Source organism: Burkholderia lata (assembly GCF_902499335.1).
Lineage (GTDB): Bacteria > Pseudomonadota > Gammaproteobacteria > Burkholderiales > Burkholderiaceae > Burkholderia > Burkholderia lata_B.
On the sequence record NZ_CABVQK010000005.1, the window covers coordinates 514500 to 570944 of the forward strand.

Annotated in this window: 50 protein-coding genes and 1 pseudogene (2 of these 51 running past the window's edge); 33 read left to right on the forward strand and 18 right to left on the reverse strand. The window is 65.4% G+C overall.

Going from position 1 to position 56445, the window contains the following annotated elements; translation table 11 throughout:
* The 7 genes from BCO18175_RS15395 to BCO18175_RS41010 all read left to right on the forward strand — a co-directional run.
* Window positions 1-1494, forward strand: partial view of an FUSC family protein gene (locus BCO18175_RS15395; protein ID WP_174982114.1) — the 3' portion only. The gene continues 639 nt to the left of window position 1, outside the view; 1494 of the gene's 2133 nt are visible here — the last part of the coding sequence; the start codon falls outside the window, past its left edge; it ends in the stop codon at window positions 1492-1494.
* Between the two features lie 34 nt (window positions 1495-1528).
* Complete coding sequence (locus tag BCO18175_RS15400; RefSeq protein ID WP_011350409.1) at window positions 1529-1741, forward strand: DUF1656 domain-containing protein; 213 nt, start codon at window positions 1529-1531, stop codon at window positions 1739-1741.
* 1 nt (window position 1742) lies between these two features.
* The gene (locus tag BCO18175_RS15405; protein ID WP_174982116.1) at window positions 1743-2723 is read left to right on the forward strand and encodes an efflux RND transporter periplasmic adaptor subunit; all 981 of its coding nucleotides are present in this window, start codon (window positions 1743-1745) and stop codon (window positions 2721-2723) included.
* Entirely contained in the window at window positions 2720-4219 is a 1500-nt protein-coding gene (locus tag BCO18175_RS15410; RefSeq protein WP_174982118.1) for an efflux transporter outer membrane subunit, read from the forward strand. The genes BCO18175_RS15405 and BCO18175_RS15410 overlap by 4 nt, the downstream gene beginning before the upstream one ends.
* Before the next feature lie 189 nt (window positions 4220-4408).
* Window positions 4409-4834, forward strand: coding sequence for a TOBE domain-containing protein (locus BCO18175_RS15415; protein WP_174982120.1), 426 nt, complete (start codon window positions 4409-4411; stop codon window positions 4832-4834).
* A gap of 75 nt (window positions 4835-4909) precedes the next feature.
* On the forward strand, window positions 4910-5509 hold the full coding sequence (locus BCO18175_RS15420) for a nitrogen fixation protein NifQ (protein ID WP_174982122.1): 600 nt from the start codon (window positions 4910-4912) through the stop codon (window positions 5507-5509).
* Between the two features lie 77 nt (window positions 5510-5586).
* Window positions 5587-5733 carry a hypothetical protein gene (locus tag BCO18175_RS41010; protein ID WP_368040718.1) on the forward strand — a complete coding sequence of 49 codons (147 nt, stop codon included), beginning with the start codon at window positions 5587-5589 and terminating at the stop codon, window positions 5731-5733.
* 324 nt (window positions 5734-6057) lie between these two features.
* On the opposite strand, the gene BCO18175_RS15430 is transcribed toward BCO18175_RS41010, so the two are convergent.
* Window positions 6058-7119 carry a DMT family transporter gene (locus BCO18175_RS15430; RefSeq protein ID WP_174982124.1) on the reverse strand — a complete coding sequence of 354 codons (1062 nt, stop codon included), beginning with the start codon at window positions 7117-7119 and terminating at the stop codon, window positions 6058-6060.
* A gap of 476 nt (window positions 7120-7595) precedes the next feature.
* Entirely contained in the window at window positions 7596-8261 is a 666-nt protein-coding gene (locus tag BCO18175_RS15435) for a ProQ/FinO family protein (RefSeq protein WP_174982126.1), read from the reverse strand.
* Window positions 8262-9017: 756 nt separating this feature from the next.
* Between BCO18175_RS15435 and BCO18175_RS15440 the strand changes: the two genes are divergently transcribed.
* Window positions 9018-9602 (forward strand): DUF2889 domain-containing protein, encoded by a 585-nt coding sequence (locus BCO18175_RS15440; RefSeq protein ID WP_174982128.1) that lies wholly within the window; start codon window positions 9018-9020, stop codon window positions 9600-9602.
* Between the two features lie 100 nt (window positions 9603-9702).
* On the opposite strand, the gene BCO18175_RS15445 is transcribed toward BCO18175_RS15440, so the two are convergent.
* Both BCO18175_RS15445 and BCO18175_RS15450 read right to left on the reverse strand, forming a co-directional pair.
* On the reverse strand, window positions 9703-10194 hold the full coding sequence (locus tag BCO18175_RS15445; RefSeq protein ID WP_174982130.1) for a flavodoxin family protein: 492 nt from the start codon (window positions 10192-10194) through the stop codon (window positions 9703-9705).
* Window positions 10195-10388: 194 nt separating this feature from the next.
* Window positions 10389-11042: a TetR/AcrR family transcriptional regulator gene (locus BCO18175_RS15450; protein ID WP_174973848.1), complete on the reverse strand. Its 654-nt coding sequence runs from the start codon at window positions 11040-11042 to the stop codon at window positions 10389-10391.
* Between the two features lie 83 nt (window positions 11043-11125).
* Between BCO18175_RS15450 and BCO18175_RS15455 the strand changes: the two genes are divergently transcribed.
* Together BCO18175_RS15455 and BCO18175_RS15460 are read left to right on the forward strand one after the other, a co-directional pair.
* Window positions 11126-12250: an MBL fold metallo-hydrolase gene (locus tag BCO18175_RS15455; protein ID WP_174982132.1), complete on the forward strand. Its 1125-nt coding sequence runs from the start codon at window positions 11126-11128 to the stop codon at window positions 12248-12250.
* A 124-nt stretch (window positions 12251-12374) separates the two neighbouring features.
* Window positions 12375-13391, forward strand: coding sequence for an AraC family transcriptional regulator (locus tag BCO18175_RS15460; RefSeq protein ID WP_174982134.1), 1017 nt, complete (start codon window positions 12375-12377; stop codon window positions 13389-13391).
* A 1416-nt stretch (window positions 13392-14807) separates the two neighbouring features.
* Here the strand turns inward: BCO18175_RS15460 and BCO18175_RS15465 are convergent.
* Entirely contained in the window at window positions 14808-15002 is a 195-nt protein-coding gene (locus tag BCO18175_RS15465) for a hypothetical protein (protein ID WP_174982136.1), read from the reverse strand.
* Window positions 15003-15215: 213 nt separating this feature from the next.
* Here BCO18175_RS15465 and BCO18175_RS15470 point away from each other — a divergent pair, with 213 nt between their 5' ends.
* Complete coding sequence (locus BCO18175_RS15470; protein WP_098553043.1) at window positions 15216-15911, forward strand: ParA family protein; 696 nt, start codon at window positions 15216-15218, stop codon at window positions 15909-15911.
* A complete protein-coding gene (locus tag BCO18175_RS15475) occupies window positions 15904-16935 on the forward strand; it encodes a ParB/RepB/Spo0J family partition protein (RefSeq protein ID WP_174982138.1) in 1032 nt (343 codons plus the stop codon). The genes BCO18175_RS15470 and BCO18175_RS15475 overlap by 8 nt, the downstream gene beginning before the upstream one ends.
* A gap of 94 nt (window positions 16936-17029) precedes the next feature.
* Here the strand turns inward: BCO18175_RS15475 and BCO18175_RS15480 are convergent, their stop codons facing one another.
* Entirely contained in the window at window positions 17030-18346 is a 1317-nt protein-coding gene (locus BCO18175_RS15480) for a replication initiation protein (protein WP_069750803.1), read from the reverse strand.
* A 2607-nt stretch (window positions 18347-20953) separates the two neighbouring features.
* On the opposite strand from BCO18175_RS15480, the gene BCO18175_RS15485 reads away from it, so the two are divergent.
* The gene (locus BCO18175_RS15485; RefSeq protein WP_085042971.1) at window positions 20954-21262 is read left to right on the forward strand and encodes a hypothetical protein; all 309 of its coding nucleotides are present in this window, start codon (window positions 20954-20956) and stop codon (window positions 21260-21262) included.
* Window positions 21263-21439: 177 nt separating this feature from the next.
* Here BCO18175_RS15485 and gcvA read toward each other — a convergent pair whose 3' ends face one another.
* Window positions 21440-22345 (reverse strand): transcriptional regulator GcvA, encoded by a 906-nt coding sequence (gene gcvA / locus BCO18175_RS15490; protein ID WP_174982140.1) that lies wholly within the window; start codon window positions 22343-22345, stop codon window positions 21440-21442.
* Window positions 22346-22485: 140 nt separating this feature from the next.
* Between gcvA and BCO18175_RS15495 the strand changes: the two genes are divergently transcribed.
* The 3 genes from BCO18175_RS15495 (at window position 22486) to BCO18175_RS15505 (ending at window position 26261) form a co-directional block, all read left to right on the forward strand.
* Window positions 22486-23784, forward strand: coding sequence for an adenylosuccinate synthase (locus BCO18175_RS15495; RefSeq protein WP_174982142.1), 1299 nt, complete (start codon window positions 22486-22488; stop codon window positions 23782-23784).
* Between the two features lie 299 nt (window positions 23785-24083).
* Window positions 24084-25025 (forward strand): LysR family transcriptional regulator, encoded by a 942-nt coding sequence (locus BCO18175_RS15500; RefSeq protein ID WP_174973831.1) that lies wholly within the window; start codon window positions 24084-24086, stop codon window positions 25023-25025.
* A gap of 267 nt (window positions 25026-25292) precedes the next feature.
* A complete protein-coding gene (locus tag BCO18175_RS15505) occupies window positions 25293-26261 on the forward strand; it encodes an aliphatic sulfonate ABC transporter substrate-binding protein (RefSeq protein ID WP_174982145.1) in 969 nt (322 codons plus the stop codon).
* A gap of 24 nt (window positions 26262-26285) precedes the next feature.
* Here the strand turns inward: BCO18175_RS15505 and BCO18175_RS15510 are convergent, their stop codons facing one another.
* From BCO18175_RS15510 to BCO18175_RS15520, 3 genes are all read right to left on the reverse strand, one after another.
* Window positions 26286-27704, reverse strand: coding sequence for a M20 family metallopeptidase (locus BCO18175_RS15510; protein ID WP_174982147.1), 1419 nt, complete (start codon window positions 27702-27704; stop codon window positions 26286-26288).
* Window positions 27705-27733: 29 nt separating this feature from the next.
* Window positions 27734-28789 carry a porin gene (locus tag BCO18175_RS15515; RefSeq protein ID WP_174982149.1) on the reverse strand — a complete coding sequence of 352 codons (1056 nt, stop codon included), beginning with the start codon at window positions 28787-28789 and terminating at the stop codon, window positions 27734-27736.
* 149 nt (window positions 28790-28938) lie between these two features.
* Window positions 28939-30270, reverse strand: coding sequence for an MFS transporter (locus BCO18175_RS15520; protein ID WP_438820498.1), 1332 nt, complete (start codon window positions 30268-30270; stop codon window positions 28939-28941).
* Between the two features lie 158 nt (window positions 30271-30428).
* Here BCO18175_RS15520 and BCO18175_RS15525 point away from each other — a divergent pair, with 158 nt between their 5' ends.
* Window positions 30429-31376 carry a LysR family transcriptional regulator gene (locus tag BCO18175_RS15525; protein WP_174982153.1) on the forward strand — a complete coding sequence of 316 codons (948 nt, stop codon included), beginning with the start codon at window positions 30429-30431 and terminating at the stop codon, window positions 31374-31376.
* Between the two features lie 9 nt (window positions 31377-31385).
* Here the strand turns inward: BCO18175_RS15525 and BCO18175_RS15530 are convergent, their stop codons facing one another.
* Both BCO18175_RS15530 and BCO18175_RS15535 read right to left on the reverse strand, forming a co-directional pair.
* Window positions 31386-32168: an AraC family transcriptional regulator gene (locus BCO18175_RS15530; RefSeq protein WP_254608085.1), complete on the reverse strand. Its 783-nt coding sequence runs from the start codon at window positions 32166-32168 to the stop codon at window positions 31386-31388.
* Window positions 32169-32266: 98 nt separating this feature from the next.
* Window positions 32267-32896: a hypothetical protein gene (locus BCO18175_RS15535; RefSeq protein ID WP_174981445.1), complete on the reverse strand. Its 630-nt coding sequence runs from the start codon at window positions 32894-32896 to the stop codon at window positions 32267-32269.
* Window positions 32897-32962: 66 nt separating this feature from the next.
* Here BCO18175_RS15535 and BCO18175_RS15540 point away from each other — a divergent pair, with 66 nt between their 5' ends.
* The 4 genes from BCO18175_RS15540 to BCO18175_RS15555 all read left to right on the forward strand — a co-directional run bounded on the left by BCO18175_RS15540 (window position 32963) and on the right by BCO18175_RS15555 (window position 40077).
* The gene (locus tag BCO18175_RS15540; protein ID WP_174982155.1) at window positions 32963-33847 is read left to right on the forward strand and encodes a LysR family transcriptional regulator; all 885 of its coding nucleotides are present in this window, start codon (window positions 32963-32965) and stop codon (window positions 33845-33847) included.
* A 231-nt stretch (window positions 33848-34078) separates the two neighbouring features.
* Window positions 34079-35335 carry an efflux RND transporter periplasmic adaptor subunit gene (locus tag BCO18175_RS15545; protein WP_174982157.1) on the forward strand — a complete coding sequence of 419 codons (1257 nt, stop codon included), beginning with the start codon at window positions 34079-34081 and terminating at the stop codon, window positions 35333-35335.
* Window positions 35336-35350: 15 nt separating this feature from the next.
* Window positions 35351-38542 (forward strand): efflux RND transporter permease subunit, encoded by a 3192-nt coding sequence (locus tag BCO18175_RS15550; protein ID WP_174982159.1) that lies wholly within the window; start codon window positions 35351-35353, stop codon window positions 38540-38542.
* A 2-nt stretch (window positions 38543-38544) separates the two neighbouring features.
* Window positions 38545-40077 (forward strand): efflux transporter outer membrane subunit, encoded by a 1533-nt coding sequence (locus tag BCO18175_RS15555; RefSeq protein WP_174982160.1) that lies wholly within the window; start codon window positions 38545-38547, stop codon window positions 40075-40077.
* 144 nt (window positions 40078-40221) lie between these two features.
* On the opposite strand, the gene BCO18175_RS15560 is transcribed toward BCO18175_RS15555, so the two are convergent.
* Window positions 40222-40935: a dienelactone hydrolase family protein gene (locus BCO18175_RS15560; RefSeq protein WP_174973804.1), complete on the reverse strand. Its 714-nt coding sequence runs from the start codon at window positions 40933-40935 to the stop codon at window positions 40222-40224.
* On the opposite strand from BCO18175_RS15560, the gene BCO18175_RS15565 reads away from it, so the two are divergent.
* Entirely contained in the window at window positions 40934-41197 is a 264-nt protein-coding gene (locus tag BCO18175_RS15565; RefSeq protein WP_174982162.1) for a hypothetical protein, read from the forward strand. The genes BCO18175_RS15560 and BCO18175_RS15565 overlap by 2 nt on opposite strands.
* 60 nt (window positions 41198-41257) lie before the next feature.
* Here the strand turns inward: BCO18175_RS15565 and BCO18175_RS15570 are convergent, their stop codons facing one another.
* Complete coding sequence (locus tag BCO18175_RS15570) at window positions 41258-41569, reverse strand: DUF4148 domain-containing protein (RefSeq protein ID WP_043185856.1); 312 nt, start codon at window positions 41567-41569, stop codon at window positions 41258-41260.
* Between BCO18175_RS15570 and BCO18175_RS15575 the strand changes: the two genes are divergently transcribed.
* Complete coding sequence (locus BCO18175_RS15575; RefSeq protein WP_174981448.1) at window positions 41556-41819, forward strand: hypothetical protein; 264 nt, start codon at window positions 41556-41558, stop codon at window positions 41817-41819. The genes BCO18175_RS15570 and BCO18175_RS15575 overlap by 14 nt on opposite strands.
* 67 nt (window positions 41820-41886) lie before the next feature.
* Here BCO18175_RS15575 and BCO18175_RS15580 read toward each other — a convergent pair whose 3' ends face one another.
* Window positions 41887-42852 (reverse strand): GlxA family transcriptional regulator, encoded by a 966-nt coding sequence (locus tag BCO18175_RS15580; protein WP_174982166.1) that lies wholly within the window; start codon window positions 42850-42852, stop codon window positions 41887-41889.
* A 215-nt stretch (window positions 42853-43067) separates the two neighbouring features.
* Between BCO18175_RS15580 and BCO18175_RS15585 the strand changes: the two genes are divergently transcribed.
* The 5 genes and pseudogenes from BCO18175_RS15585 to BCO18175_RS15605 all read left to right on the forward strand — a co-directional run bounded on the left by BCO18175_RS15585 (window position 43068) and on the right by BCO18175_RS15605 (window position 45833).
* Window positions 43068-43709 carry an HD domain-containing protein gene (locus tag BCO18175_RS15585; RefSeq protein ID WP_174982168.1) on the forward strand — a complete coding sequence of 214 codons (642 nt, stop codon included), beginning with the start codon at window positions 43068-43070 and terminating at the stop codon, window positions 43707-43709.
* 160 nt (window positions 43710-43869) lie between these two features.
* Window positions 43870-44092 (forward strand): annotated as a pseudogene (locus tag BCO18175_RS15590) (catalase); the annotation flags it as partial.
* Between the two features lie 251 nt (window positions 44093-44343).
* Window positions 44344-44547 (forward strand): DUF1289 domain-containing protein, encoded by a 204-nt coding sequence (locus BCO18175_RS15595; RefSeq protein WP_174982171.1) that lies wholly within the window; start codon window positions 44344-44346, stop codon window positions 44545-44547.
* A gap of 354 nt (window positions 44548-44901) precedes the next feature.
* A complete protein-coding gene (parS, locus tag BCO18175_RS15600; protein ID WP_174973792.1) occupies window positions 44902-45357 on the forward strand; it encodes a type II RES/Xre toxin-antitoxin system antitoxin in 456 nt (151 codons plus the stop codon).
* Window positions 45354-45833, forward strand: a complete 480-nt coding sequence (locus tag BCO18175_RS15605; protein ID WP_174982173.1) for an RES family NAD+ phosphorylase — start codon at window positions 45354-45356, stop codon at window positions 45831-45833. Before parS ends, BCO18175_RS15605 begins: the two co-directional genes overlap by 4 nt.
* A gap of 37 nt (window positions 45834-45870) precedes the next feature.
* Here the strand turns inward: BCO18175_RS15605 and BCO18175_RS15610 are convergent, their stop codons facing one another.
* The 3 genes from BCO18175_RS15610 to BCO18175_RS15620 form a co-directional block, all read right to left on the reverse strand.
* Window positions 45871-46809, reverse strand: coding sequence for a tyrosine-type recombinase/integrase (locus BCO18175_RS15610; RefSeq protein ID WP_174982175.1), 939 nt, complete (start codon window positions 46807-46809; stop codon window positions 45871-45873).
* A gap of 337 nt (window positions 46810-47146) precedes the next feature.
* On the reverse strand, window positions 47147-48508 hold the full coding sequence (locus BCO18175_RS15615) for a uracil-xanthine permease family protein (RefSeq protein ID WP_174982177.1): 1362 nt from the start codon (window positions 48506-48508) through the stop codon (window positions 47147-47149).
* Between the two features lie 57 nt (window positions 48509-48565).
* Complete coding sequence (locus BCO18175_RS15620; RefSeq protein WP_174982179.1) at window positions 48566-49690, reverse strand: aryl-sulfate sulfotransferase; 1125 nt, start codon at window positions 49688-49690, stop codon at window positions 48566-48568.
* Window positions 49691-49792: 102 nt separating this feature from the next.
* On the opposite strand from BCO18175_RS15620, the gene BCO18175_RS15625 reads away from it, so the two are divergent.
* The 5 genes from BCO18175_RS15625 to livM all read left to right on the forward strand — a co-directional run.
* Entirely contained in the window at window positions 49793-50749 is a 957-nt protein-coding gene (locus BCO18175_RS15625; protein ID WP_174982181.1) for a LysR family transcriptional regulator, read from the forward strand.
* A 231-nt stretch (window positions 50750-50980) separates the two neighbouring features.
* Window positions 50981-52966 (forward strand): gamma-glutamyltransferase family protein, encoded by a 1986-nt coding sequence (locus BCO18175_RS15630; protein ID WP_174982183.1) that lies wholly within the window; start codon window positions 50981-50983, stop codon window positions 52964-52966.
* A 454-nt stretch (window positions 52967-53420) separates the two neighbouring features.
* Entirely contained in the window at window positions 53421-54509 is a 1089-nt protein-coding gene (locus tag BCO18175_RS15635; RefSeq protein ID WP_254608086.1) for a branched-chain amino acid ABC transporter substrate-binding protein, read from the forward strand.
* A 75-nt stretch (window positions 54510-54584) separates the two neighbouring features.
* Window positions 54585-55514, forward strand: coding sequence for a branched-chain amino acid ABC transporter permease (locus BCO18175_RS15640; RefSeq protein WP_438820500.1), 930 nt, complete (start codon window positions 54585-54587; stop codon window positions 55512-55514).
* Window positions 55514-56445: the 5' portion of a high-affinity branched-chain amino acid ABC transporter permease LivM gene (gene livM, locus BCO18175_RS15645; protein ID WP_174982188.1), read on the forward strand. Its footprint extends 346 nt past the window's final position; the window shows 932 of its 1278 coding nt (coding positions 1-932); its start codon is at window positions 55514-55516; its stop codon lies off the right edge, out of view. The genes BCO18175_RS15640 and livM overlap by 1 nt, the downstream gene beginning before the upstream one ends.

Consider the following 56445-nt stretch of genomic DNA (forward strand, 5'->3'; position numbering starts at 1 on the left):
CTGAGCTACGACCATGCGCACCCGCGCATCCTCGCGCGTGCGCAGGCGCTCGCGGGCCGCATGCAGCTGTTCCTGCCGCTGATGTCGTCGCTCGCCGATCCGTTGATCGCGCTGATGCGCGACCTGCACATCCGGCCGGCCGGGCTCGACGAGCTGCTTGCCGATGCCGCGAAATGGTTCGACGCGCCGCTGCCGGCCGTCCGGGCCGGCACCGACGGCGACATGACCGACGACCCGGTCGCGGAACGCCTGCGCGAACGCATCGCCGCGCTGCAGCCGGCCGACCACGCGCTCGCGAGCTGGGACGGCGCACTGCTGTCTAATGCGCTGTGGCGGCTGCGCCAGGTCATCGACATCTGGCAGGACTGCCGTTCGCTGCGCGCGCTGATCGGCAACGAAGCGGGTGTCTGGCAGCCGCGCTACCGGCACTGGCGGCTCGGCGGCACCGAGCGCTTCTTCGATCGCGGGATGATGCTGTTCTCGACGCTGACCGTCGTCGCCGCGATCGTGTTCGCGAGCTGGATGTGGATCGCGTCCGGCTGGCACGACGGCGCCGCGGCGGTCACGCTCGTGGCGGTGTCGTGCAGCTTCTTCGCCGCGCTCGACGAGCCGGCGCCGCTGGTGTTCAAGTTCTTCCTCGCGACGACCGCAAGCGTCGTGTTCGCGGGCCTGTACCTGTTCGTCGTGCTGCCGCACGTGCACGACTTCGCGATGCTCGTCGTGATGTTCGCGGGCCCGTTCATCCTGATCGGCACGCTGCTGCCGCGCCCGCAGTTCAACATGGTGACGATGCTCGTCGCCGTGAACACGGCCACCTTCATCAGCATCCAGGGTGCGTACGACGCCGATTTCTTCGTGTTCCTGAACAGCAACCTCGCGGGCGTCGCCGGGCTGCTGTTCGCTTATGTATGGACGCGTGCGACGCGGCCGTTCGGCGCGGAACTCGCGGTGCGGCGCCTGCTGCGCTCGGGCTGGGAAGATGTCGCGCGCTCCGCGTCGACGCAGCCGCTCGACGACCAGCGCAACCACGCGTCGCGGATGCTCGACCGCGTCACGCAGCTGCTGCCGCGCCTCGGCGCGTCCGACGATCACCGCCACCCGTCGATCGAAAGCTTCCGCGACCTGCGCATCGCGCTCAATGCGCTCGACCTGCGCCGCTCGCGCCGCCGGCTGTCGGGTGACGTGCCCGACGCGATCGACCGCGTGCTGGCCGGTGTCACCGACCACTACGCGCGCTGCGCCGCCGCGAACGCGCGCCAGCCGGCGCCGCCCGCGCTGCTCGCGACGATCGACGACGCGCTGCGCCGCGTCGCGGGCCGCAACCTGCCGGGCGCCACGCAGGCGGACAACGGCACGGCGCCCGCTACGCCGGCCACGCCCGCCACGCATCGCCGGCTGCGCGACACGCTGCACGCGCTCGTCGGCCTGCGCCTGTCGCTGTATCCGGCCGCGGCCGGGCAGCCGCCGCAGGCGCCGGACGGAGCACGCGCATGATCCCGCTTTCCCATCCGTCTTTCCGACCGCGACCATGATCGGCGAAATCGACATCTTCGGCGTATTCGTGCCGGCCCCGCTCGTGCTGATGCTGATCGCCTACCTGATCAACATCGTCGTGCGCGCCGTGCTCGAGCGCGTCGGCTTCTACCGCCTCGTCTGGCACCGTTCGATCTTCGACCTCGGCATCTACGTGTTCGTGTTTGCCGCCGTCGTGATCGTTTCCCACCATCTCGTGGCTACCTAACGTGAAAAAAACCTGGCTCTCGGCAGGGCAAATCCTGCTCACCCTGATCGTCGTCGTCGTGGCTGCCGTCGTGCTGTGGCGCATCGTCAACTACTACATGTTCTCGCCGTGGACCCGCGACGGTCACGTGCGCGCCGACGTGATCCAGGTCGCGCCGGACGTGGCGGGCCTCATCACGTCGGTTCAGGTCGTCGACAACCAGGAGGTCAAGCGCGGCCAGGTGCTGTTCGTGATCGACCAGGCGCGCTACACGCTCGCGGAACGGCTCGCCGAAGCGACGCTCGCGCAGCGTCGCGCGACGCTCGCCCAGGCGAAGCGCGAATACGCGCGCAACCTGCAGCTCGGCAACCTGGTCGCGAGCGAACAGGTCGAGGAAAGCCGCACGCGTGTCGAACAGGGCGAAGCCGCCGTCGCCGATGCGCAGGTGTCGCTCGACACCGCGAAGCTGAACCTGCAGCGCACGACGATCGTCAGTCCCGTAGACGGCTACCTGAACGACCGCGCGCCGCGCGTCGGCGAATACGTGCCGGCCGGCCGCGCGCTGCTGTCGGTCGTCGACCGCAATTCGTTCCGCGTCGACGGCTACTTCGAGGAAACCAAGCTGCGCGGCATCCACATCGGCCAGCCGGTCGACATCATCGTGATGGGCGAGCCGCATGCGCTGCGCGGCCACGTGCAGAGCATCGTCGCCGCGATCGAGGATCGCGACCGCACGCAGGGCGCGAACCTGCTGCCGAACGTGAACCCGGCATTCAGCTGGGTGCGGCTCGCGCAGCGCGTGCCGGTGCGCGTCGTGCTCGACGAAGTGCCCGACGATTTCCGGATGATCGCGGGCCGCACCGCGACCGTCTCGATGCGCGAAGCCGACACGCGCCGCGACGACAAGGCGAAGCCGGCCGCCGGCGCGAGCGCGGCGTCGATCGTCACGCCGGTATCGGCTGCTTCCGGCACGGCCGCCAGCGCAGCGGGAGCATCGCAATGAAGCGGCATGGTCTGCGCCTCGCCGCGACGCTCGCGCCGCTTGCGCTCGCACTCGGCGCGTGCAAGTCCGTCGGCCCCGACTACACACTGCCGCAGCAGGCGTACGTGAATGCGCCGCTCGCGAACCACGCACTCGACGACGCGAACAGCACGCTCGTGTCGCGCGACGCCGTGCCCGGCAACTGGTGGCAGCTCTACGACGACCCCGTGCTCGACGCGCTCGTGCGCGATGCACTGAAGTCGAACACCGACTTGCGCGTAGCCGCGGCCAACCTCGCGCGCTCGCGCGCGGCGCTGGAAGTCGCGAGCCAGCAGGGCGGCTTCTCGGGCGGCGCGGAAGCCGCCGTGCAGCGCGCGCAGGAATCGGCCGAGCAATACCTGCTCGAGAACAAGCTGCCGGTCGTCAACGAAGGCACGGTCGGCATCAACGTGTCGTACGAGATCGACCTGTTCGGCAAGCTGCGGCGCGGCGTCGAAGCCGCGCGCGCGGACAGCGAAGCCGTCAGGGCCGCCGGCGACCTGGCGCGCATCACGGTCGTCGCCGACGTCGTGCGCGCGTACGTCGAATCGTGTTCGGCCGGCGACGAGCTGGCCGTCGCGAAGCAGTCGCTCGCGCTGCAGCAGCAGCGCGTGAAGCTGTCGCAGCGGCTGCGCGATGCCGGGCGCGGCAACCAGACCGACGTGACGCGCGGCGTGACGCAGGTGCGCACCCTCGCCGCCGATATCCCGCGCTTCGAAGGCCGCCGCAAGGTCGCGCAATACCAGCTCGCCGCGCTGCTCGCGCGCTCGCCTGCCGATCTGCCGAAGGCCGTCGCCGAATGCGAGCACCTGCCGAAGCTGCGCCAGCCGATTCCGATCGGTGACGGCGCCGCGCTGCTGCGCCGCCGCCCCGACGTGCGCGCAGCCGAACGGCAACTCGCCGCCGCGACCGCGCGCATCGGCGTGGCGACCGCCGCGCTGTACCCGTCGATCAGCATCGGCGCGTCGGCCGGCTCGGTCGGCGTCGCCGCCGACCTGTTCTCGTCCACGACGAATCGCTGGTCGTTCGGCCCGCTGATCAGTTGGTCGTTCCCCGTCAACGGCCAGCGCGCGCGCGTGCGTGAAGCCGAGGCCGCAACGGGCGGCGCGCTCGCGCACTTCGACGGCGTCGTACTGAACGCGCTGCGCGAAACGCAGTCGAGCCTCGCGACCTATGCGGCCGATGTGCAGCGTACCGAAGCGCTGCGCACGGCCTACGAATCGGCGCGCAATTCCGCCGACGAAACGCATCGTCTCTACCTGGCCGGCCGCGAGTCGTTCATCTCGGATCTCGACGCGACGCGCACGCTGACGAGCGTGCAGGGGCAGGTCGCGGCGGCCGAAGGCCAGGTCGCGGCCGACCAGGTGCGGCTCTTCCTCGCACTCGGCGGCGGGTGGGAATCCGAGAGTGCGGCGGCCGCAACGGATGCCCGTCCCGACGCCACGCGGGCCGCCGCGACACCCGCGACCAGCAAGTAATCACGGTGGCGTTATCACCTTCAATACATAACGCTTGTCTGGCGAAACGCCCGGTGGTGGCGGGTTTTCCTGATTCGCGCCATAGCATCGGAAGGACGACGGACACCCACGTTGACGGTAAACTGGCTGATGCATTTCCATTCATCTTTCGCCGCTGAACCTGTAGCGGCATCCATTCGGAGATCCATCATGCGAACCAGCGCCCGCAACCACTTCGCCGGCCAGGTCAGCGCCGTCAAGACCGGTGCCGTCAACGACGAAATCACACTCCGCACGCAGGACGGCCTCGACATCGTCGCCGTGATCACCCACGGCAGCGCGGCTTCGCTGGGCCTCGCGGCCGGCTCGAAGGCGTTCGCTCTCGTGAAGGCGTCGTCGGTCATCGTGATGGTCGACGTCGACAGCAGCAAGGTGTCGGCCCGCAACTGCGTCGCGGGCACCGTATCGTCGGTCGTGAAAGGCGCAGTCAATTCGGAAGTCGTGATCAAGGCCGCAGGCGGCGCCGAGATCGTCGCGATCGTCACCAACGACAGCGTCGATCGGCTCGGCCTCGCGAGCGGCGCGGCTGCGTCCGCGATCTTCAAGGCATCGAGCGTGATCGTCGGCATCGAGTGAACGCGTGACGATCGCGATGACGATCCGTTTGGCACGGCGCATTCACGCGAATTGCGCCGTGCAGTTGCCGGCCGGATGCACGCGGTGACAGCCGGGTTCGATCACGCCCCACAGCGGGCGCTGCAGTCGCTGCTGTCCGCGGCAGCCAACGCCGACACGCCCGATGCAAGCCTGTTCGGTGCGCTCGTTGCGGAACGCGCGCGCCGCAACGAACTCGGGCTGCTCGGCCTGTCTCATCCGCAACTGGCAGGCCTGCTGGCGCGGCAGTTTCCGCGCCTGCCCGCGGCCGATGTCACGGCACTCGTGCCGACGGCCGCGATGGCACTGCTGCCATCCGCCCACGCGACGTTCGTCGGGACGCTGCACGCGCGGCTGATGGACGACGCGAATCCCGCCGCCGACCGCGACGACGCCGGCTGTCTCGCGTCGATCATCGCGCACGCCTGCCTGCGCCCCGATCATCTGTGGCGCGATCTCGGGCTCGACGGGCGTGACGCGGTATCCGCGATGCTCGATCGCTATTTCCCCGCGCTCGCCGCGCGCAACGTCGCTCACCTGCGCTGGAAGAAATTCCTCGCACAGGAAGTGGCCGCCTCGCTCGATGTGTCGCCAGGCCCCGCCCCCGGGTGCCCGGGCTGCGAGGATTTCGGCGTCTGCTTTCCTCACGCGCGCTAGTCACCACGACCGCGCATGCGGCTGATTCGACGATTCGATTCCCGGCATCGCCATCCGGAGACGCCGTCTCGAGCGACATGGCGCGCCCCGACCTGCCGTCGCGCGAATTCGAAGTCACGTCCCACCTTTGGCGAAAGACGAGGTTCGCTGAAACCTGGTGCGACGACGGCTGGATGATCCTCAAGCACGGCGACCTGTTGCTGGAATGCTTTCCGCCCCCCTGACTCGACCGGCGGCGAACTGGTTCAGTTGATGCTTCCGGCTCGCGGGCGTCGGCACGTTCTTCAACGACGTCCTGGCAGCCGGCATTCAGGAGCAAGCGACTGGCTGGCCGCACGCACTGGCCGGTGCGAGAAGAAGCCTGGGGCGGCACGGTCGGCGCATTGACCGATCCTGACGATTCGCCGAACAGGTTGATCCAGACCGAAGACCAGGCTCGTTGTTGCTGCCACGATCGGGCGGCACTGCAAACAGGTGCGCGCGCGACGCGGCGCACACCCCATAAACGGTCACCTTGCGACCCGTTTCGTCCGCCGTTCATGACGCGGTCAGTGCCGGTGCCGGTGATGGATGTCCGGAAAATGCGCATGGCTGTGCGTGATCGGCAGATGCACGTGCGGATGCGTGTGCGGTTCGTTGCCGTCGTATGCAAAATCGTGCGCATGCTGGTGATGTTCGTCGTGCCGATGCCGGTGCGTGTGCTCGAGCCGCTCGTGCGTGTGCGTGTGTTCATGCCGTTCGCGAACGTGCAGCCAGATGCCGAGCGCCATCAGTGCGGCAGCGATCCAGAACGTCGCGGGCGGCAGCGCGGGCCAGATCAGCAACGACAGCACGACGCCGAACAGCGGCGCGATCGAAAAATACGCGCCCGTGCGCGCGCTGCCGAGATGACGCAGCGCGACGACGAACAGCACGAGGCTGATCCCGTAGCCGCCGAGCCCCGTCAGCATCGCGGCGGCCGTGACCGGGAGAGCCGGCAGCGTCGCGCCGGTCGCCAGCGCGATGCCGATGTTCACGGGTCCGGCGATCAGCCCCTTCATGCACGCGATGACCATCGCGTCGTTCGCCGCGACCTTGCGGGTCAGATTGTTGTCGATCGCCCAGCACAGGCATGCGCCGACGATCAGCGTCGCGCCGACCGGCACGCCGGCCCGGCCTGGCGTCCACGACAGCAGCGTGCCGCCGGCGACGATTGCGACCATCCCGAGGAACACCTGCGAATCCACGTTCTCGCGAAACACGACCCACGCAATGACGGCCGTCAGCACGCCTTCGAGATTGAGCAGCAACGCGCTCGTCGCTGCGGGCGTGCTCGACAGCCCGAGCATCAGCAAAGCCGGGCCGGCTACCCCGCCCGCCGCGATCGCGCCGGCCAGCCACGGCAGGTCGGCGCGCTGCAGCGGCGCGGCGTCTGCGACCGGCGCATGACGATCGTGCAGACGGCGAAGCAGGATCCCGATACCGAGCCCGACACCGCTGCCGAGATAGAACAGGCCGGCGACCATGAACGGCGACATCGCGCCGATCAGCGCCTTGGCAAGCGGTGTCGCGGCGCCGAACAGCGCGGCAGCGATGAGCGCGACGAGAATCGCGGAATGTCTCGAGTTCATGATCCGGTTTGAATTGACGTTGAAAGGCGTCGGCCGTGGCTTCAGAGCGTGTCGCAGTTGGCTTTCAGTGTTTTTCGAAATGCAAGCCACATCGCATCGGCCAACTTGCGCACGCGAACCGGCGGCCCTACCGCGATTATCGCGCGTCATCATGTCACGATGACAGGGCGCGAACGCTCGCACGCCAGCCGATGGTCACGGCCTCGTTATATATTAGGAAAACGAAGTAACTGAATGAAGCGTTGCTGCATTCAGGAAATGCGTACCGTCATCGCGCATGCTGCGCCGATCGATGAACGTTCTTCGTCCGGTCGCGTGGTCTGTTCGAGGCGGGATAGGTAAGCGCCCGGCACGTCGAGCGCCGGTGGGAGCAGTCCTGACCTGCCTCTGTCGAGGCAGGTCAGTCTGTCGTGCATTCGCCGCAGGCGATGTGCATGCGGGTCAGCGCCGTGCGCGATGCAGCGGCGCGGTGCGGATTACTCGTTGCCGGCCGTCTGCTGCTCGACCTGCGGCGCCGCGTCGGCTTGCGCTTCCACGTTTGCCGGTTGCGGCTCGGCGGCGGCCTCGGCTTGCTGCTCGGCCTTCGGCTGCTGCTGCGCACCCTTGGACGATTGCGCCGCGCCCTTGCCGCCTGGGCGGCGAGCCTTCAGCCGGCGCGCCCGTGCTGCGTCGTCGGGCGTGACGCGCCCTGCTTCGTTACCCTGCAGATCGACTCGCACCGCGTCTTCGACGAGGCACGACCAGTAGCGGTTGCCACGGCACCACGTCGACATCGCTTCGCGCAGTTCGGCTTCGGTGAGCCCGACGGCCTGTGCTTCGCGCGCGAGGTCGTCCCAGATGCCAACCTTGAGCGGCACTTTGGGGGCCGGATTCTTCGGGAACGCGCGCGGAAACTTACGCTGCAGTTTGCCGATCGCAACGATGACCGGATCGACCGGCGCCGCCGGCTTCGCCGAAGCAGGCTTCGCGCGATGCGGTGCTTTGCCGCCGGCCGCAGCCGGCTTGGCGCCACGCTGCGGCTGGTCGCCGGACTTCGGCTTCGCGCCGGTGTCCGCCGGCGCTGCCGGCCGCTTCGCGTTGCGCTCCTGCTTGGCCTTCGCTGCGAGCTGCGCCCGCAATTCGGCAAGTTGTTCAAAACCCATAAATTCAATCCACCAGGAATATAAGGTGTGGTTCGTGCGGCCATGCCGCGCGGCGTAAAAGCTTCGCCGCCATGCGCGGCGCCCCGTCTGCCGCCGATGCGGAACACTACGGGGCCGCATCGCGCACGCCACTCTGTTTTCAGGCACCCGGCCTCGATGCCGGACAAGGCAGGAGTGGAAGTATACCGGTACGCGCGACGGCCGGTTGACTCACTGGTCTGCATTTGCCCGATTCGGGGTACCGGAAATGCGTCCGTGCGGTCGTGTTGCGCATTATATGGATACGTTTCAGGAAGTCACGCCGTTCACTCTCGTTGTCGGAAATCGGGGCCATCTTGGCGTGGCGATCGCCCCGGCGGCGGCACTGGTCGACGCTCCACGCGTGGTGTTCCGCCCGGGTGCGTCGAACACGATCGTGCCGCATCGGTACGTCGCGGGCCTCGGCTGCGCTTTGGCATCCGGGGGACGCCGTCGGCTACGTCCGAATCTGCGATCACGCCGATGTAAAGCACCCGGCGATGGATCGGCGCAAGTGCCGCGGCATGCGGTTACCTCCTCCGATTGCATCGTTACACCCATACGGACTCGTTGCGTCCGCATCGATCCCGTGGCGTACGAAGATGCCGAAAAGTGCGTAGTATGGCCGAATCGATGTCGCCGGTAGCATCCCTCGGCCCGTTTCGCTGCTCGTGCGACCAGCCGCCGACATCCCGCTTGCCGGCCAAAAGAACCGGTTGCACGAAACGGAGCAGATACATGGTTCCCCCACACGACATCACGCACGACGGCATCACGCGCGAGGAGATTCACCATCGGCAGATCGACATGCGCGGCTATCGGCGCAGCGACGGCCAGTTCGAAGTGACCGCCTGCCTCGCCGATCGCAAGACCTTCGATTTCACGCCACCGGGCGGCACGCGGACGGTCGCTGCGCTGTCGCCGATCCACGACCTCGGCGTGACGCTGGTCTTCGACGCCGACATGGTCGTCCGCGCCGTATCCACGTTCCTCCGGTCGCATCCGTATGCGCAGTGTCCGGGCGGCGGCGACTCGCTGCAGGCGCTCGTCGGACTGAGCATCGGCGCAGGCTGGAACAGCGAGGTTCGCAAGCGCCTGCCGTCCTGCGATACGTGCACGCACCTGAAGGAATTGCTCGGCCCGATCGCCACCACGGCCTATCAGACGATGGTCGGCATGCGGGAGTCATCGCTCGACGCGCGCGACAGCGAGGGAAAACCGCTGAAGATCGACAGTTGCCATGCGTATGGCGCATCGCGCGATCTCGTGAAACGTCTTTGGCCCGAATACCACCGGCCTTCGGCGACGGCAAAAGGCAGCTAAGCTGTCAGGCCTTCGGCCAATCGTGTGCCCGCAGGATGCATGCGTACCGTACATCGACGTACGTCGCCCCGGCCGGTCGTCGCTGCCGCCGCACCGGCGATCAGAAAACACCCAGCGCAAGTCCCGCTGCAAGACCGGCGCCGAGCTCGGCGCAGCGCGCGAGGTCGTCGCCGTCGATCGTCTTCGCCGCGAGGATGCGTTCCGGTGTCTGCGCGTGCGTACAGACGATCAGCCCCGGCGCCACGTTCTTCAACCGCCACCCGGTCGCGATCCGGTCGATCTGGCGCAACGCGTTCTGCCCGTCGCTGCCCGCGCAGATCATCACCGCATATGGGCGACCGTTCACGCGATCGAGCGCCGCGTAGTAGCAGCGGTCGAAGAAATCCTTCATCAGCCCGGACATTGCCGCCAGATTCTCCGGCGTTGCGAACAGGTAGGCGTCGGCGGCCAGCAGGTCGTCTGCGCTCGTCGCGTCCGCGCGCTGCAGCCTGACGTCGACGCCGGATTGCTCGCGCGCCGCGCCGGCAGCCGCCTCGGCCATCTGTTGCGTGCCTCCGGTCATCGTGTGATAGACGATCAACAGCGTCTTCATTCGTCGTTACTCACGTTCGGTTTCAGGTGCGCCGGCGGCATCGCCGGCTTCCGCTCGGTGGCCAGCCTTCATGTGCGGCTGTTGCGCGTTCGCTTCCACGGATCTGCCGGTTTGCCGGCTCGGCGGTACCTGGCGCGCATCGATCATGCGCATCGCGCCGGCTTCGATTCGCGCACGTTCGGCCGGATGCACGATCAGTCCGTTGCGGCGCGCGATGCGTCGGTGTCTTCCGGCCGCGCGTAGTACGCGAGAAACATGTCGGCAGCGGATTGCGCGACTTTTTGTTGCTCCGGCTCCGCGAGCGGCGGCTGACCCATCGTGATCTGCGGCCAGAACGCGAATGCCTTCACGACACCGTGCAATTGATGCGCGGCAAACACCGGATCGGTGACCGACAGGCGGCCGGCCGCTGCGGCTGTCCGCACCCAGACCGTCATGTCTTCCTCGCGCTCGCCGAGACGCTCGACCATGTCGCGCGCGCGTTCCGGCGAATGGATGGCCGCGCCGATTGCGACGCGTGCGAGCGAGAGAAAAGCCTCGTCGCTGAGCAGGCGCATTTTGCGATCCAGCAGCGCGAGCAATTGTTCGCGCAGCGGCACGTCGGCACGATAGGTTGGCGAGCTGCCGGTTCGGGTCGCATCCCACAATTTTTGCAGGATCGCGGCGAACAACGTTTCCTTGCCCGGGAAGTGGTTGTAGACCGTGCGCTTCGACACGTCCGCACGCGCGGCGATGCGGTCCATACTGGTCGCGTCGTAACCCGACGCGAGAAATTCCTCGATGGCCGCGTCGACGATGGCCGCGCGCTTTCGATCGGTCAGGCGCTGAGGGGGAGTGCTGGTATCCATTCAGAAATTTTACACCGGGTAGTTTACTTATCCCAGAAATAAACTACACTGTTTAGTGTACTTTATCCACCGGACGAACCGACATGGCATCGCCTCTCGTTTTGATTCATCGCATTCTGGGTTTTGCGGCTGCCCGACGCGGCCGCACGCTGTCCGGCGGCTCGCCGCAGCACAATGGCGAGCGCTTCAGCAATGTCGCGCCGCGTCCGGTCGAGGGCTTGGGCAAAACGCTCGGGATCGCCTGGAACATGCTGTTCAACAAGCCGCGCCATACCGTGCCTGGGGGCGTGCTGCCCGTCGATTCGTTGACCCGCGCGGAACTCGACGCGGCCCCTGATCGCAGCCTGTACCGGCTTGGTCATTCGACGCTGCTGCTCAAGCTGCGCGGTGAATTCTGGCTGACCGACCCCGTCTTTGCCGAACGCGCGTCGCCGTTTCGGCGCGTCGGCCCGAAGCGTTTCCATGCGCCGCCGATCGCGCTGGAAGATCTGCCGCCGCTACGCGGCGTGATCCTGTCGCACGATCACTACGATCACCTCGACCGCGAAACGGTGCTCGCGCTTGCGGCAACCACCGATGTGTTCGTGACCACGCTGGGTGTCGGCGATCGCCTGATCGAATGGGGCATCGACGCGAAGAAAGTCCGTCAGCTCGACTGGTGGCAGAGCGCCGACGTGGCCGGTCTGACGTTGACCGCGACGCCTGCCCAGCACTTTTCCGGGCGCAGCCTGTTCGACGGCAACAGCACGCTGTGGGCATCCTGGGTCATCGTCGACGACGACTTGCGCATATTCTTCAGCGGCGACACGGGCTACTTCGACGGTTTCCGGACGATCGGCGAGCGCCTCGGGCTGTTCGACGTCACGCTGATCGAAACAGGCGCATACGATGCGCAATGGCCGTACGTGCACATGCAGCCGGAAGAGACCGTGCAGGCGCACATCGATTTGCGCGGACGCTGGCTGGTCCCGATCCACAACGGCACGTTCGATCTCGCGATGCATCGCTGGCAGGAGCCGTTCGAGCGCGTCACGGCGCTGGCGATCGTGCGAGGCGTCGAACTGTCGACGCCCAGGATGGGCGAACGCCTCGCCCTCGATGAGCCGCATCGCGGCGAGCGGTGGTGGCGCACGGTGGACGAACGCGCGACGTCCGTTGCCCCGAAATCGCGCCGCTGGGCGCTTTGCGCGTCGCAGGCGACGAAGTAAGCCCACCGGTCGTTACGCATTTTCTCCCGGAGCGCGGCAAGGCCGCGACTCCGGGAGACGCATTTCCGGCGTACCAGTACGTCACGTGCCCGCCTGTAGACCCGATTACCTGAGTAGAGAAGCCATGCCTCCGGCACCCGCCCGATACGCCCCCGGCCAACAAGTCGACGACGCAGCCATCGCTGTATTCAACCCCGCAGCCCCCCGATCAACCGGCCAAAGCCGGGAGAACGACCTGCGGCAGACGCTCGCCGAGCGTGTCGCGAGATGGACGGAAGGCGTCGACCACCTCACCACGGCCATTCCGAACCTGAGCCTCCATCGACGGGAAGCGACAACCCAACCGATGGACTGCATGGTCGAGCCGAGCTTCGGTCTCGTCGTTCAAGGTACGAAGCGGCTCATTCAGAGCGGCGATGTCTATCTCTGCGACGCCAACCGCTTTCTGATCACGTCGCTCGACTTGCCCGGTTCGACCCAGGTCATCGAGGCCAGCCGCGAACGGCCGTTTCTCGGGATCGGGCTCAAGCTCGATTTCCGCGTCATGGCCGAACTGATGGTACAGGTCGCACCGGATCACGAGGAAGCGCCCGCAGGCCGCGGCCTCGTCGTCGGTGATATGACCGAACCGCTCTACGATGCAGTGAACCGGTTGCTGGCGTTGCTGGATGACCCGAACGCCATTGCCGTTCTTGCTCCGTATGTCGAGCGGGAAATCTACTACCGGCTGCTGACGAGCGGCCAGGGTGCCCGTCTGCGTCAGATCGCGTCCGCCGGCAGCCAGGGCAATCGCGTGTCGCGAGCGATCCAGTGGTTGCGGACCCATTACGACGAGTCGCTGCGAGTCGACGATCTGGCGGCGCAGGTTCAGATGAGCAGTTCGACCTTCCACCACCACTTCCGCCAGCTCACCGGCATGAGTCCGCTTCAGTACCAGAAATGGATACGACTCAACGAAGCACGTCGGCTGATGTTGTCCGAGCGGCTCGACGCGGCGTCGGCATCGTTCAGGGTCGGATATGCGAGCCCGACCCAGTTCAACCGCGAATACAGCAGGTTGTTCGGTAATTCGCCACGAAGAGATATTGACGGCCTGCGGAGTGGCACGGACGTCGTTCTGTCGGTGGCAGCGACTTATTGATCGCTGAGGCGGTACCGGAGATGCGGGAAGCCGATTTTGACGGTATCCGCAGAATCGTTGGATCGGTTTTAGGCGTAAGCGGCGTTCCAGGTGAACCAGATGAGCGCAGCGGAATGCGCGCCTTTTGACATCTTGCCAACTCGGGATTGATTGCTCGGTGGTCGTTTGAATGAGTAGCAAGCGATGGGCGTGCGTCTCTCAAAGTCGGACGTACACCCAAACTCGCAAGCATCGAAAGGCTACGTGCGAGCCGTCCCATACCGCCACCGCGAACTGACGAGGATTTCGCCCCATCGTCAACGACTAAATTGCCTTACTGCTTTTCGGGCGCCTGCCCGCAAATTCTCTGGTGCCGGGATTCTCCCGGCACTATGCAACCCAACCAGATGTGCGCCCGGAGTGTGCGTTGTCACGTGACAACTCGCGCTGAATATCGGCGAGGTGCATCCATTCGGAGACTCGACAGCGCGTCGCAACGAGGCTGATCCGCAACGATTCGATTAGCCTTTGGCGCAATGGCAAGCATGAAACGTTTCAAATATCACATATTACGTATCAAACACGACAATTCGCTGCATCTTCTCGTGAATTTCTGGGCCCGGGCGACGAAATGATCATACGCCCCCATTTACAGGGGTGATCTTGTTGATTTTGCGTGAAACAACATGAAGAATATGGCGCAAGCCATTGCTGGATAAGGATTTCCGGCGACACCTCATTTCTTGAAAATGTTTCACGACCCCACACGTTTGAGTTGTCACATGGCCGTCAGCACGGGAGTTTGTCTCAAATCGGAGCCTCGCATGTGCAGTTGTCGCGTTGAAGCGCCTCACTGCGCTGGGCGTAACGCAGAACACGCACGACAAAGCCGGCCCCTCCCCTGCCGCCAACCGGCACGGCGAGGTCGTTCTGAATAGCCCAATTAAATGGGGTCACATCAAATGAACCCATTGGACGCTTTCCAGGTACAGACCAGCAATCCGACCGACACCTTTCCGCAGGGACATGAATGCGGATGGCCCGCAATGAAGACCCCAGTTCTGCGGGTCATTTGACGACTCAGATTCTTCGACAAGGTGCGTACCTATCGACACGCGGTGCAACGGACTGCTTCGACACTCAAGATCCCCGATGCAACCTTCCGGTTGTCACGTGACAACTCACCAAGCCACTCGCCCGGAAGGCCGAATTTCCCGACGAGCCAGCGGTGGCTAACCCCTTCTTTTGCGACCTGCTTGTTCACACGTGATGGAGTTCGATCGAAACTGCTCTTAAGAAGCGGATCAGTACTGACATCGCCTCCCGCTCCGAGTCGATTGTCACGTGACAACTCGCCTCACTGGAGGCGGTCGCGCTAAGCCAAGGACCGAATGTCTGGCATTGAAGTGCTCTCGCTATAACCGTAACGCGATTGAATCAGCGATTTCCTGGCTTCGGATAGCGCTGAGAAGGATCCGATTCTCGCGACTTGTCACGTGACAACTGAGCATTCCGACGACAGTTGCGAAGCAAACTTACCGGAGTCACGGCGATTTCCATCAGGAACATGGTGAGATCGGGCAACCCATCTCGACTCAATTCGCGAAATCCGCCACCGACATTGAAATTCATCGAATTCTCTCCCGATTTTTGTCCGTTCTTTGTGACCTTGATCGTTAATTTTATTTTTTACTCGATCATCGATCACGGCAGGCTCGCTAGCCATTCGGCCCACTTGTCACGTGACAACCATGTCGCTCTACAGCACATACATCACGCCAAAGGCTTTTCTGGACTTTTTGATAATAACTGCATATATTACGCAAAACTCCGTGGAGAAATTTAATGGCTTTCAAGATCGCCGTCAGTAATCAAAAAGGTGGGACTGGAAAGACGACCATCTCCGTCAATATCGCGGCAGCGTTCGAAGCTGGCGGCAACAAGGTCGCCCTGATCGATGCCGACCCTCAAGGCACGTCGGTCCGGTGGGTGACGAGCGGCGAGAACACGCTGCCGATGACGGTTCTTTCGCTGGCCCCTGCCGGCCGCGGCATCGGCGGCGAGATCAAGAAACAGGATGCGAACTTCGACGTGATCGTCGTCGACTGTCCCGGTAACCTCGAAGATCCGCGAATTGCATCCGTACTCGAAGTCGCTGATTTTTGCCTAGTGCCGCTGTCGCCGTCGCCGGCCGATCTCTACAGCACCGTCGCGATGATCCGCATGATCGAATCGATGCGGTCGGTCCGTAACCCGAATCTTTCTTCCGCATTAATGCTGAATAGCGTTAATGGAAAAACTAAAATGCGTGAAGAAATTTTAAAAATTCTAAGAGCTGAAGAAATAGGGGAGCATCTGCTCGACAGCCAGATCGCGCAACGCGAGGTCTACCGCCAGACGTTTGCGCTCGGCACCACGATCCATCATCACAATCGATACCTGAAGGGCCTGAAAGAAGCCCGTGCGGAGATCGAAAGGCTGGTCACGGAAATGGCCCAATACATCGCGTCGACGCGCGCTACCGGAGCCGCCCATGGCTAAGGACACCTCGAAAGACAAGAAGCCGACCGGCAACCTCAATCTCGCGGCCGGCCTGCTGCGCGGGCTCGCGCAGGAAAATGCGGCCCTCGAAACGCGGCTGCCCGAACCGGCGGCCGCACCGAACGTCGTCGGCGAATCGGCGCCCGCGAGCGCCCCGGCCGCAGCGACGCCCGCCGGCACGCCTGAACTTGGCGCACCGCAGAGGGTGCTGGTCAAGGATTGCATTCCGAACCCGTTCAACCCGCGCGTGTTCTACTCGGAGTCGAGCCTGCACGAGCTCGCCCTGACGCTGAAACGGGAAGGGCAGATCGAGCCGATCAAGGTTACGCGGCTCCCGGAGTTTCCCGGCAAGCTCGTGGTGATCGACGGGCAACGCCGGCTCCGCGCGACGAGCATCAACGGCGATGAAACCATCAACGCCACGTTCCGCACGGACCACACGCCCGAGCAGCTCTACACGATCGCGTATCGCGCGAACCACGACCACGAACGCCAGACGATCTTCGACGATGCGGTCGCGTGGAAGCGTCTCCTCGACGAGAAGGTTTTCTCCGACCAGAACACGCTGGCGGAAAAGATCGGCAAGGACAAGGCGTCGATCAGCAAGACGCTGTCGCTCAACGCGCTCCCGAATACGCTCTTGGAACGGATGGCGAGCGCGAACGACGTGGTCGGCCTGCAGGCGGCGTACTTCCTGAAGCTGATCTTCGAACGTCTGGGCGAGCCGACGGCCGACCGGCTGCTGACGGCCGTGATCGACCGGAAAAAATCGGTTCGTGATCTCGAAAATTTCCTGCGTGCACAGAGCGACGGCAGCAAGAAAGCAGGACGCACGCGTTATAGCGTTCGCCACGACTTCGCGCTCGAATCGCGAGCGATCGGCCAGTTGAAGACCTATCCGGACGGACGTCTGGATCTGCAGCTCAAGGGCGTCGACGCATCGCACCAGGAAGCGCTCGCCGACAAGCTCAAGACCGTCATCGACGCATACGTTGCCGAGCTGGCAACGGCCACGCAACAGTAACGCGCGAAAAGCAGAAGGCCTCGCATCCGCGTTGCACCGCGAAGCCGGACGACGACGTCCGGCGCGCGACGCGCACCCGGCTGCGAGGCCTTGATCAGTTGCCTGCGAGGCTGCTTTTCAGCAGGAATTCCAGCAAGTCGTCCGAGGTCGGTTCGCCCCACGTATCCAGCGCGAGCCATCGGAAGAAGCTGGTCTGCGCGAGCTTGCTTGCCTTCTTCTTCGGCGACAGCGTCAGGTCCTTCGAGCCTGCCACCGTCTCGTTGTAACGCTCGATCAGCTTGGTCTGGTCGTCGATCTCCAGTTCGCGGAAATACGCGCCGGCTTCCTCGACCTTAGCCGCCAGATATTTGTCGCGAATCTGCTCCTGCTTGCTCTGCGCGGATTCCTTCGCCGGGGCCGCCGCCTCCGTTCCCTGCCCGTCGGCCAGCGTGTAGCCGTGCGTCAGCGCCTTGCGGAAATACGCGGCCACGTTGTCGACCGGGGCTGCGTTCTTCTTCGTAGTCCGATTGAGCGTATAGGCAATCGCTGCCTTGATGCGCTGCACGCCGTATTGCGTGATCAGCCGGCGCGCTTCCGAACGCGGAATGCCGAACTTGGCGACCTCCTCGACGAGCGCCTCGTTCTTGACGTCGCCATCTTCCACCGTATCGGTGCTCTGCTTGCGCGTCACCTTGAACTGGACCGCTTCCACACTCCGGCCGGACTTGTGTTCGATCAACTCGAGCGTGTGATCCGAAACTTCGTTCACCTCCTGAATGCACGGCACCAGGACCTTGCTCTTGAACAGCTTGTATTCCTTGTATGACTGCGACGCCTTGTCCTGGCCGAGAATGAGGTCACGAAATTTCGGCAACGGGATCTTCGCGGTGATGCCGATCCCTTCGTAGCGCACCGTGTTTTCCCACAACGCGAGCGAGTGCGACCGCCGAAACTCGCGGGCGATCCGCATATCGATCAGTGCGTAGATCTCGGGGTTGAGCAACTCGCTGCGGATCTGGTCGGAGAAGCTGTACTTCAGCACCGATTGCTCAAGCTCCGCGCCGGCGAGCAGGCCCGACGCTTTCCAGACTGTCGACCGATCCGCGGCCAGATAGTCCCAGTTGACGACGGTACTGATCAGCGAGTTGACCGTGTCCTTCACGTATTTCGTGTTGTTGCTGTTCAACCCGCTCTCGTGCGAAAGCGACGCGAGCGAGATCGAGAAGCTCGTCCGGCCTGGCTCGAACGCCTCCTGTCGAAGCGCGTTCTTGATCAGCGAGCTGAACATCTTGCGCTGCTGCAGACCGATCTTTCCGGACTTGGGCGCGATATGAATCGCCTGGACCGCCTTGCGCAGCAAGTCGGGAGGCTCGGGGGTCTGAAACAGCGAAACCTGCTTGTCTGAGCCTTTGCTTGCGGGCTTGCGCGGCATCGTGATGTCCGGATAAGGTGACCTTGTTGAGAGCGGACTTTATACCTTTTCGCGTTGAGGGGCAACGCCCTTGTTCCGGCGTTACTTGCACTATCGCGTCTAACCATCAGATACAAAAGGGAAATCCACGATAAGACGATCTTCGCGGAGCCCCATATCCATCTACCTTTCGGCCAAAATGCATCCCACAAGCCACTACCTTTCATACCCGGACACGGAAACCCGGCATGAGATTTGCCCTCGGGAAGGTAACCATCCATGGGAAACAAATGCGCAGAATCGAGATCGTTGGGCAAATTCATGGTGCCGTGCAGCACAGCCTCGTTTTCTTCCCATAACCTGCTACCTTCATCGATTCCCACAGGAGGGTACCTATCAACCGGCTCCCGCTGCGTTGGATACGGAGATTTCGGCCGTGAACGCAGACACCGGTCCCATAAACGGCAACCCTTCGTTTTCCCCATAAAAGGTTACCTGTCAGAGCCATCGATCCTGTCCATGGGAACCCGCCACCGGGAATCGCGCAGAAATGCAATCGAGCGACCTCCAATGCCACCCATAACCGGGTACCTTTGAGGTTTCCCATAACGGGCTACCAGAGAAAAATCACTGTGAGCGCCTTCGTTCGCTGATCGAAAAAAGCGCCCCATAAAAGGCTACCAACAGCTATTCCCATAGACGACTACCCAACCCGTTTCCAGGCCGATTTCCCATAACCGGGTACGCTTGCCCCATATCCACAACCCTGATTCCCCACAATCCGGTACCCCAAATCCCAAATCCACAGACCTGAAGCCCCAGACCCTTACACCTGTGCTCCCATAAATGGGTACCGAACACCTGTCAAACCCTTGTGGGATAAGGCTGTGAGCCGTCTAAAAGTAGTTAAAGAAGTAAACGTGGTTTACAAAAGATGTAAACACACGTGCGCTTGCACAGAAAGACGAGCCCCATAAACCGCTACCAATGGGAGCCGTCTATGGTGCCGCAAGCCCTTCAAAGCATCGACTCAGGCCTGGAAACAAGGGTTTGGCTCCCCGTTTTGCAAGGGCTCCAGGCCCGACAAGGCTTCCAGAAGAGGTGAGTACCCACTCACATTGGTCGAAACGTAGAAACCTATGGGAGAAAAACGGGTAGAAACCCCCCATTTCCGGGTACAGGTTCCCCTCTATGGGATCAAAACCGCGGCTCTGCGACCTCGCGAGTACCTGCTATCGACCGGCAAAGCGGATCAGCGATCCAGAAACACGGATCTCTTTGGATTCGTTCACAGCAGTTTGAAATCATCCAGGACGGCAGGCGAAGGGTTTTTTGCACTCGGACTTCCCTGTCCGTGAACAAGTTTTTTCGATGGTCTTCTCGCGCCTCTCGGCAAATTTAGCCTGTGGGCTGTGCACCGAGAAAATCGATGCAACTCGCACGGCCGCCCAAGGGGCTTCCAAATTTCTACCTTTGGCGCCACCAACCGAAGATCAATGCTGTGCCTCCGGGTCGCAATCAGAGGTTCAGGAACGGCTTCCCGCAGATCAATTGGGTTGCCGGCACTCTCTGCACGCGTGGCCAGCTCCTGAGGCGATCTGGCGCACATCGCGCACCAACGTGAAGATGCGGGGGATCACGAAGCTCACCGCAACCGGATTCGAGCGATGATCCCGAACATTCTCACCTTCCGGCACTTCCGAATCCCGTAAAGGCTCACCGACCAGGTCAGGCCACAGGTATCGGCATGCTGTGTAGGCAGCGGCACCCATCCGGATACCGGACGGCCAAACGCGCGGAATGAAAAACCTGTGGTTCGCGAACGTTGTGCGATGCGCGCCTGAGCAGAGTTGGACGGCTCACAAGCGTTGCCGCGCCCACGACCCTACGTGCCTGGCTCGCCACGAGCGTATGGTGGCATCGGTGCGGTACCGTTGCCGTAGTCGTGAAGCGATTCCAGCCGATGTCTTCACCGGACACAACGCGTCCACGCCTTTCGTCATACGGGCCACGGGACTACGCGGCGACGAGTTTTACCGGCTTGGGTCACGCTAGGCATCACAGTCCAGCGATTGGTTGCTGCATCGAACGCTGCGCGTGGGAGCGAAGCAATTGCACCCGCCGCGATCGCCATGAAACCGAATCGTGGTCGTTTATGGGAGGAACCGTCGCTCGAACCGAGTCGACTGGCAACGTGACACACAGTTCGACTGCTGCTGCTGTGATCGTGATTGGCTGATGACGGTCAGGTCACATCACGCGTGAGCCTGCCGGTAACGCCACCCGTGAAACGGTCATGGGTAACTCACATCGCGCCGCACCGCGCGGACATGACGCATCGTCGTCACTGAAGCGCGGGTGCACAGACCTTTTCCTGTCGTCGCCACAGAGCGATCCGCCCGCTCGCCGACATGCGACACACAGTTCCGGTCCTGCCGATGACAGTCGGGCAGCATCCACGTTTTCTCCCATACGTGTATCCCCAATTCCGCCGCCACGTTGACGCCACATTTTTCGCGGCGCGGTTATGATGCACAGGTCCCGAACGCGGCATGACAACCGATCGGGACAGGGGCGGTATCTCGATGGTCTTTCAACCCGTGATAAACCAGAAAAGAGAGTTCAGCGATGCGAATCCAGATCAGAAAACTCACGTTGGCTGCTACCGCAGCCGCGTTCCTGTTCGGCTCGGCAGTTCCCGCGTTTGCGCAGACCGACGCCAGCGCGCCCGCTGCACAGGACGCCAAGGCAGCGAAAAGCCAGGCACGCAAGGCGGCCAGGGCCCAACGCAAGGCAGAGCACAAGGCTGCGCGTGCGAAGAACAACGCCGAACTGAAGAAACTCGAAGACGCCGGTTACAAGCCGGCGGCCAATGATCCGAACTATCCGCAGAACCTGCAGAACGCGGAGAAGAAAGCCGCCGGCGCCAGTCAGTAAGCGCCGTCCGGCGGCAAGCCGCGGTTCGATCCGTGGCTTGCCGCGTGCGTCGCGGTCCCGCGGCGCACATCGAACGCAGCATTTCCGATATCGATGAAGACAAACGCAATCCGTACGCTTGCGTTATTTGATTCGGATTCCTCTATGTATTGGCGCGCGACCCGCACACCGATGCGGTCAGCTCCGCCCGAGCGGCGCAGCCGCGTTTCCCGTCACCTTCAGCCAGTCCTTGAACGCACGCACCGCGTCGTCGTTCGCGCGTGCGGCGGCCACGTACGTGAAGTAGCGCCACGGCGGCAGCGCCGGTTCGCTGAACGGCTGCACTAGCCGACCTTCGGCGATGTCATCCGCGACGAGTGCGATCGGCCCCATCGCGACGCCGAGCCCGTCGAGCGCGCCTTGCAACGTCAGGTAGAAATGTTCGAGCGTGAGCGAGTGGCGCGGCACGAGATTCGGCTGTCCGGCTGCCGCAAGCCATTCGGGCCACATGCCGGGATAGGTGGCCGCGTGCAGCAGCGTGAAGCCGGCGAGATCGGCGGGCGTGTGCAGCGGCCGTCCCTCCAGCAGCTTCGGCGCACACACCGGTAGCCGGACTTCGGACAGGAATTCCTCGGCAACGTAGCCGTCGATGGCCTGCGGGCCGCCGCGAACGATCAGGTCGACCTTGTCGCGCAGCTTTTCGATCGGCTCGTTCGACGTCGACAGCCGCACCTCGATGGCCGGATGGGCAACCTGGAACGACGACAGCTTCGGCACCAGCCAGCGCAACGAAAACGTCGCGGGCGCGCTGACGCGCAGCACACGCTGCTGTGCATGGCCGAAATACTGCGCGGTGGCGAGCGCGATCCGGTCGAACGATGCCCCGACCTCGGCGAGATACGCACGGCCCGGGTCGGTCAGCTCGACCCGCCGGTTATGGCGTTCGAACAGCGGCCGCCCGAGCCACGCTTCTAGTTGCTGCACGTGCCGGCTGATCGCGCCGTGCGTCACGCACAGTTCGTCGGCGGCCAGCGTAAAGCTGCCGAGGCGCGCGGCGGCTTCGAACGCACGCAGCGAATTCAACGGAGGGAGTCGTCGGGCCATTGCATCGTTTCGCGTGACATTTACTCACACGACAGTTCAGGTTTAATCGTTTGATCGGGTGCTCAAGCTCAGCCAATATGGCACACAAACGGCCAGCTTGGCCGAACGATTGTCTGAATTTCTCACATGGAGTGCGGAGCATGCCGAACGTGGTGGTCGTGGGCGCCCAATGGGGCGACGAAGGTAAGGGGCGCGTCGTGGACTGGCTGGCGGCGCAGGCCGATCTCGTTGCGCGCTACAACGGCGGCCACAACGCGGGTCATACGCTGGTCGTCGGCGGCAAGACGTACAAGCTCGCGCTGCTCCCGAGCGGCGTCGTGCGCGGCAAGCGCGGCGTGATCGGCAACGGCGTGGCGCTCGATCCGGAAGCGCTGCTTGCGGAAATCGGGCGGATGGCCCAGCTCGGGCTGTCGGTGACGCCGGACAACCTGTCGATCGCCGAGAATGCGACGCTGGTACTGCCGATCCACCGCGCGATCGACCAGGCGCAGGAGCGTCTGCGCCGCGAGCCCATCGGCACCACGCTGCGCGGGATCGGGCCGGCCTACGAGGACAAGGTCGGGCGTCGCGGGCTGCGCGTCGGCGATCTCGCGGAACCGGGCCGGCTCGCCGCGAAACTCGATGTGCTCGTCGACCACCACAACGCGTGGTTCCGCGGCCTGGGGCTCGACGAGTATTCCCGCGACACGATGCTGGCGACGCTGGTCGACCTCGCGCCGCAGATCCTGCCGTTCGTGCGCCCTGTCTGGGCCGATCTCAACGACGCGACCGACCGTGGCGAACGCATCCTGTTCGAAGGGTCTCAAGCCGTGATGCTCGACATCGACTGGGGCACGTACCCGTTCGTCACGTCGTCCGGCACCGTTGCATCGGCGGCGGCGGCCGGTACGGGGCTCGGCGCGTCGAAGCTCGGCCACGTGCTGGGCGTCACCAAGGCGTATGCGACGCGGGTCGGCGGCGGCCCGTTCCTGACCGAGCTGTCCGATGCGACCGGCGAAACGCTGCGCGCACGCGGGCAGGAGTTCGGCGTGAATACCGGCCGGCCGCGCCGCTGTGGATGGCTCGATGCCGCGCAATTGCGTCAGGCGGTCAGGATCTCGGGCATCGATTCGCTGGCGCTCACCAAGCTCGACGTGCTCGACGGTTTCGAGTCGATCGAGCTGTGCGTCGGCTACGAACTCGACGGCGGGCGGGTCGATCATCTGCCGGCAAGCCTCGATGCACAGGCGCGCGCGAAACCCGTGTACGAGCGGTTCGACGGCTGGCGCGGCACCGTGAACGGGATACGCGAACGTGCGGCGCTGCCGCGCGCCGCGCAGGATTTCATTTCGCGCATCGAAGCGGTCGCGGGCACACCGGTATCGATGATCACGACCGGTGCGGAGCGCGACGACACGATCGTGTCGAGCAATCCGTTCGATGTGGCCGCCGCGGCCTGATACGTCATATATGACGTGAATCGTCGGGTGGCACCGTGGTCGCCGGGTAGTTTTTGCCGATCCGGTGCCGTTCGCGCGCTGGTGCGTCCGGTCGCGTATGCGCCCGGCCCGTACGCCGCGAGCACGGCGGTTCGGCGACACGATTCGGCGTCCGGATCACGCTGCGTACGGCGAACTGGACACGTCTGCACTGCTGCTGTACTGTTCCGCACAATTCGCGCCAGACCGGCCTGCGCCGGGGTCGCCGGCACCATGGCCGCACGATGGCGCGACGTGATCTCAATCCCGGGGACAGGTCGATGGACACGTTACAGATGATGCGCATTTTCGTCCGGGTCGCGGAGGAGGGCAGCTTCACGAGCGCGGCCCAGCGCCTGGACATCACGACGGCCTACGCATCGCGGTCGGTCGCGCAGCTCGAAACGCATCTGCGCACGCGCCTGCTCAACCGCAGCACGCGCCGCATCGCGTTGACCGACGCCGGGCAGCGCTATCTCGACCGCTGCCAGCGCGTCCTCGGCTATATCGAAGAAGCGGAAGCCGAGGCGGCCGACGCACAGGCGAAGCCGTCCGGACGGTTGCATGTCCATGCGACGACGAGCTTCGGCCAGGCCTACGTGGTGCCCGCGGTCGTGCGCTACCGGCAGCGCTATCCTTCGGTCGCGGTCGAGCTGACGCTGTCGCAGCACGTGCCCGACATCATCGACGAAGGCTACGACGTGTCGCTGCAGTTGAGCGCGACGGAACTGCCCGATTCGGGGCTCGTGTCGCAGCGGCTCGGCGAGGTGCACAGCGTGCTGTGCGCGTCGCCCGCTTACCTGAAGGAGCGCGGTACGCCGCGCACGGCGCGCGAACTCGAAGGCCATGCGTGCCTGCAGATGCTCACGCCCGTGTTCCCGCGTGATCGCTGGCATCTCGACGGCCCCGACGGCCCCGAGACATTCGACCTGCCGTTGCCCGATTTCCAGGTGAACATCGCCGATGCGCTCGGCGTCGCACTGCGCGCCGGTCTCGGGATCGGCTCGCTGCCGATGTCGTCCGCACTCCCTGCACTCGCGAGCGGCGCGCTGGTGCGCGTGCTGCCCGACTACCGGCTGCAGAAGCTGACGGTCTACACGCTGTATCCGTCGCGCCAGTATCTCGATGCGAAGATCCGCACGTTCGTCGATTTCCTGCGCGAGTGCGTGCCCGAAATGCTGGCCGCCGACGAGGCTGCGCTGCACGCTTCCTGCAAGTCCTGAGGTCGCACCGTTGACGCGTGAATACGAGGCCGCGCGTCAATCGTACAAATAATCTGCAGTCCTGTATTTAATGTGGATCCCGGATCCATCTGCAAGCCGGTCCCGGGCAATGATGTCCGGGTAACCGGCGCGCCCTTATGAAAGCGCTTGCTTTCGATATCGAACATCGTTGGTTCGGTGCGTGACGCCAACCCCATAGAATCGGTTCGACCGGCTTCATCGCATGCATGCGCAAAGCCGCATCCTCTTCATCGAACCCGATACGACATGGCAGACCAACACTCCACAACCCGCCGCCGGCTCCTGCATGCCGGCCTGGCGATCGCGGCGGGCGCCGCGCATCCGGGCTTCGCGCTGGCGAGCACGGCCGGCGCGCGTACGTTGCGCATCGGTTATCAGAAAGGGCCGCTCAGCCTGCTCAAGGCGCGCGGCACGCTGCAGAGCAAGCTCGCGACTCTCGGCGTGACGGTCACGTGGACCGAGTTTCCGTCGGGACCGCCGCAGCTCGAAGCGCTGAACGCGGGATCGATCGACTTCGGCGATGTCGGCGAGGCGCCGCCGATCTTCGCGCTTGCGGCGGGCGCGCCGCTCGTCTATTACGCGCAGACGCCGGCCGGCCCCGCGGCCGAGGCATTGGTGGTCACGAAGGATTCGCCGGTCAAGACCTTTGCGGACCTGCGCGGCAAGCGCATCGCGCTGGTGAAGGGATCGAACACGCACTTCCTGCTGGTCCGGCTGCTGCAGGCCGCGAAGCTCAACTACGCCGACGTCTCGCCGGTCTGGCTGTCGCCATCCGATGCGCGGGCCGCGTTCGAGAACCGCTCGGTCGATGCGTGGATCATCTGGGATCCGTTTCTCGCGGTAGTCCAGCAGGCGTTCGGCGCGCGCATCGTCGCGGACGGCACCGGGCTCGTCGAAAATCGCGGCTACTACTTTGCGTCGCGCACGTATGCGCAGCGCAATGCCGACGTGCTGGATGCCGCCGTGTCGGAACTGACGGCGGTCCAGCGATGGCTCGATGCGAACCGTGCGCAGGGCGCGGCCGAGTTCTCGAAGCTGTGGGGGATTCCCGAGCCGGCGGTGGCGCTCGCGTTTCGCCGCGCGCGCTTCGGTGTCGAGCCCGTCACGCGCGACACGCTCGCGTATCAGCAGCGCATCGCCGACGTGTTCTACCAGGCCGGCGTCCTGCCGAAACACGTCGACGTCAGCCAGGCCGCACCGCCCGCGCTCGCGTGACGGTGCCGCCGGCCAGGCAACCGCTCAACGGCGGAACGGCAGCGCCACATCGTCCGGAATCGGGCACACGTACGGCTGGCCGCCGCGCCGCTCGAGCAGTTCCGCCTTCGCCTGAGCGAGCGTGTCCGGCGCGCCGAGCAGGTCGATCGCGGTCGCGGCCATCGTCTTCGCTGCAAGCAGCATCCCCTTGTGCGCGAGCGGCGTCTTGCCTTGCGCGACCCACTGCCACGAGTGCGGCGGCGTGCCGAACGCGTAGCAGCTCGTATGGCATTGCGCGGTCGGCGTGACCCAGCTCACGTCGCCGACGTCGGTCGAGCCGCAGATCGGGCGGCCCTTGCCCGGCTCGTACGGATCGATCCCGTCGAACAGCGCTTTCGGATTGCGCCACGCCTGGTTCAGCGAACGTGACGACGTTTCGATATCCTGAGCAGTAAGTGTCTGGCGCTGGTACGTATCGGCGAGCGCCGCATCGTCCGCGTCGAAGCCGGCAGTGCCGATCGACTGCAGATGCCGGTACATGACCTGGTTCAGCACGGCGTTTTCCAGCAGGTTCGAGCAGGCCTTGTCGAACACGATCTCGAGCCGGCAATCGGTCATCATCGCCGCGCCGCGCGCGACGTTCTTCACGCGCTCGAACAGCTCGGCCGCCTGATCGTTGCGCGCCGCGCGCACGAGGTACAGCACTTCCGCATTGGCCTGCACGACGTTCGGCGACAGGCCGCCCGTGTTCGTCACCGCATAGTGCACGCGCGCTTCGGGCAGCATGTGTTCGCGCAGGTAGTTGACGCCCACGTTCATCAGCTCGACGGCATCCAGTGCGCTGCGGCCGAGATGCGGTGACGCGGCGGCGTGCGACGCCTTGCCCGTGAAGCGAAAGTACGCCTGGATGTTCGCGAGCGAACCGGCCGGAAAGATGCCCGTGTACACGTGCGGGTGCCACGACAGTGCGGCGGCGAGATCGTCGAACACGCCGGCGCGCGCCATGAAGGTCTTGCCGGAGCCGCCTTCCTCGGCCGGGCAGCCGTAGAAGCGCACGGTGCCGGGCTGGCCCGTGCGTTCGAGATGCGCCTTCACCGCTGCCGCGGCGAGATGCGCGGCCGTGCCGAGCAGGTGGTGGCCGCAGCCGTGACCGTTGCCGTTCGAGATCTCGCCCGACGGCTGGCAGGTGAGCGCACCGGCTTCCTGGCTGAGCCCGGACAGTGCGTCGTATTCGCCGAGGATGCCGATCACGGGGCCGCCGTGGCCGGCCTCGGCGACGAACGCGGTCGGAATGTCGGCCACGCCGCGCGTCACGCGAAAGCCGGCTTCTTCCAGCATCCGGATGTGCAGGTCGGTCGACGCGAATTCCTCGTAGCGCAACTCGGCGAGGTTCCAGATCCGGTCGGACAGCTCGGTGAACTGCGCACGCTGGCTGTCGATGAAATCGAGGGCGAGTGAAGTCATGAATTGCTCCTTTGAAGTGGCTGGCGCGGTCAGAATTTCTGCCGGAGGCCAAGGGCGAAGACGGTGCTGCTCATGCCGGGGGCGGACATCGGCGCGGAGCCGAACGACAGCGCCGACTGTCCGGTGTTCCTGAAGCCGCCGAGCCGCACGTACACACCGGTGAGCTTCGAGAACTGGTAGTCGTAGCCGAGCAGCGCGCCGAGCGCGTGGCTCGCCTGGCCGGCGATCGTGCGGTACGCGAGGTCGGCGCGGATCGCGTGCGGGCCGTGCTGCCAGATCGCGCCCAACGAATAGACCTGCGCGACGAGCGTGCCGGGCGCGGTGGGGCGCATCAGCGTGTACGCAAGCGACGCGAGCGTCGGGCCGAACGCATACGACGCGCTGGCCATCACCGAGTCGGTGCGCGGGCCGTCGGGGGCGCCGCCCGGTGTCGACGACGTGGCGGCCCACATCGCGTTGTACGCGCCGCTCAGCATCACCGGGCCGCGCGCGAAATTGGCGACCGCGCCCGCGTTGCTGGCGATCGGGCTCGCGCCCGCTGCGTTGCGGAACGCATAGAGCACGGTGACGTCGAGCCCGCCGTAGGTCGGCGTCTTGTAGCTGATCGCGTTCTCGATGCGCCCGGGCAGCGACGCGGCACCGCGTCCGAGGTCGCTGCCGATCAGCGCGGTGCTCGCGAACGGCGACAACTGGCCGACGAGATAGAACGGATCGGCCGCTTCGGGCACGATCGCCGGATACTGCTTGCCGAGCTTGATCGTCCCCCAGTCTTCCGAACCGATTGCCACGTTGGCTTCGCGGTTGTAGAACGACGCCGCGCTTTGCTGGCGGCCGGACATCAGGTCGAAGCCGCTTTCGAGGCGGAAGCTCGCGCGCAGGCCGCCGCCGAGATCCTCGCTGCCGATGAAGCCGAAGCGCGACGTCGATGCACCGCCGCTCATCAGGCCGACGCTCGTCTGGCTGCCGATGCGCGCGTATTGCAGGAAGCTGTCGAGTGCGCCGTAGATCTGTACGTTGGCGCGGGCCGGTGCGGCCCACATGCAGGTTGCCGCGCAGCACGCGGCCATCAGGGTTGAATTGCGCACGTTTGTCTCGTGGTGTCGCGATCGTCGGCGCGCGAATCGCAGGCGTGCAAGGGCTCGCCCGCGCACGCGTCGACGTCGCGGATCCTGTTGTCTGACGGAGAGTGGCGCGGCCGGTGTCCGGCGTCGCCGTGAATGAAGCGGCGCGCCGTTCAGCGGCCGTCGTGAGGCGAGTCGGCCGGGCGTTCGCGGAAGCGCCACAGCGCGATCATGCTGACGGTGCCGCACGCGAGCACGTACCACGCGGGCGACATCGGGTCGCCAGTGCGATGCAGCAGCCACGTGACGTTGAACTGCGCGAAGCCGCCGAAGATCGTCACGCCGAAGCTGTAGATCGTCGCGAGCGCGGTGGCGCGCACGCGCGGCGGGAACGCTTCCATGATCAGCAGCAGGAATGCGGAACTGCCCGCGGTCGCGAAGGCCATCACGACGGTGACGATCGCGACCATCAACCCGACCGACGGCGCGGCGATCAGCAGCCGGAACGCGGGATACACGCACGCGAGCGACAGCAGCCACGTGACGGCAATCATCGGCTTGCGGCGCGGCAGGCGATCGATGATCCACAGCCCCGATACGAGCGCGGCGACGATCATCGCAAGCCCCGACGCGCAGCCGGCGAGCAGCGACGTCGCCATCGGCAGGTGAAGCGTGCGTACCGCATAGGCGGGCATGTAGAACACGAAAATGTAGAGCGTCGACGTGCCGCCGATGATCATCAGCGTGCCGAGCACGACGCGGCCGAGGTAGCGCGTGAACACTTCGCGTACTGCGCTGCCGCCGGCGTCGTGCGTCGACACATGTGTTTCGTCGAGATGCCGGCGGATGTAGAGGCCGACCGGGCCGAGCAGCAGGCCGAGCAGGAACGGCACGCGCCAGCCCCAGCTTTCGAGCGCGTCGGCTGACAGCACGGCCGACAGCAGCGCACCGCTGAGCGCGCCGAGCAGCGCCGCGACGCCCTGGCTGATCATTTGCCAGCTCACCATGAAGCCGCGGCCGGATAGCGGGCCCGACTCCATCAGGAAGGTGGTCGACGCCCCGATTTCGCCGCCGGCCGACAGGCCTTGCAGCAGCCGGCCGATCACGACCAGCACCGGCGCGACGACGCCGATGCGTGCATAGGACGGCGTCAGCGCGATCAGCGCGGTCCCCGCGATCATCAGCTGGATCGTCAGCGTCAGCGCCGCGCGCCGGCCCGCGCGATCGGCGTAGTTGCCGATCAGCACGCCACCGAGCGGGCGCATCACGAAGCCGACGCCGAACGTCGCCATCGCGAGCAGCAGCGGGCCGGCGCCCGAGTCGACCGGAAAGAACGTCTTGCCGATCAGCGCGGCGAAGTAGCTGAACACGGTGAAGTCGAACATCTCGAGCGCGTTGCCGGCCGAGGTGGCGATGATCGTCCGGGTCTGCGCCGAGCGGCGCCGCGGGGCAGGCGGCGCGTCGATGAGCGGCGTGGCGGCGTCTTGCATCGGGGGTGTCTCCATGGGTATCGGTATCGTGAGCGCCGCATGGATCGTCAGGCATCCTGCGAGAGCTGGCCGCATGTTAAGACCGGGCAAAACATCGCGATACGCGCAAATTTTTATCCTGATAACATTTGTTTATCCCCTGATGCCTTTCGTCTGCCTCGTCCATTCGTCGCATGAAACTTCACCAGCTCCGCGCGCTCGTGGCCGTTGCCCGCTCGGGCAGCATTCATGAAGCCGCGCGTACCCTGCATCTGACGCAACCTGCCGTCACGCGGTCGCTGCGCGATCTCGAGGACGAGCTCGGGCTGATGCTGGTCGCGCGCAGTTCGTCGGGCGTGACGCTGACCGATGCGGGGCGCGCGATGCTGCGGCGGGCCGAACTGGTCGTCAACGAGGTTGCGCGCACCGAGGAGGAAATGGCGCAATTGCGCGAGAACCGGCAGGGCCGGCTCGCGATCGGGATGACGCCGCTGGCGGGCATCACGGTGCTGCCTGCCGCGTACAACCGCTTTCGCCGCGCGATGCCGGATGTCCAGCTCGAATTCGTCGAGGGCAGCCCGTCGCAGCTGGTCGAGCAGTTGAAGAACGGCGCGCTCGACTTCGCGCTGGGTGCGGGCGCGGATGCGCAGGACTTCACGTCCGTGCGCTGCGAGCATCTCGACTCGTTTCCGATGTGGTTCGCGGTGAGCCGCAAGGGCAAGCTTGCCGGCGCGACTTCGCTGGCCGACCTGCAGGATGCGGAGTGGCTGCATACTGGGCCATCCGCCGAATTCCGCGCGTTTCTCGCGGAGCTGTTCGCGCAGGCCGGCCTGCCGGCGCCGCGCCGCGTGACGCGCTGCGCGTCGCAGACGCTGTTCTACGCGCTGGCCGTCAATAGCGACGTGGTGACGGCGTGGACGCAGCTTGCACTGCGCGGGGAGGATGCATCCGATACGCTGAAGACGCTCGATCTCGTCGGGCAGCCGCCCGCGCGCAACCTCTATCTGCTGTTCCGCGACAGCGCGGTGCTCACGTCGTCGGCCGAATACTTCGTGCGTTGTATCGATGAAGCCGTGCAGGCCGAGCGTGCGAATGCCGGCGGGACGAAGCGCGGCACGCGCTCGCGTGCGCCGCGCGCGTGAGGTCCCGGCCTACGGCGCGACGCGGGACAACGGCACCGCTTCGTCGCGCAGCTTCAGCACATCGCGGCCGGGCGCATCGCCGAAAAGGCGTGCGTATTCGCGGCTGAACTGCGACGCGCTCACATAGCCGACACTGCGGCACGCCTGCCGCGCGTCCATCGCCGACAGGTACATCAGGCGGCGCGCCTCCTGCAGCCGCAACACCTTCTGGCATTGCAACGGGCTCATCGACGTGACCGCACGGAAGTGGTGATGGAAGGTCGACGGGCTCATGTCCACCTGCCGCGCGAGCGATTCGACCGTCATCGGATCGAGGTAGTGGTCGCGAATCCAGGCGACCGCGCGCGAGATGCGCTGCGTCGTCGAATCGGCGAGGCCGACCTGAGCGACACGCGCACCCGACGGGCCGCGCAGCAGCCGGATGAGGATTTCGTCGACGATCAGCGGCGCAAGCAGGTCGATGTCGTCGGGTTGCGCGACCAGTTGCATCAGCCGCACGACGGCGTCGACGATTTCAGGCGGTGCTTCGTGCGTATCGAGTGCGCTGCAGTCGACGGCCTTCGGCAGTCCGAGCGGAAACACGCGCGGTGTGAGTGCGGCGATGCGGGCCGGGTCGAGTTCCAGTTGTGCATAAAGGAACGGTTCGGCCGGGCTCGCGCGCGTCACGCGGCCGGTGACGGGCACATCGGCCGTCGCAACCAGCATCCGCGATTCGTCGATCACGTAGGTGTCGTCGCCGACCTGTGTCGATTTCGCACCCTGCCCGACGATGCTCAGGCACGCGTGGTGCACGCCATGGTTCCAGTGCGGTGGCGACGCGGAGGCGCGCGCGATGCGCAGGCCACACAAAGGGAGCTCGAACGTTCCGTCGTGCGGCGCGTAGGCCGCGATCAGCGCAGCGAGCCGGGCCGTGGGCGACCGGGCCGGCGACCGAGGATCGTGGTCGGGCGTGATGCGCTGTTGCGGCGGCGTTCGGGCGTCGATTTCCATAATGCGTGAGCGGATGGCGGAGTGGGCGGTGCAAGGTGCGCGGCTGCGATTCCCTGTTGGTGTCCCGGCAGGTGGGCCGGCACGGCGGTCACATCGTACGGCGAGTCGCGCGCACGTGATTGCCTAAACCTGTGGGAAATTAGCCCGATCATCCGGATCTGCACGACCGGTGACCGCATCGCCCGTCGTTGCGCGGTGTGCAGCGCACAAATTCGGAAATTAAGGCAAAACAATCGCAGGATCGGGCAAGCCATTTCGCGGCGGTTTTCATACCATTGCACCTGCTGAAAGAAACGTGATCCAGAGCGTTCGGGTGATGCGGCGATGACCGCCGCATGGCCGGCGGATGTTGCCGGCGTTGCCGCTGCGAACCACTGGAAAAGACTCAGGACTGCTATTCGAATGTTCATGCATCGGGCCAGCCGAGGCCGGCTTGCGTCCGTTGCATGCCGGCGCGCGTCTGGCGCGAGCGTGCCGACCGACCCGGCGTAGCCGGCGTCGGTGCCGCCGCATTGGTCGGGCCGTTGCATGTCGGTCGCGAAGCGGCGACGGAGCGGCGCGTCAAGGCAGTCGACCGCGCAGGGGATTCCGGACAAATGGACCAACTTCAATCGATTCGGGCATTCGTGACGGTGGCAAGGGAGGGCGGGTTTCGCCGGGCGGCGACGCGGCTGCGTGTGTCGACGGCGATGGCGAGCCGGCTGGTCGATGCGCTCGAGACGCGCCTTGGCGCACGCCTGCTTCAACGCAGCACCTGCCACCAGTCGCTGACGGAAATCGGCGAGCTGTATCTCGCGCGCGTCGAGCGGATTCTCGGTGCGATCGACGAGATCGACGGCCGTTTCGTCGCGATGGGCAGCAAGCCGGAAGGCGCGTTGCGTCTTGCCGCGCCGGTCGCGTTCGGACTCAGCCAGTTGAGCGTGTTGCTCGATCGTTTTGTGAACCGGTTCCCGGACGTGCGGCCGACCGTGACGCTGACCGATGCCCATGTCGACCTGACATCCGAAGACATCGATGTCGCGTTCCTGACCGACGGCATGCCGGTGACGGGTGCGCACGCGTTGCACACGCTGGCCGCCTATGAATCCGTGCGCGTCGCGGCGCCGGCTTATGTCGACGCGCACGGCGGCGCGGCCGCGTCGGGCGACTGGCCCGACATCACGGCCGTGCGGCTCGATCTGCCGGCGTCCGGCGATGACGATGCGGCTGCGTTCCGGCCCGACGCGGCGCCCGTCGGTAGTCCAGGCGTCGGCCACCTCGAGATGGCGCGGCGGCTGGCGGTGGCCGGCATGGGCGCCGCGGTGCTGCCCGCGTATCTCGTCGACGCCGATCTGGCGGCCGGCACGCTGGTGCGCATTGCACCGGTCCGCCCGCTCGCGCCCGTCACGCTGAAGCTCGCGCATGCGCAAACCGCGCATCTGCCGGCCGCTGCACGGGCATTCATCGAATTCGCGGGCGCCGCGTTCCGGCCCGCAAGCTAGCGGCCCGGTCGGTCGCCGCGGCAATGCCCGCCCGCCAGGGCCGCGGGCTCATGGTTCTTTTTCCGCGGAAGCAGTTCGACGAACGAACGCTCCGCAGGGCGCAACGCACGCCCGACATACGCGACCGCATCCGCGGCACACGGGAAGCGACAGCATTCCGGCCGCGCGTGCAGGTCACGAGGAGATCTGGTGATTCCCATTGAAGGTCGTCTATTTGTGAGAGGTCGCTCCATGCGCGTCGAACGGGTTCCATACCGCTTAATCACTGCTGCAACGGCTGCCGTTTTCCTGGCCGCGTGCGGGAAAAAAGAATCGGCACCGCCGCCGCAAACGCCGGAAGTCGGCGTCGTCACCGTCCAGCCGCAGGCCGTGCCGGCGGTCACCGAACTGCCGGGCCGTACCAGCGCATTCCTCGTCGCGCAGGTGCGTGCACGGGTCGACGGCATCGTGTTGCGCCGTGAATTCACCGAGGGCACCGACGTGAAGGCCGGCCAGCGCCTCTACAAGATCGACCCGGCGCCGTACGTCGCCGCGTTGAACAGTGCGAAGGCGACGCTCGCGAGGGCGCAGGCGAACCTCGTCACGCAGAACGCGCTGGTCGCGCGCTACAAGGTGCTGGTGGCTGCAAACGCGGTCAGCAAGCAGGACTACGACAACGCGGTAGCCACGCAGGGCCAGGCCGCGGCGGACGTCGCGGCCGGCAAGGCGGCGGTCGACACCGCGCAGATCAACCTCGGCTACACCGATGTCGTCTCGCCGGTTTCGGGCCGCGTCGGCATCTCGCAAGTGACGCCGGGCGCCTACGTGCAGGCGAGCCAGGCGACGCTGATGTCGACGGTGCAGCAGCTCGATCCGGTGTACGTGGACCTCACGCAGTCGAGCCTCGACGGGCTGAAGCTGCGCCAGGACGTGCAGAGCGGCAAGCTGAAAACGAGCGGCCCGGGCGCGGCGAAAGTGTCGCTGATCCTGGAAGACGGCAAGACCTATTCGGAGCCGGGCAAGCTGCAGTTCTCGGACGTGACGGTCGACCAGACCACCGGCTCGGTGACGATTCGCGCGATCTTCCCGAACCCGGGCCGCGTGCTGCTGCCGGGCATGTTCGTGCGCGCGCGGATCGAGGAAGGCGTGAACGAGAACGCGTTCCTGGTGCCGCAGATCGGCGTTTCGCACGACCAGAAGGGGCAGGCGATCGCACTGGTCGTGAACGCGGCCAACAAGGTCGAGACCCGTCCGTTGACGACGGCCGGCACGTACGGCCAGGACTGGATCGTCGAAGGCGGTCTGGAAGCAGGCGATCACGTGATCGTGCAGGGCGTCGACAAGGTGCGCCCGGGTGCGACCGTGAAGACCGTCGCGGCGCAGCTTGCAGCGGCGCCGGACGCTGCGTCCGGCACACCGGCAAGCGCCGCGAATGCGTCCGGCGCCGCGCCGGCGAGCACCGCCGCCAATGTTGCCGCGCGTTCGACCGCCGCGTCGGCCGCGCAATAACAAGGAGTCCGTTTCATGGCCAAGTTCTTTATCGATCGCCCGATCTTTGCGTGGGTGATCGCGATCGTGCTGATGCTGGCCGGCGTCGCATCGATCTTCAAGATGCCGATCGCGCAGTATCCGACGATCGCACCGCCGACGATCCAGATCCAGGCGAACTATCCGGGCGCTTCCGCGAAGACGGTGGAAGACACGGTGACGCAGGTGATCGAGCAGCAGATGAGCGGTCTCGACAACTTCCTGTACATGTCGTCGACCAGCGATGACTCGGGCAACGCGACGATCACGCTGACCTTCGCGCCGGGCACCAATCCGGACGTCGCGCAGGTGCAGGTGCAGAACAAGCTGTCGCTCGCGACGCCGAACCTGCCGCAGGTCGTGCAGCAGCTCGGCATGCAGGTCACGAAGTCGAGCAGCAACTGGCTGATGTGGTTCGCGTTCAACTCCGAGGACGGCGGCATGTCGAAGGAGGACCTGACGAACTACGTGGCGTCGCACGTGCTCGATCCGCTCAGCCGCGTGAACGGCGTCGGCCAGACGCTGCTGCTCGGTTCGCAGTTCTCGATGCGGATCTGGCTCGACCCGATCAAGCTGACCAACTACAGCCTCACGCCGACCGACGTGTCGGCGGCGATCACGCAGCAGAACGTGCAGATCGCAGGCGGCCAGATCGGCGGCACGCCGGCGAAGCCGGGCACCATGCTGCAGGCGACGATCACCGAATCGACGCTGCTGCGCACGCCCGAGCAGTTCGGCAACATCCTGCTGAAGGTCAACCAGGACGGCTCGCAGGTCCGCCTGAAGGACGTCGGCCGCGCGGCGCTGGGTTCGGAAAACTACACGTTCGACACGAAGTACATGGGGCAGCCGACGGCCGGCCTCGGCATCCAGCTCGCGACCGGCGCGAACGCGCTCGCAACCGCGACCGCGCTGCGGGCCAAGATCGACGAACTGTCGAAGTACTTCCCGCACGGTCTCGTCGTCCACTATCCGTACGACACGACGCCGTTCGTGCGCCTGTCGATCGAGGAAGTGGTCAAGACGCTGCTCGAAGGTATCGTGCTCGTGTTCCTCGTGATGTACCTGTTCCTGCAGAACCTGCGGGCGACGATCATCCCGACGATCGCGGTGCCGGTCGTGCTGCTCGGCACGTTCGCGATCATGGGCCTCGCCGGTTTCTCGATCAACACGCTGTCGATGTTCGGCCTCGTGCTCGCGATCGGCCTGCTGGTGGACGATGCGATCGTGGTGGTCGAGAACGTCGAGCGCGTGATGGCGGAAGAAGGGCTGTCACCGAAGGAAGCGACCCGCAAGGCGATGGGCCAGATCACCGGCGCACTCGTGGGCGTGGCGCTCGTGCTGTCGGCGGTGTTCGTGCCGGTGGCGTTCTCGGGTGGCTCGGTCGGCGCGATCTATCGTCAGTTCTCGCTGACGATCGTGTCGGCGATGGTGCTGTCGGTGCTCGTCGCGTTGATTCTGACGCCGGCCCTGTGCGCGACGATCCTCAAGCCGATCCCGCAAGGGCATCACGAGGAGAAGAAGGGCTTCTTCGGCTGGTTCAACCGGACTTTCGACCGCAGCCGCGATCGCTATACGGGCGGCGTGAACCATGTGATCCGGCGCTCGGGCCGCTGGCTCGTGATCTACCTGGCCGTGTTCATCGCGGTCGGTGTGATGTTCGTGCGCCTGCCGAAGTCGTTCCTGCCGGATGAAGACCAGGGCTACATGTTCATGATCGTGCAGACGCCGTCCGGCTCCACGCAGGAAACGACCGGCAAGACGCTCGACAACATCAACACGTACCTGACCACCACGGAGAAGGATGTGGTCGACTCGGTGTTCACGGTCAACGGCTTCAGCTTCGCCGGCCGCGGCCAGAACGCCGGCCTCGTGTTCGTGAAGCTGAAACCGTACGAGCATCGCCAGCGTTCGGACCAGAAGGTGCAGGCGCTGATCGGCCGGACCTTCGCGCACTACTCGCAGTACAAGGAAGCGATGGTGATCCCGTTCAACCCGCCGTCGATTCCCGAACTCGGGACGGCCGCCGGCTTCGACTTCGAGCTGACGGACAACGCCGGTCTCGGCCACGAAGCGCTGATGGCCGCGCGCGGGCAGTTGCTCGGGATGGCCGCGAAGGATCCGTCGCTGGCGCTCGTGCGCCCGAACGGCCTGAACGATACGTCGCAGTACAAGGTCGACATCGACCGCGAGAAGGCGAACGCGCTCGGCGTGACGGCCGCCGCGATCGACCAGACGTTCTCGATCGCATGGGCGTCGCAGTACGTGAACAACTTCCTGGATACGGATGGCCGGATCAAGAAGGTGTACGTGCAGTCGGACGCGCCGTTCCGGATGACGCCGGAAGACATGAACATCTGGTACGTGCGCAACAGCGCGGGCGGCATGGTGCCGTTCAGCGCGTTCTCGACCGGCCACTGGAGCTACGGTTCGCCGAAGCTCGAGCGCTACAACGGCGTGTCGTCGATCGAGATCCAGGGGCAGGCCGCGGAGGGCAAGTCGACCGGCCAGGCGATGGCCGCAATGGAAGCGCTCGCAAGCAAGCTGCCGGAAGGTATCGGCTACTCGTGGACGGGCTTGTCGTTCCAGGAAATCCAGTCGGGCTCGCAGGCACCGATCCTGTATGCGATCTCGATCCTCGTCGTGTTCCTGTGTCTCGCGGCGCTGTATGAAAGCTGGTCGATCCCGTTCTCGGTGATCATGGTCGTGCCGCTCGGCGTGGTCGGCGCACTGCTCGCGACGATGCTGCGCGGCCTCGAGAACGACGTGTTCTTCCAGGTCGGCCTGTTGACCACCGTGGGTCTGTCCGCGAAGAACGCGATCCTGATCGTCGAGTTCGCACGCGAGTTGCAGACGAAAGAGAACATGGGGCCGGTGCGCGCGGCGATCGAGGCGGCGCGCCTGCGGCTGCGTCCGATCTTGATGACGTCGCTCGCATTCATGCTCGGCGTGCTGCCGCTTGCGATCAGCAACGGCGCGGGTTCGGCCAGCCAGCACGCAATCGGCACGGGCGTGATCGGCGGGATGATCACGGCGACGTTCCTCGCGATTTTCATGATCCCGATGTTCTTCGTGCGGATTCGCGCGATCTTCAGCGGCGAGACGGAAAACGTCGATGACGCATGGCGTCTCGTGCAGGGCGACCTGCAGCGCGGTCACGACGACGCACACGATTCGAAGGGGCAGTAACGATGCAAAAACACGCTTTGACTGCAACCGCGGCCGCCCTGGCTGCCGCGTTGTTCGCCGCGGGCTGCACGATGGCGCCGCATTACAAGCGACCTGATGCGCCCGTCGCGCAGGCGTACCCGGCCGGCGGCGTCTATGCGACGCAGCCGGGTGCAGCCGGCGCGCGCAGCGCAAACGGCCAGGCGGCGACCGCCATCGGCTGGCGCGAGTTCTTCGTCGATCCGCGCCTGCAGCGGCTGATCGAGATCGCGCTGAAAAACAACCGCGACCTGCGCGTGTCGGTGCTGAACATCGAGGCGGCGCGCGCGCAGTACCAGATCACGCGCGCGGGGCTGTTCCCGACGCTCGACGGCACCGGTACCGGCAGCATCCAGCGTTTCCCGGCCGGTGTGTCGACGACGCAGCAGCCGCTGATCACGCGAAGCTACAACGTCGGGCTCTCGGCATCGTGGGAGCTCGACCTGTTCGGTCGCGTGCAGAGTCTGAAGGACCAGGCGCTCGCGCAGTACCTGTCGACCGCGTATGCGCGGCAGGCGTCGGAGATCTCGCTGGTGTCGCAGGTGGCTGATCAGTACCTGACGCTGCTGTCGACCGACGATCTGCTGAAGGTCACGGAGAACACGCTGAAGTCCGCGCAGGACTCGTACAACCTGACGAAGCTGCAGTTCGACAACGGCACGGGCTCCGAGCTCGAGCTGCGTCAGGCGCAGACGGTGGTCGAGCAGGCGCTGTCGAATCAGCAGGCGCAGGCACGGGCACGCGCACAGGCGCTCAACATGCTGGTGCAACTGATCGGCGAGCCGCTGCCGGATGACCTGCCTGCGGGCATGCCGCTCGACGCGCAGAACCTGCTGACGGACGTGCCGGCTGGCCTTCCGTCCGACCTGCTGACGCGTCGCCCCGACGTGATGCAGGCCGAGCAATCGCTGCTGGCCGCGAATGCGAACATCGGTGCGGCGCGCGCGGCATTCTTCCCGAAGATCTCGCTGACGGCCGCGTTCGGCACGGCGAGCCCGACGCTCGGCGGCCTGTTCAAGGCCGGCACGGCGGCGTGGTCGTTCGCGCCGAACATCGCGCTGCCGATCTTCGAGGGCGGTTCGAACATCGCGAATCTCGATCTTGCACATGTGCAGAAGCGCATCGAGATCGCGAACTACGAGAAGGCGATCCAGTCCGCATTCCGTGAAGTGTCGGATGGCCTTGCCGCACGCGGCACGTACGACCAGCAGATCGCGGCGCTGGAGCGCAACGAGCACGCGGAGCAGCGACGTTTCGACCTGTCGGACCTGCGTTACAGGAACGGCGTCGACAGCTACCTGTCGGTGCTGACCGCGCAGACGGATCTGTACTCGGCACAGCAGTCGCTGATCAGCGCACGTCTGGCACGCTGGACCAACCTGGTCAACCTGTACCGTTCGCTGGGCGGCGGGTGGGTCGAGCGGGCCGGCGAGACGCCGCGCGCACCGGATGCACCGGTCGACTACGACAAGGCGGCTGCTCCGGCGCCTGCGTCGGCAGCGGCGACGAACGGGTAAGCAAGACCACGGGCAGGGGTAAGAAGCCATTACCCCTGGTCGCGGAGGCTGCCCTACGCGAAAACGAAAACGCCACGGATGAAAATCCGTGGCGTTTCTTTTTGCGTAGCCTACGTAGCCGTTCGCGTCGGAAGCGGCGTTACGTTACCCCTGCTTTTCCCAAAGCGTGCGGCCGAAGAACGTCAGCGTGCGATCCCACGCCATTTGCGACCACACCGGATCGAACTGCGTGCCGGCGATGCGGCCGGGGCCGACGGCGGTTTCGTTCGCGAACGCGTGATGCGCGAGATAGCGATGGAACTCGACATTGACCTTCGCATCGGTCAGCTTCTTCTCGAGCGCATCGACCTGGTCGATCGCGAAGAACGCGTCCTGCGTGCCCCAGTGGCCCATCAGCGGAACCTTGAGCTTCGCCGGATCGAGGTAGTCGAGCGGCGGGAAACCGTACCACGTGACGCCCGCGTCCGCATCGGCGAACTGCAGCGACAGCAGCGTGAGTGCGCCGCCCATGCAGTAGCCCGTCACCGCGACACGCGACGCAAGCGTCTTCAGATGCGTCACGGCGCCCGGAATGTCCTGCGACGCCGCGTCGCCGAAATCGAGGCCGGTCATCAGGTGATGCGCTTCTTCTTCCTCGACCGTCGATTTGCCGCGATACAGGTCGGGCACCAGCGCGAAGTAGCCGCAGCGCGCGAGGCGATCCGCGACGCCGCGGATCTGGTCGTTCAGCCCCCACCATTCCTGGATGACGACGACCGCGGGCGCGCCTTCGGTCTTTGCCGGCGTAGCGAGATAGCCTTGCAGTTCCTGGCCGTCCGGGCGTCGAAACGTGATCATGGAACCGGATGTTTGAGACATGAAACCGCTCCTTTTCGAAAAATGCGATGAGTGCGGCATCGGGGCCGGCCTGCGGGCGCGGCGACGATCGGGCAAGCCGGGCGTCGTGGTTCCGCTCGCGTTCGTTTCGGCCGGCGCCGACCACGCGGCCATTCTATGCGCAAACACCGGCTGCCGGCGTGAACGGCGCCGCGTGGCGCGCGATCAGCAAGATCGCATCGATCGAGGAGCGTGCTCCGTTCCCGGAGCGGACGACCGGAAACGAAACACCCCGCCCCGATGAACGGGAGCGGGGTGTTTCGTTTGCCGCGCGCGTATCGGAATACGCGCGCGTGTGTACGGCTTACTGGCCGAAATACACGGAGTCGCGGCCTTCCTGCTTGACCGCGATCGCGCGGCCGGCGCGTACGCCAGCGGCGGCTTGGGCGCCGTAGCCGGTTTCATCGGCATTCGTCACGCGGGCCTGTGCGGTCTGCAGCGCACGCGGGTAGTACTGGTCGGAGACTTCGGGCTTGTAGCCGGCCTGTTCGAGCTGGACGAGTTCCGCACGCACCTGGGCACGCGTCAGCTGGCCCGACGGGTTCGATTGTGCGAATGCGCCGTACGAGGCGGACAGGGCGGTTGCGGCGACGACAGCGTAGATGAACGACTTCATGATGACCTCCGGATTCATTGATTTCGCGCTTCGCTTGTTGCGTTCAGCGGTTGATTGCATCGTAGCGATCACGTTACCGGTCGGAAATACGCGTTCCAGCGAATCATTATTGCAACTGGGTAAACGATCTGGGCTGGCGGGCATTTCATCTGATGATTGCGGGGCTGTCCGGCGCTCGGCAGGGGCTGCGGATGGCGCTTCGAGCGGGGCGATGTCGTCGATCGGCCGAGGCCATACAACGATCAGTTAAATCGCATTCCGAAGTATTTGAGCGAGGCCGTTTATATCGTTCGTGCAGTATCGCGCACACGGCGGCGTCACTCGGCCAGGACCGCCTGCCGCTTCCTGTATTCGGCGGGCGTGATTCCGACGTGCCGGGTGAACGACCGCCTGAGCGTATCGACATTCGCGAAGCCGCATTTCGCGGCGACCTGTTTCGGTGTGTCGTGGCCGTTCTCGAGCAACTGGCGGGCGGCAGAAATGCGGGTCGCCTCGACCCATGCGGCCGGCGTCATGCCGACTTCCGCGCGGAACAGCCGCGCGAAGTGGCGTGGGCTCATGCCTGCATGCTTCGCCATCTCCGCCACCGAATGCTCGAGTTCCGGATTCGCCGCGATCCAGCGCTGGACCTCCTGCAGCACCGAACGTCCGGCGGGGCGCGCCTCGCCCTTGCGGCTGAACTGGAGTTGTCCGCCGGGGCGCTTGAAGAACATGACCAGTTGCGCGGCGACACGCCGCGCGATCTCGCGGCCGAGATCTTCCTCGACCAGCGCGAGCGCGAGATCGAGCCCGGCCGTGACGCCGGCGCCGGTGCGCAGCTTGCCGTCGCGCACGTACAGCGCGTCCGCGTCGACGGCGAGCGACGGATAGGCTTCGGCAAGCGCGTCGGCGGCAGCCCAGTGCGTGGTCAGGTGACGCCCTTTCAGCAGGCCGGTGGCCGCGAGGATGAACGCGCCGGTGCAGATCGAGCCGTAGCGCTTGCTCTGCACGGCCGCCGACCGCAGCCACGCGAGGACGTCGGTGCGCAGTGCGATCCGGCCGGCGCTCGGCGCGCCTGCGACCAGCAGCGTGTCGATGCGCTCCGGAATGTCGGGAACGATCCAGTCGGGCAGCAACTGCGCACCGGACGAACTGCGGATCGGACCGGACTCGCTCGCAATGATCCGCAACGTATAGAACGGCTTCCCGCATTCGGCGTTCGCTTGCGCGAAGACGTCGAGCGGTGCGGAGACATCGAGCAGTTGAACGCCCGGAACGGCGAAAATTCCCACGACCTTCGGCATGATCGATAGCGTGTTGTGTCGAACGTGACGGGTAGCAGTATAGAGGCGCCGTGCGGTGCATGGGGCCGGCGGACGAGCCTGTTTCCGGCGTTCTTCTTGCCGCGCGGGCACCGTGTCCGTCCGTCGCGCAAAATGGCAGGATTTGACGTAACACGTCTATTGAAGACAGCTATCGGAATCCGGAGAATCAAGGGTGTTTTCAATGGAGGTCGATCATGACTGAGAACGTTGCAGGCATCACCATTCCCGATAGCCAACTGACGCGCGAGATCACCGAGCTCGTTCGCGATACCGCGTCTCCGTTGCTGTTCCATCATTCCAGCCGCGTCTTCTATTTCGCGGCGCTCGCGGGCCAGCGGCGCGGGCTCAAATACGATCCCGAACTGCTCTATTGCGGCTGCATGTTCCATGACATGGGGCTCACGCACAAACACAGCAGCGCATGCGAGCGTTTCGAAGTGGACGGCGCCAACGCCGCCCGCGATTTCCTGAAGGGGAAGGGCATCTCGCAACAGGATATCGACGTCGTGTGGACGTCGATCGCGTTGCATACCACGCCGGGCATCCCGCAGCACATGCATCTGGTGATCGCGCTCGTTACCGCGGGCGTCGAGATGGACGTGCTGGGCCTGACGTACCCGGAATACAGCGACGTCGAACGCGAGGCTGTCGTCCGCGCGCATCCGCGTACGCCGCACTTCAAGGAAGACATCATTCAGGCGTTTTACGACGGGATCAAGCACAAGCCCGACACGACGTTCGGCAACGTCAAGGCCGACGTGCTCGCAGACAAGGATCCGCATTTCCATGCGGGCAATTTCTGCAGCGTGATCCGGTCTTCCGCGTGGGCAGGGTGATTGTTCGTGGTATGGCGCACGATCACGGGTACTGAACGGGGATCGTGCGCAGAACGTGAATCGTGGCTCATCAATTATTGAGGACTACGATCATGTATGAAAAATCACGTGATCGAACGGGTACCGCCGTGAACAACGCAACGGTCGGCGCAACACCAACATCCAGACGGCCGGCCCCGCGCTGTTGCAGGACGTCTGGCTGATCGCACAGTGATCCCGGAGCGGCGGATGCATGTGAAGGGTGCCGGCGCATGCGGCACGTTTGCCGTGACGCAAGACAGCAGCCGATACAGGAGGGTGGAAACCTGCCCGACAATCGGCATGCAGACGCTAATGCTTGCACGCTTTCGACGGTCGCCGGCAAGCGTGGTGCGGCAGAAGCCGTTGGACAACGCCGCGCGTCAGATCCCCGGGGTGTCGAAGAGCATCCTTCAGCGGTAAATCGACAACTGCGTGAAGGCCGGGCTGGCTGATGGCGCGGGCATCGCGGCGGCACAGGTGTGGTTGGCGTCGGCGTCGAAGCAAGCGGGGCGGGCGGGTGGTGCGGCTCAGGCCGCATCGCCAGCGCAAAGGTACCCGTTTATGGGGCGAGGTTCATTGCGCTGCCGGATTTACAACCAAGACGAGTGTTCCAATGACTTCCACGCTTCACGACGTACCCGACAGCCCCTGTGTCGGTGTGTGCTCGACGCTGTTCGACGATGTCTGCAAGGGGTGCGGCCGAACGGCCGGTGAGGTCTCGCACTGGGTGTTCATGAACGACGACGAGAAACGCGCGATATGGGAACGCATCCGGTGCGAGGGCACGGCGATGCGTTTCCGTCGTGACGGACGGTGATTCGCCGGGAGTAGCGTTCCGGGTGACGGGGGTCGCGCTTGATGAATATCTCCCTGTCCTGATCGAACCGCTCGACCTTGTCTGGAAGGATGAGTCAGCGGAATGGGAGTGAATGAGGCCAGTACAAAAGTTGTTACGTGACAACCTCATGACTTTATATACTGAATTGCTGCGCCCCCTCACCGAGGCGAATCTTCGATTCGCGACCACGGAAGCTCGCCTCCAGACAGGCGGTTCCCGCCTGCTCCCGCCTTCGCGGACATCCTGACGAGCGCCACCGGCGCGCCGTTATCCACATCCCGCACGTTCGCGGCAAAACGCCTATAATGATTGGGCAAATTGCCGGGAGAGGTCATGAGCACCATTGCTTTCCATCCTTCGGGTGTCGCGCATCCGCGTCAGGCCGAATTCACGATTCTCGAACAGCTGCTGGCGATCCGCGTCCGATCGGGGGCCGATCTTGCCGAGCTGGCGAGCGCGCGCGTCGACGTATCGGTGATCGACCGGCTGTCCGAGCGCGGGCTGAAATCCGACGAGCTGGCCTTCATCATTCCTCGCCGCACGCTGAGCCATCGCCGCCAGGCGCACGAACGCCTGTCGCACGAGGAATCCGACAAGGCGATCCGTCTCGCGCGCATCGTCGCGCAGGCGACGGCCACGTTCGGCGACCAGGACAAGGCGATGGCATGGCTGCGCAACGGGCTTCAGCGCTTCGGCGGCCGCACGTCGCTCGACATGGCGAGCACCGAACATGGCGCGCGGCTCGTCGAGGAAGTGCTCACGCAGATCGACGAGGGGTACTTCGCTTGACGACGCTGTGGCGGATCAGCAATTTCGCCGACCTGAAAGGCGTCGGCGGGTTGCGTGCCGGCGGGCGTTGGCATTTTGCCGGGCAGCCCGTCGTGTATCTCGCCGAGCATCCGGCGCTTGCGCTGCTCGAGACGCTCGTTCATTTCGAAATCGCCACGGTCGCGCAATTGCCGAGTGGGTACCAGTTGCTTCGCGTCGAGGTGGCCGATTCGGTCGATATCGCCGAAATCTCGGAAGGCGACGCACCGGACGACTGGCGAACCAACGTCGACTGGACCCGCAGCGCCGGCACCGAGTGGCTGCACACGCAGCCGAGCGCGCTGCTGCGCGTGCCGAGCGTTGTCGTGCCGCACGCGCACAACTTCCTGCTGAATCCTTTGCATCCGGCCGCTTCCGAGGCCCGTATTGTCGAAGTCATGCAATCGCCGTACGACACCCGGATTCTGCGGCTGGTCCAGTCGAAGCCGGGCGAATAGCGCGCCTGACCTCACGCGGCACACGCCGGGCGCGGGATCAGCGCTCGTGTGCGGCGCGATCCGCGGCTGCACCGGGCGGCAGCGTCTGCCGGATGCGCGTGACCGTTCGTGTACTGACGAGGCCGAGCATTGCACTGACGTCGGCATGCGGATGGCCGGCAAGCAACTGGCGGCGCGCATACGTATTGCGCAGCACGCGCGGGCTCATGTCCGCCGCGTGGAAGCCGATCGCGGTCAGCGCGTCGCGCACCACGAGCAGCAGGAACATGGCGTTCATCGCGCCACCGCCGCGCGGCGCGGGAAACAGCAACGCGGATGCCGGCGCGTCTGCCGAGCGCGCGCACCAGGCGGCGAGCGGCGCCAGCGCAAATTCGGCGAGCACGATCCGGCGCGCCGGCCGTGCGCGATCGCGCGGCACGGATAGCGCAGGCGGCCGCGCATCGAGATCGGGTGCGTCACAGGTCGTCGCGCGTATCTCGGCCGACGTGATGCCGCTTGCGAGCAGCAGCGCGACGATCGCGCGATTCCGGCAGTCGGCCGGCGTGTCGCCCGCTCGAGGCTGCACATGGCGCTGCAGCGCCGCGTCGGCATCGGGCGGCAGATAGCACGGCTCAGGCTCACCGTCCGGCCATGCGAGATCGCGCGTCGTCCGGCCAGCCGGATGGATCGTGCGCACGCCGGCCTCGATCAGATGCCGCCCCAGCCGGTCGATCAGTTTCGCGTAGCGCACGCGGGTCGACGTGCCGGGCGCGCAGGTGCGCTCGAGTTCCGCCAGGAAGGCCGCGACGTGGTCGGGCCCGAACGTGGCCAGCGACACGCGCTGTGCGATCAGGTAACGCAGGAACCGTTCGAACATCGCGACGTGCTGCACGACCGATCGCGGCGCGAACGGCCGGCGGTCGGCGCCGGTCGCGGTGGTTTCCTGCCACGCACGGAAGGCGCCGACGGGGTCGTGAATCCAGCGATTCGTGTCCATGCACGTTTATAGCCGGAACGCGGCGGCTCCGGCAATCGTTCGGATGGCCAGGGGCCCGGCGCAACCGGTGCGTCAGTGTGCGGTCGCGCGTCGCCGATGCCGTCGTGGCGAATCGCCCAGTAAGCGAACAGCAACGCGAAGAAGAAGCGGAACGCGTCCGGCACACCGAACCACTGCTTCGACACCCGCATCGCGATCCATCCGTGGCTGACCGGCATGAACCCGTTCCGCTGCGCGATGAAGCCGGGCGACAGGCCGGCGATCGCAAATCAACCGGCTGCGCGGGAGCGCGATATCGCAGGCACACGGCAACACGCACCGTTGCCCGCCATCACCATCAAGCGTCGCGCGAAGGCGACGAACCCGCAACCGCTGCCGTGCCCACCTGTCCGCTCAGCCGCGCCAATGCAGCGAACGCCAGTTGCGTCGCGATGGCTGCGAGCGTGCCGGCCGCCATGCCGTTGCCGAGCACGATCTGCACCGGCGCACCGAAATGGCGATACAGGTTCGGCACCAGGATCGGCGCAAGGCCGACGACGAGCGCGGCCGCGAGCGTGTACTGGTTGGCGCGTGCATGCAGGTCGACGCCGGCGAGCAGCCGGATGCCCATCACGCCGATCATCGCGAACACGACCAGCGCGGTGCCGCCGACCACGGCGGCCGGAATCGCATACGCGAGCCGTGCGAGCGGTGCAAACAGCGCAATAACGATCAGGATCGCGCCGGCGGCAGCCGTCACGTAGCGCGAGCGCACGCCGGTCGTCTGCACGACGCCGATATTCTCGGCGCTGGTCACGATCAGCGGCGTGCCGAACAGCGCACCGGCCAGCGACGCCAGCGCATCGCCGCGTATCGTCTTCGGCACGTCGCGCGACAGCGAGATCGCCTTGCCGCACGTTTCACCGACGGCGACTGTCTGCGCGGTGGCCTCGGCCATCGAGATCGCGGTGAAGATCAGTAGCGGCAGCGCGGCCAGCACGTCGAAGCGCGGCATCCCGAACGGCAGCCATACCGGATGCGTGAACAGCGGGCCGCGCCACACGTCGGCGAGCGCCGGCATCGCATCGAGCGCCCAGCCGAGCGTCGCGCCGGCCATCAGGCCGATCAGCACCGCGAGGCGCCCGAGTGTGCCGCGGAACGCACCCGCGACGACGACCGTGGCGATGATCGTCGCCAGCGCGAGACCGAGCGCGCGCGGCTGGGCGAAGTCGGCCGAACCGGGCTGGCCGACGACGATCGTCGCGTAGATCCGGATCAGGTTGACCGATACGAGCAGCAGCATCGCGCCGACGACGATGCGCGGAAAAAGCCGCAGGCAGCGCGTGAAGACGGGCAGCAGCACCCAGTAGAACGCGCTGGCGAGCAGCGCCGCGCCGGCTGCGGTCGGCAGGCCCGATTGCGCGGCGATGCCGGCGAACAGCATCGTCGGTGCGCCACCGGGCACCATCACGAACGACATGCGCGCGCCGATCGGGCCGGCGCCGAGCGATTGCAGCAGCGTGCCGATTCCGCACGCGAAGAACGTCGCGCCGATCAGCTGGACCGTCAGGTCCGCCGGCAACGCGAGCATTTTGGCGATCAGGAACACGGCCGTGATCGGGGACGCGGCCATCGACAACACGTGCTGCAGCCCGAACAGCGCGAGCTGCCAGGCGGGCAGCCGTGCGTCGACGGGCGTTGAGATCGGATCGTGCGACACGGCAGGCCCCTTCGAAGCGAACGGCGACGAGCGCCGGAAACCGGCGTGAACGGACGGTCAGTCCCGCAGCCAGGGCAGTTGCGCGGCGCTGTAGCGGAACGTCTGGAACACGCTGTTGAGCTGCCCGGGGCCGGTCTTGCGCGCGGCTTCGTCCGGGTATTCGGCGAACCATGGAATCACGTATTCCCAGACGACCTCGCCGGCGGGCGTCACTTCGAACAGCCGGCCCGTCGACGATTCGGTGACGTGCGTGTTGCCGTTCGGCAAGCGCTGTGCGTTGCCCATGAACGGCGTGTAGAACAGGTTCACGACGTCGTCCGCATACGACCACACGACGCGCTGCGTCGCGGGATCGATCTCGACGACGCGCGAGAACACGACGTGCGCGCCGTGGCGGAAATTGCCGTTGTCGAATGCGAGGATGTTGCCGTTCGCGAGCGGCACCGGCGCATGCTGGTGCGACACGACGTCGGGCCCGATCCGCAGGTCGACGCGGCCGGTTGCGCGGTCCACGCCGATGATGCCCGACGTCGTGCGCAGGCTCATCAGCACGCGGCCGTTCGCGTCGACCGCGAGGCCGTTGACGAGCGGCCAGTGGTAGCGGCCGAAGCCGGCCGCGATCGGGAAATCCTCGGGTCGAAGATGGTCGCGCGCATGCCATTCCCAGACGATCTGCCCGGCCCGGTTCACTTCGCGGATCACGTCCGCGAACATCACCTCGTCGTCGCCGTGCGGCGTGCCGCCCGGCACGCGCCGCGCGAACGCGACGTCGACCGGTTCGCACGCGGCATAGAGCAGGTTACCGTTCGGCAGCCACTGCGCGTCGTGGTGGTGCGCGGGATCCTCGTAGCGCCACACGGTTTCGCCTTGCGGCGTGACTTCGTAGAAGTCGCCGCCATGCCACATCGACCACGGCGCATAGCGCGATTCGGATTGCGGATGATTGCCGTTGTAGCCGAGGTTGCCGTTCGCGAGGATGACCGCATGGCGGCCGGGGCGCACGGGCATCTTCCACTGATGGGCGACTTCGCCGTCGATGCCGACGAGATAGACGTTGCCGTCGGCCGTCTGCGGCGCGATGAGCGTATAGCCGCCCGCGGACAGGGCAGGATCGTGGGCGATGAGGCCGACGCCACGGCGGCGCTGGGTAATCTGGTCGACGGTTGTCACTGCGGTCTCCATTCGAATCGGACACGGGGATGCAGCGGAATCTAGACGATCCGGACGGTCAGTAAAATCGGATTATTCTTGACGGCCTGTTCGGAAAAATCTAACGGACCCTTCATGCGTTCCATATCGCAGACATTCCGCTGTTTCGACGAAGTCGCGAGACGCGGCTCGATTCGCAAGGCGGCCGACGCGCTGCACCTGACCGCTGCGGCGGTGCACCAGCAGATCCGCAATCTCGAGGAGCAGGTCGGCGTGCCGCTGTTCGACCGGCTGCCGCGCGGCATGCAGTTGACGCTGGCCGGCGAGATCGTGATCGCGGCCGTACGGCGCGGCCAGCGCGACTTCGACAACGCGCTGACGCAGGTCGAGGACCTGCGCGCGCTGCGGCGCGGCCACGTGAACCTGGCGGTGCCCGCCTCGACCGCTGAAAAGCTCGTGCCGGACGCGATCCTCGCCGCGATGCAGCGCTATCCGGGCGTCACGTACAGCGTGCGCTCGGGAAACGGCGAGAGCATCGTGCGCTGGGTCGAGACGGGCGAGGCCGACATCGGCTATGCGCTGCGCCGGCGCACGTCGGCGGGCGTCGTCGAGGTGCGCGCGTTCGCTCAGCCGCTGGGTGTCGTCACGGCGCCCGGCCATCCGCTCGCGGCGTCCGGCGGCAAGGTGCGGATGCGCGACTGCCTTGCGCATCCGCTGATCCTGATGACACCCGACACGGAGCTGCGTGCGATGTTCGACCAGATCGATGCGCGCCAGCCGCGCAACGTGCGGCCGCTGGTCGAGACGGGTTCGGTGCCGATGGTGCGGCGCCTCGCGGCCGAAGGCGCGGGCGTCGGCTTCCTGATCGCCGAGAACGTCGCGGAAGACGTGGCCGCCGGCCGGCTCGCGTGGACGCCGCTTGCCGATGCAGGCGCCCGCTCGTTCAGCTGCATCTACCAGCGGGCGGACATGAGCGCGACCGTCGCGATGACGATGTTTCTCGAATTCTTCTCGGAGGCGATCGAAGCGATGGAGAGCGATTTCGCGCGCGACGGCCGGCCAGCCGGCAAGCGCCGTCGGGCACCAACTTAACGACGTAACGACCTCCGCCGCGCAAGCGCATCGCACTGCGATGCAGTGCAACACGCGAACCCATATGCGTGACCGGCGACGTTGCGTACGCAACGTCCGGCCGGATTACGTCATTTCCTTATTGCGGAAAAAATTTTGTTCATGGGACTATCAAACGCGTTGCCGGCGCACCGAGGGGGTCGCAGGCAGCGTGATGTCCATCGCAACGACCTACAAGAACATCGGCAGACAATGAACAGAACAGCGATTTTTCCGTATGCGTCCGCGTTGCTCGCGGCCGCCCTGTTGACGGCATGCGGCGGCGACGTCGAGAACGAAGCGGGCCGCACGCCGACACCTTCCACCGATGCGAGCTGTCTCGCGGTCGACAACAGCGGCGCGACGGTCGTGGTGGGCTCGAACCAGCCGGGCGACCCGTCGCTGCCGGAAGCGTCGTCGGGCTATCGCACCGGGATGAAGCCGGTCTACGCGAAGACCTATCTGGTCGCCACGTCGAACGCATACGCGAGCGCGGCCGGTTGCGCGGTGCTGAAGAAAGGCGGCACGGCCGCCGACGCGGCGGTCGCCGTGCAGGCCGTGCTCGGCCTGACCGTGCCCGAAGCGACGGGCCTCGGGTCGGGCGGCGTGCTGCTCTACTACGATGCGCGCGGCAAGACGCTGCAGGCGTACGACGGCCGGGAAACCGCGCCGGCCGCCGCGACGGAGAACTACCTGCGCTACGTCGACGATGCGACCAACCAATCCGCGCCGCTGCCGAACGCACGGGCGAGCGGCCGCTCGATCGGCACGATCGGCGTGCCGAGGCTCATCGAGGCGCTGCAGCAGGATCACGGCCGGCTGCCGTGGCAGAACCTGTTCGGCGATGCGATCACGCTCGCGACCAACGGTTTCCCGATCGGTGGCCGGCTCGCCGACGCGATCGCGGCGAACGCCGCGAACCTGAAGCGCGACCCCGAGGCCGCCGCGTATTTCCTGAACGCCGACGGTTCGCCGAAGACGCTCGGCACCGTGCTGAAGAATCCTGCGTATGCGCGCACGCTGACGCTGATGGCGCAGTCGGGCGCGAACGCGCTGTACACGGGGCAGATCGCGCAGGACATCGTCGCGAAGATCGCGACGACGAAGGGCGCGGACGGCTCGACGCTCACGCCGGGCAAGACGACCGTCGCGGATCTGGCCGCGTACCAGGCGAAGCGCCGCGATCCCGTGTGCACGACCTATCGCAGCTACTGGGTATGCGGAATGCCGCCGCCGTCGTCGGGCGGCATCGCGGTCGCGTCCGCGCTCGGCATTCTCGAGAATTACGACCTGAAGTCGCTGAAGCCGACGGCGATCGATCTCGAAGGCGGCAAGCCGACCGTCGCGGGCGTGCACCTCGTCACCGAAGCCGAACGGCTTGCGTATGCCGACCGCGACAAGTACGTGGCCGATACGGATTTCGTGCCGCTGCCGGGCGGCACGTGGAATACGCTGCTGAACAAGCCGTACCTGAAGTCGCGCGCGGCGCTGATCGACCCGACCAAGAGCATGGGCACCGCACAGCCCGGCAATCTCGGCGCGGTGCCGCTCGGCGTCGATACGACGCTGATCGAGCACGGCACGAACCAGTTCACGATCGTCGACGGCGACGGCAACGTGCTGAGCGCGACGACCACGGTCGAGTCGAGCATGGGCTCGTTCCACATGACCAATGGTTTCCTGCTGAACAACCAGTTGACCGATTTTTCCGCGAACCCGGTCGATAGCGCCGGCAATCCGGTGGCCAACCGTCTGCAACCGGGCAAGCGGCCGCGCAGTTCGATGGCGCCGACGATCGTGTTCGGGCAGGCCGCGGACGGTTCGCGCGGCGATTTCGTGATGGCGACCGGTTCGCCGGGCGGCGGCACGATCCCGCAATACGTGGTCAAGACGCTCGTCGGCGCGCTCGACTGGGGCCTCGATGCGCAACAGTCCGCCGGGCTCGTCGACTTCGGCGCGAGCAACAGCCCGACGACCACGATCGGCGGCGAGCATCCGAACGTCAACACCGCGAACAACGGGGCGAACGATCCGCTGATCACGGGGCTGCTCGCGCTCGGGCACAAGGTGTCGACGTCCGCGCAGGCGAGCGGCGTCAACACGGTGATGCGCGTGACGGTCGGCCAGTCGCCCGCGTTGCAGGGCGGCACCGATCCGCGGCGTGAAGGCGTCGTGCTCGGCGATACGTTCCGGCCGTAACCCGGCAGGACGCACACGGCCCCGAACTGCCGAACGGCAGTCGGGGCCGTGTTGCTTTATGCGACCGCGCCCGAGTGCCGAACTCGATGGGCATGCAGGCGGGCGGACGTTATCGAAGAACCTGCTGCTCAGCAGGATCGAGCCGGCTTTCCGGCTCGACGCGCCGAATATCCCGGCATAGGGGTCAACCCTCGAACATATCGGTTCACCGGGTTCCGTGGCCGGAACTCTGCGCCGTTCCGCGCATCGCGGCTGGAAGGCTGCACATTTAGACAGCCGCTAACCCCCGGTTTCGCACAATCAAATTCCGAGCCGTTTTTGGCGTAGGCAACCTTCGTTCACTCGTGCCTGGCACGGGTGTCTCACGACGGTGGCGGCCAATGACCAAGGCATGCCCCACATCGAAGCCTGCTCTTTGGAGATGGTTATGAATGGCCGGAAAATATTGAATGGGATGAGTGCGGCAATCGGCGTCGGCGGGGTGGCGCTGCTGTATGCCGCATCGGCAAGCGCGAGTCTCAACGTTGCAGTCGCCGGACCGATGACGGGCGAGTACGCATCGGGTGGCGAGCAGTTCAGGAAGGGCGCCGAGCAGGCGGTAAAGGACATCAATGCGGCCGGCGGCGTTCTGGGCCAGCAACTGAACCTGATCGTCGGCGACGACGTATGCGATCCGAAGCAGGCGGTGTCGGTCGCCAACGACTTCGTCAACAAGAAGGTCGCATTCGTCAACGGCCACTGGTGTTCCAGTTCGACGTTACCGGCATCCGACGTATACAACGACGCACAGATTCCCGAGATTACCGTCTCGACGAATCCGAAGATCACCGAGCGCGGAATCAAGGGCTTGTTCCGCATTACCGGGCGCGACGATCAACAAGGCGCCGTCACGGCCGCCTATATCGCGGACCACTTCAAAGGCAAGAAGATTGCCGTCATCGACGACAAGACCGCGTACGGTGGCGGCCTGGCCGACGAAATCGCGAAAGGGCTCGCGGCAAAGCAGACGCCTGTCGCATTGCGTCAGTCCATCACGGCTGGCGAGCGCGATTACTCCGGGTTGATCAGCAAGATGAAGGTCGCCGGTGTGCAGGTTCTGGCCTACGGCGGCTACTACCAGGAGGTTGCGCTGATCCTGCGTCAGGCCGCTCAAGCCGGCCTCGATCTGACGGTGATCGGCGGCGACACGCTCAGCAACAACGAGCTGGTCAATGCCGCAGGCCCGCAGATCAACAAGGTGCTGTTCACGTTCCCGCCCGATCCGCGCAAGAGCGCGGCCGCATCGAAGGTCGTCGCTGCCTTCCGCGCGCAAAAGATCGAACCCGAGGGCTACATGCTCTATTCGTACGCGGCCATGCAGGCATACGCAGATGCCGCGAAGCGTGCGAAGAGCACCGACTACGCGGCGGTCGTGAAGCAACTCCGTGACGGTACGTTCGATACCGTCGTCGGTCAGCTGAAGTTCGATTCGAAGGGAGACCTGAAGAATCCGGGCTACGTCGTCTACAGATGGAACGGCAACAGCTACGACTACGTCAAGTGATGCGGGCTGCAACGCATATCGCATGAGGGGCGCGGCGGGTCGCACCGGGCGGGCCGTCGCGCTGCAACGAGATGTATCGGAGAAGCTATGAGTCAGGCGTTACAGCAGCTGATCAACGGTTTGACCCTGGGGGCGATATACGGTCTGATCGCAATCGGCTATACGATGGTCTACGGCATCATCGGCATGATCAACTTCGCTCACGGAGACATCTACATGGTGAGCGCGTTCATTGCCGTGACGTGCCTTACGCTGCTCGGTTCGGGCGGCGTTTCCTCGGTGGTGCTCGCGATCGGCATGACGCTGATTGTCGCGATCGTACTGACGTCCGCGTTCGGGTGGACGGTCGAGCGGGTCGGCTACCGTCCGCTGCGCGGCTCGAATCGTCTCGCGCCGCTGATTTCGTCGATCGGCCTGTCGATCTTCCTGCAGAACATGGTGCAACTCACGCAGGGTGCACGCGTGAAGTCGGTTCAGCCTGTCGTTACGGGCGGAATCAACATACCGATGGGCGGCGCGGGTCACGATGTCTATCTGTCGAACATCCAGATCCTGATCGTCATCGTGACGATTGCGCTGATGGGCGCATTCACGTTGTTCATCCACAAGACTTCGTTCGGCAGACAGCAGCGCGCGTGCGAACAGGATCAGCGCATGACGCGCTTCCTGGGTTACGACGCGGATCGCATCATTTCGGTGACGTTCATGATCGGCGCCGGACTTGCCGCTGTCGCCGGCGTGATGGTCACGCTCTATTACGGCGTCGTCGACTTCTCGATCGGCTTCATTGCCGGCATCAAGGCATTCACGGCGGCGGTGCTCGGCGGTATTGGCTCGATCCCCGGCGCCATGCTGGGCGGGGTCATCATCGGCCTGATCGAGGCGTTCTGGTCTGCCTATCTGTCGCCCGAATACAAGGACGTGGCGACGTTCGTGATTCTGATCGTGTTCCTGATGTTCCGGCCGTCCGGGCTGCTCGGCCGCCCAGAGGTGGAGAAAGTCTGATGAGTACGACGATGTCCAAGCAAGTCAATCTTCCGTTTCGCGTTCGCGATGCGCTGGGTGCAGCGATTGTCGCTGCAGTTGTCGGACTGCCGATGCTCGGGCTGACGACTCACGATGGCTCGGGCGGTCTTCAGGTGCAGACCCGTTGGCCGTTGCTCGGTGCGTTCGTGGTCGCCGCGTTTGTCGGGCGCATGGCACTGCAGTGTCTGCTGGAATATGTCGCGATTGTCCGGAAGCGTCGCGTCCAGAAGGGCAAGCAGGCGACGGCGTCCGCTTCGAGACTGACGTGGATCGGGGCGTTTGCCGTTGCATTCGCGATCGTGTTGCCGGCGATGTTCTCCGGCAATCGCTACGTGGTCGATACGGCGACGACGGTGCTGATCTACGTGATGCTCGGCTGGGGGCTGAACGTGGTCGTCGGCCTCGCAGGCCTGCTCGATCTGGGATACGTCGCGTTCTATGCGGTCGGGGCTTATTCGTACGGATTGCTGTCGACCCATTTCGGCCTCGGATTCTGGGAAGTCCTGCCGATCGCGGGCGGCCTCGCCGCGGCTTTCGGGATGATCCTCGGCTATCCGACGCTGCGGTTGCGAGGCGACTATCTCGCGATCGTCACGCTCGGCTTTGGCGAGATCATCCGGCTCATCTTGATCAACTGGGGTGACGTTACCGGTGGACCGAACGGTGTCTCTTCGATTCCGAAGCCGACGTTCTTCGGACTGCCGATGCAGGCGTCGGCGGACGGTCCGACCTTCTCGAGCCTGTTCGGCATCGAATACTCCCCGCAGCAACGGATCGTGTTTCTCTACTACCTGATCCTCGGGATGGCGCTGCTGACGAACCTGTTCGTTTCCCGCCTGCGCCGGCTGCCTGTCGGTCGGGCATGGGAAGCAATCAGGGAGGACGAGATTGCCTGCAAGGCGATGGGGCT

What these genes read in the sequence shown, in the direction of transcription:
- BCO18175_RS15535 (WP_174981445.1), bottom strand. Translation starts at nt 32,896, where the DNA reads ATGCAACGGCCCGACCAATGCGGCGGCACCGACGCCGGCTACGCCGGG.
- BCO18175_RS15475 (WP_174982138.1), top strand. Translation starts at nt 15,904, where the DNA reads ATGGCTAAGGACACCTCGAAAGACAAGAAGCCGACCGGCAACCTCAAT.
- BCO18175_RS15620 (WP_174982179.1), bottom strand. Translation starts at nt 49,690, where the DNA reads ATGGAGACCGCAGTGACAACCGTCGACCAGATTACCCAGCGCCGCCGT.
- BCO18175_RS15555 (WP_174982160.1), top strand. Translation starts at nt 38,545, where the DNA reads ATGCAAAAACACGCTTTGACTGCAACCGCGGCCGCCCTGGCTGCCGCG.
- BCO18175_RS15540 (WP_174982155.1), top strand. Translation starts at nt 32,963, where the DNA reads ATGGACCAACTTCAATCGATTCGGGCATTCGTGACGGTGGCAAGGGAG.
- parS (WP_174973792.1), top strand. Translation starts at nt 44,902, where the DNA reads ATGAGCACCATTGCTTTCCATCCTTCGGGTGTCGCGCATCCGCGTCAG.
- BCO18175_RS15550 (WP_174982159.1), top strand. Translation starts at nt 35,351, where the DNA reads ATGGCCAAGTTCTTTATCGATCGCCCGATCTTTGCGTGGGTGATCGCG.
- BCO18175_RS15525 (WP_174982153.1), top strand. Translation starts at nt 30,429, where the DNA reads ATGAAACTTCACCAGCTCCGCGCGCTCGTGGCCGTTGCCCGCTCGGGC.
- BCO18175_RS15545 (WP_174982157.1), top strand. Translation starts at nt 34,079, where the DNA reads ATGCGCGTCGAACGGGTTCCATACCGCTTAATCACTGCTGCAACGGCT.
- BCO18175_RS41010 (WP_368040718.1), top strand. Translation starts at nt 5,587, where the DNA reads ATGGCGCGCCCCGACCTGCCGTCGCGCGAATTCGAAGTCACGTCCCAC.
- BCO18175_RS15610 (WP_174982175.1), bottom strand. Translation starts at nt 46,809, where the DNA reads ATGGACACGAATCGCTGGATTCACGACCCCGTCGGCGCCTTCCGTGCG.
- BCO18175_RS15450 (WP_174973848.1), bottom strand. Translation starts at nt 11,042, where the DNA reads ATGGATACCAGCACTCCCCCTCAGCGCCTGACCGATCGAAAGCGCGCG.
- BCO18175_RS15625 (WP_174982181.1), top strand. Translation starts at nt 49,793, where the DNA reads ATGCGTTCCATATCGCAGACATTCCGCTGTTTCGACGAAGTCGCGAGA.
- BCO18175_RS15595 (WP_174982171.1), top strand. Translation starts at nt 44,344, where the DNA reads ATGACTTCCACGCTTCACGACGTACCCGACAGCCCCTGTGTCGGTGTG.
- BCO18175_RS15560 (WP_174973804.1), bottom strand. Translation starts at nt 40,935, where the DNA reads ATGTCTCAAACATCCGGTTCCATGATCACGTTTCGACGCCCGGACGGC.
- BCO18175_RS15410 (WP_174982118.1), top strand. Translation starts at nt 2,720, where the DNA reads ATGAAGCGGCATGGTCTGCGCCTCGCCGCGACGCTCGCGCCGCTTGCG.
- BCO18175_RS15635 (WP_254608086.1), top strand. Translation starts at nt 53,421, where the DNA reads ATGAGTGCGGCAATCGGCGTCGGCGGGGTGGCGCTGCTGTATGCCGCA.
- BCO18175_RS15420 (WP_174982122.1), top strand. Translation starts at nt 4,910, where the DNA reads ATGCACGCGGTGACAGCCGGGTTCGATCACGCCCCACAGCGGGCGCTG.
- BCO18175_RS15445 (WP_174982130.1), bottom strand. Translation starts at nt 10,194, where the DNA reads ATGAAGACGCTGTTGATCGTCTATCACACGATGACCGGAGGCACGCAA.
- BCO18175_RS15415 (WP_174982120.1), top strand. Translation starts at nt 4,409, where the DNA reads ATGCGAACCAGCGCCCGCAACCACTTCGCCGGCCAGGTCAGCGCCGTC.
- BCO18175_RS15520 (WP_438820498.1), bottom strand. Translation starts at nt 30,270, where the DNA reads ATGGAGACACCCCCGATGCAAGACGCCGCCACGCCGCTCATCGACGCG.
- BCO18175_RS15630 (WP_174982183.1), top strand. Translation starts at nt 50,981, where the DNA reads ATGAACAGAACAGCGATTTTTCCGTATGCGTCCGCGTTGCTCGCGGCC.
- BCO18175_RS15465 (WP_174982136.1), bottom strand. Translation starts at nt 15,002, where the DNA reads ATGAATTTCAATGTCGGTGGCGGATTTCGCGAATTGAGTCGAGATGGG.
- BCO18175_RS15500 (WP_174973831.1), top strand. Translation starts at nt 24,084, where the DNA reads ATGGACACGTTACAGATGATGCGCATTTTCGTCCGGGTCGCGGAGGAG.
- BCO18175_RS15580 (WP_174982166.1), bottom strand. Translation starts at nt 42,852, where the DNA reads ATGCCGAAGGTCGTGGGAATTTTCGCCGTTCCGGGCGTTCAACTGCTC.
- BCO18175_RS15565 (WP_174982162.1), top strand. Translation starts at nt 40,934, where the DNA reads ATGAAACCGCTCCTTTTCGAAAAATGCGATGAGTGCGGCATCGGGGCC.
- BCO18175_RS15585 (WP_174982168.1), top strand. Translation starts at nt 43,068, where the DNA reads ATGACTGAGAACGTTGCAGGCATCACCATTCCCGATAGCCAACTGACG.
- BCO18175_RS15435 (WP_174982126.1), bottom strand. Translation starts at nt 8,261, where the DNA reads ATGGGTTTTGAACAACTTGCCGAATTGCGGGCGCAGCTCGCAGCGAAG.
- BCO18175_RS15485 (WP_085042971.1), top strand. Translation starts at nt 20,954, where the DNA reads ATGCGAATCCAGATCAGAAAACTCACGTTGGCTGCTACCGCAGCCGCG.
- BCO18175_RS15430 (WP_174982124.1), bottom strand. Translation starts at nt 7,119, where the DNA reads ATGAACTCGAGACATTCCGCGATTCTCGTCGCGCTCATCGCTGCCGCG.
- BCO18175_RS15455 (WP_174982132.1), top strand. Translation starts at nt 11,126, where the DNA reads ATGGCATCGCCTCTCGTTTTGATTCATCGCATTCTGGGTTTTGCGGCT.
- BCO18175_RS15570 (WP_043185856.1), bottom strand. Translation starts at nt 41,569, where the DNA reads ATGAAGTCGTTCATCTACGCTGTCGTCGCCGCAACCGCCCTGTCCGCC.
- gcvA (WP_174982140.1), bottom strand. Translation starts at nt 22,345, where the DNA reads ATGGCCCGACGACTCCCTCCGTTGAATTCGCTGCGTGCGTTCGAAGCC.
- BCO18175_RS15470 (WP_098553043.1), top strand. Translation starts at nt 15,216, where the DNA reads ATGGCTTTCAAGATCGCCGTCAGTAATCAAAAAGGTGGGACTGGAAAG.
- BCO18175_RS15460 (WP_174982134.1), top strand. Translation starts at nt 12,375, where the DNA reads ATGCCTCCGGCACCCGCCCGATACGCCCCCGGCCAACAAGTCGACGAC.
- BCO18175_RS15495 (WP_174982142.1), top strand. Translation starts at nt 22,486, where the DNA reads ATGCCGAACGTGGTGGTCGTGGGCGCCCAATGGGGCGACGAAGGTAAG.
- BCO18175_RS15480 (WP_069750803.1), bottom strand. Translation starts at nt 18,346, where the DNA reads ATGCCGCGCAAGCCCGCAAGCAAAGGCTCAGACAAGCAGGTTTCGCTG.
- BCO18175_RS15505 (WP_174982145.1), top strand. Translation starts at nt 25,293, where the DNA reads ATGGCAGACCAACACTCCACAACCCGCCGCCGGCTCCTGCATGCCGGC.
- BCO18175_RS15575 (WP_174981448.1), top strand. Translation starts at nt 41,556, where the DNA reads ATGAACGACTTCATGATGACCTCCGGATTCATTGATTTCGCGCTTCGC.
- BCO18175_RS15440 (WP_174982128.1), top strand. Translation starts at nt 9,018, where the DNA reads ATGGTTCCCCCACACGACATCACGCACGACGGCATCACGCGCGAGGAG.
- BCO18175_RS15400 (WP_011350409.1), top strand. Translation starts at nt 1,529, where the DNA reads ATGATCGGCGAAATCGACATCTTCGGCGTATTCGTGCCGGCCCCGCTC.
- BCO18175_RS15510 (WP_174982147.1), bottom strand. Translation starts at nt 27,704, where the DNA reads ATGACTTCACTCGCCCTCGATTTCATCGACAGCCAGCGTGCGCAGTTC.